The following is a 53,407-nucleotide window of genomic DNA, read 5'->3' as shown; positions in this document are numbered from 1 at the left end:
GCGCGAGGGGTTGGACTCGATCGTCAGCGTGGCGCCGGGCATGCGGATTTGCTGGCGCTGCAGCGCCGGCGTGACCAGTTCGGTGAACCACTCGGGCGCGCTGCGGCCCTCCTTGTAGGTGGACGCGGGCGAACGGTAGAGCTCTCGACCGTCGGTGTCCACCAAGGTGATCTCGTTGGCCCGTACGCGGCCCAGCCGGTCCAGGAACTCCAGCATCGCCGGCGGCCCGCCGCGGGCGAAGATCCAGCTCACCCGCTCCAGCAGCTGCGCCGCCACGCGGTTGGAGCCGGTGATCTCCTCGCGCACGCTGGCGCGGGTGGCATCGATGCGCAGCCACAGCAGCGCGCCGATGAACAGCAGCATCATCGCCAGCACGATGGCATGGAGCTGCAGCCGCAGGCTGGAGCCAGTGGCGGTGCGGGGCAGGGCGTTCATGCGCCGATTGTCGGCCGCGCCGAGGGGGCTGCCGCACGCCTGGGGTGAACCCGCAGACCGGTTCATGAAAATCATGAGCCCCGTTTCATGGACCGGACGATGACCGCCACGGCCCTCAGGACCACACTTCGTCATCGGTGCCATCCCGGCACTGCACTGACCAAGGAGACCTTCATGACCTGGGAAACCCCGAGCGCCTGCGACTTCCGTTTCGGCTTCGAGATCACGATGTACATCGCGGCCCGCTGATCGGCTGCATCCTCGCCCCGGGGCCGTGCATGCACGGCCCCGTCTGTTTCTCCCTCCCTCCTCGCGTGTCTTGATGAAGCTCATCGTGCTGGGCGCTGCCGCCGGTGGCGGTTTCCCGCAGTGGAACTGCAACTGCACCCAGTGCGCTGGCGTGCGCGCCGGCCGGCCCGGGCTGCGTCGCCGCACGCAGAGCTCGGTGATCGTCGGCGACGGCGCCGACTGGGTGCTGGTCAACGCCAGCCCCGATATCCTGCAGCAGATCCAGGCCACGCCCGCGCTGCAGCCGGCGCGCCAGTTGCGCGACACCGGCATCCGCGGCGTGCTGCTGGTCGACGGGCAGATCGACCACACCACCGGCCTCTTCATGCTGCGCGAGCGCGGCAGCCCGCTGCCACTGTGGTGCACCGACCCGGTCCACGACGACCTGAGCCAGGGCAACCCGATCCTGCGCGTGCTGGGCCATTTCTGCGGTGTGGATCGCCACACCGTCACGCCCGATGGCGCGCCCTTCGAGGTGCCCGGCGTGGCCGGTCTGCGCGTGCGCGCGCTGCCGCTGTGGAGCAAGCCCGCGCCCTTCTCGCCGCACCGCGAACACAACGTGGTGGGCGACAACGTCGGCTACCTGTTCGAGAACACCGCCAACGGCCGCACGCTGTTCTACGCGCCCGGTCTGGCCGAGATCGACCCCACGGTGTGGGAGGTGATGAACACCGCCGACGTGGTGATGGTCGACGGCACCTTCTGGACCGACGACGAGATGATCCGCCTGGGCATCTCCAGCAAGCGCGGCAGCGAGATCGGCCACCTGCCGCAGTCCGGCGCCGGCGGCATGCTGGAGTGGCTGGCCAAGCTGCCCGCCAGCACCCGCAAGCTGCTCATCCACATCAACAACACCAACCCCATCCTCGACGAGCACTCGCCCGAGCGCGCCGCCTGCACCGCCGCAGGCGTCGAGGTCAGCCATGACGGACTGGAGATCGACCTGTGACAGCCATCCTCTCTGACAGCGGCAGCGCCTGGTCGCGCACCGAGTTCGAGGCCCGCCTGCGCGAGCAGGGCAAGGCCTACCACATCCACCATCCGTTCAACGTGATGCTCAACACCGGAAAGGCCACGCCGGAGCAGATCCGCGGCTGGGTGGCCAACCGATTCAGCTACCAGATCGCGATTCCGGTGAAGGACGCGGCGGTGATGTCCAACTGCCCCGACCGCGAGATCCGCCGCGGCTGGATCCAGCGCATGCTGGACCACGACGGCTACGAGATCGGCGGTGTCAAGGACGAAGGCGGCATCGAGGCCTGGATCCGGCTGGGCATCGCCTGCGGCCTGACGCGCGAGGAAATCACCGACGGCCGCCACATCATCCCGGCGGTGCAGTTCGCGGTGGATGCCTACATCAACTTCGCCCGCCAGCGGCCCTGGCAGGAGTCGGTCTGCTCCTCGCTGACCGAGCTGTTCGCCCCCGAGATCCACAAGCAGCGCCTGGCCACCTGGCCCGAGCACTACCCCTGGATCGAGTCCACCGGCCTGCAATACTTCCGCAACCGCGTCACCCAGGCGCGGCGCGATGTGGAACAAGGCCTGGAGGTCACGCTGGGCTACTTCAACACCAAGCCGCTGCAACTGCGCGCGCTGGACATCCTGAAGTTCAAGCTGGATGTGCTGTGGGCGATGAACGACGCCATGGCCACCCGCTACGGCGTGAACACCTGATGGACGATTCGGTCACCCCGCGTCTGGGCCACGGCTTTCGCCTGCAGTGGGAAGAGGCCCAAGGCTGCCATGTGCTGCTCTACCCCGAAGGCATGGTCAAGCTCAACCGCAGCGCGGGCGAGATCATGAGCCGCTGTGACGGCGCCACCGACCTGGCCGGCATCGTCGCCAGCCTGGAGGCCGCGTTCAGCGCCAGCGGGCTGCGGCCGGATGTCGAGAAGTTCCTGGAGATCGCCAGCGGCAACCGCTGGGTGACGCTGGCATGAATGCGCTGTCGGGCCTGAAGAGCGCCGTGGTTGGGCCGCCGCTGTGGCTGCTGGCCGAGGTGACCTACCGCTGCCCGCTGCACTGCGTGTTCTGCTACAACCCGACCGACTACGCGCGCCATGAGGACGAGCTGTCCACCGACGAATGGCTGCGCGTGCTGCGCGAAGCGCGCGCGCTGGGCGCGGTGCAGTGCGGCTTCTCGGGCGGCGAGCCGCTGCTGCGCGACGATCTGGAGCTGATGGTCGCCGAAGCCCACCGCCTGGGCTTCTACACCAACCTGCTGACCAGCGGCGTGGGCCTCACCGAAGAGCGCTGCGCGGCGCTGAAGGCCGCCGGCCTGGACCACATCCAGCTCTCCTTCCAGGACTCCAGCCGCGAGGTCAACGACTTCCTCTCCAGCACCAAGACCTTTGCGCTCAAGCAGCGCGTGGGCGAGATGCTCAAGGCCCAGGGCTGGCCGATGGTGATGAACGTGGTGATTCACCGCCTGAACATCGACCACATCGACCGCATCATCGCCATGGCCCACGAGCTGGGCGCCGAGTACCTGGAGCTGGCCAACAGCCAGTACTACTCCTGGGCGCTGGAGAACCGCGGCCACCTGATGCCCAGCCGCGCGCAGCTGCAGCGCGCCGAGGCCATCACCGACGAGTGGCGCCGCAAGCTCGACGGGCAGATGAAGCTCTTCTTTGTCTCGCCCGACTACCACGAGGCGCGGCCCAAGAAGTGCATGAACGGCTGGGGCAATGTGTTTCTCACCATTACGCCTGATGGCGCCGCGCTGCCCTGCCACACCGCGCGCATGCTGCCGGGCCTGAGCTTTCCCACGGTGCGCGAGCGCGACCTGAAGTCCATCTGGTACGACAGCGAAGGCTTCAATGCCTACCGCGGCACTGGCTGGATGAAGGAGCCCTGCGCCAGCTGCGACAAGAAGGAAGAGGACCTGGGCGGCTGCCGCTGCCAGGCCTACATGCTGGCGAAGGATGCTGCCGCCGCCGACCCGGTCTGTGCCAAGAGCCCGCAGCACGGCGTGGTGCAGGCGGCGGTGGCCGCGGCCGATGCCGGCCGGCTGCCCGAGCAGCCGCTGATCTTCCGCGGCCGGGCCGAGTCGCTGCGGCTGAGCACCAGCTGAAACATTTCCTGCAGGGCAGGCCACGCATTGATCGTTGGTGCGGGACGGCGCGGCGTCCTATGCTGCGCTGCGTTGCGTCTTTCCTCGCCCGTCCCATGCGCCGTCGACAAGTGATACAGACCGTGGCCACCTCGCTGGTCGGCCCTGTTGCGGGGCGCCGTGCGCTCGCCGCATCGGCCGCGCCGGTCTTGGTGATCGGCGCCGGCATGGCCGGACTGATTGCGGCACGCCGCCTGCATGACGCCGGTGTGGCGGTGACCGTGCTGGAGGCCCGCGAGCGCATCGGCGGACGCATCCACACCAGCCGGCTGTGGCCCGATCTGACGGTGGACCTGGGCGCCTCGTGGATCCATGGCACCCAGAGCAATCCGCTGACGGCGCTGGCGGCCGAGGTCGGTGCCCGCCTGGTCACCACCGACTACGACAGCTTCGCCAGCTTCGACGCCCGGCTGGGCCGCCTGCCGACCGGCCGGGGCTCGGAGTACCTGGCTATGCAGCAACGGGTGCGCGAGGCGATTCGCGCGGGCTACCGGGCGCCGCGTGAGCAGGGCTTGGCGGCCTCGGTGCGGCGACGCATCGGGTCCGGCGCCTTGTCCGGGGCCGAGCGCCGCCTGCTCAACCACTTCCTGGTCAGCCTGGCCGACGACGAGTACGCCGGTGACTCGGCCGAGCTGTCCAGCTGGTACTGGGACAGCGCCGACAGCTACCCCGGCCTGGATGCGGTGCTGCCCGAGGGCTATGACGCGCTGGTGCACCATCTGGCACAAGGCCTGGACATCCGCCTGGGTCAGGTGGTCACGCAGATCCGGCACGACCGCAACGGCGTACAGGTCGACACGCTGTCCGGGCGCTTCAACGGCAGCCGTGTGTTGGTCACGCTGCCGCTGGGCGTGCTGCAGGCGGGCAGCGTGCGCTTCAGTCCGGCGCTGCCGGCGGCCAAGCGCGAGGCGATCGCCCGGCTGGGCATGGACAGCGGCGTGCTCAGCAAGGTCGTCCTGCGCTTTCCCCAGGTGTTCTGGGACGATGTGGACTGGCTCGAGCATGTGGCCCCGGCGGCGCGACAAGGCCAGTTCCACCAGTGGCTCAACCTGGCCCGGGTCAGCGGTGGCACGCCAGCGCTGCTGGGCTTTCTGGGCGGCCGCTACGCCTGCGAGGCCGAGGCCGGCTGGCGCGACGACGAGATCGTCGCCGATGCGATGGCGGCATTGCGGGCCATGTACGGCGCCGCCGTCCCCGAGCCCACGGCCTGGCAGATTCCGCGCTGGAGCCGCGACCCCTTTGCGCGGGGCGCCTACTCGTTCAACCGGCTGGGCGCCACGCCGGCGATGCGCGATGCCCTGGCCGCGCCGGTGCAGGGCCGCCTGTTCTTCGCCGGCGAGGCCACCCACCGCAAGCACTTTGCCACCGTCCATGGCGCCTGCCTGTCGGGCTGGACGGCGGCCGAGGCCCTGCTGCAGGGGTGATTGAGGCAGCAGGCATAGCATCGGGGCTGATGAAGGCCCCTCGACTGCCCCCGCTCAATGCCCTGCGCGCCTTTGACCTGGCGGGCCAGTGCGGCAGCTTTGTGGCGGCGGCCGAGGCGCTGCATGTCACCCAGCCGGCCATTGCGCGCCAGATCCGCAGCCTGGAGCAATGGCTGGGTCGACCGCTGTTCGAGCGCCATGCGCGCGGCGTCGTGCTGACCGAAGCCGGGCGCCGCTACCACGAGCGCATCCACCAGGCGCTGGCAGCCATCCACGAAGCCACGCAGGACTTCAGCGCCCAGCCCGACCGTGCCTGGATCCGGTTGATCGCGGTACCTGGGTTTGCGTCGCGCTGGCTCAGGCCGCGGCTGGGCGACTTCCTGCAGTCGCACCCGGGTCTGCGGGTCGCGGTCGAGCCGGCGGCGGTGCTGACCGAGCTGCCGGTGCAACGGGCCGATCTGGGCGTGGGCTACGGCGAGCCCGACGACTTTGCGGGGCCCACCGAGCTGCTGATCCGCCCCCCGGTGTTCCCGGTGTGTGCGCCCTCGCTGCTGGCCCGCCTGGGTCCGCCCGGCTCGGTGCGGGCCCTGCTGCGCTGGCCGCTGCTGCACGAGGACGACGGCAGCTGGTGGGCCGAGTGGTTCGGGCGCCTGGGCGTGCGCGCCCGGCCCATCAGCGAGCTGGCGCATGCCAGCGCCGACGACGTGATGGCGCTGGCGCTGTCCGGCCAGGGCGTGGCCCTGAGCAATCCGCTGCTGGCGCGCGACGATCTGCAGGCCGGCCGGCTGGTCCGGATCCGGCCTGAGTTCTGCGCGATGCAGAGCTACCTGCTGCTGGGCCCGGCGCAGGGCCTGAATCCCCAGGCCAGGCGGCTGGCCCACTGGTTGCGCACGACCCTGGCGGCCGAGGTCGACGCCCCCGAGACGAGCGCGCTCACGGCCTGCCCGGCGCCTCCTCCTGGGGCAGGGTGAAGTAGAAGCAGGCTCCCTGGCCGAGCTGCCCCTCGGCCCAGACCTGGCCGCCGTGGCGCTCCACCGCGCGGCGCACGATGCTCAGGCCCACGCCATGGCCATCGAAGCCGCGGCCATGCAGGCGGCGGAAGGGCTGGAACAGCTCGCGCGCGCGGTCGGGGTCGAAGCCCACGCCGTTGTCGCGCACAAAGACGGTCAGCTGCCGGTCGTGGGCTTCGGCGCCGATCTCCACCGTCGGCTCAGCCTGGCCCTCGCTGAACTTGCAGGCGTTGCCCAGCAGGTTGACCAGCACCGGGCGCAGCAGGTCGGCATCGGCCTGTACCGTGGGCAGGTCGTGCAGGTTGAAAGCCGGCAGGCGCTGCCCGGCCGACTGGCGCTGGATGTCGGCAATCGCCTCGCGCGCCAGCGCTTCCAGCGACACGCTGCGCCGCGCCAGCCGCGCATCGCCCACGCGCGCCAGTTCCAGCAGCGAGGCCACCAGCGCGCGTGAGGTCTGGGCCTGGCTGCCGATCGCGCCCAGCAGCGTGCGCGCGGCCGCGGTGTCGCCACGCTGCAGCGCCTCGTCGGCCAGGCGGGCGGCGCCCTCGATGCCGCCCAGCGGCCCGCGCAGGTCGTGCGAGACGCTGCGGTTGAAGCTCTCCAGCCCGGCCACCATGTCACGCAGGTCGGCGGTGCGCTGCTGCACGCTGCGCTCCAGCGAGGCATTGAGCGTTTCCATCGCCACCTCGGCGCTGCGGCGGCGTTCCACCTCGCGCTGCAGCGCCTGGCTGCGGCGGCGCAGCGTGACGATCAGCACCGTCAGGTAGGACACCGCCAGTGGCGCCATCACCAGGTAGCGCAGTGCGAAGGACACGTGGCCGCTGAAATGGACCAACAAGGCCAGCGACGGAATGGCCGCGACCGTCAGCGCCACCCAGCCGTGGCCGGCGCCCGGCTCGCGCTGGCGTTGGCGCCAGGCCAGTGCGGCCACACCGATGAACACCGCGGTGAGGACGATGTTGCCGGTGCTGCGCGGCAGCGGCACGCCCGCCATCAGCGGCAGGCTCACCAGCAAGGGGGGCACCAGCAGCACCGGCACCAGCGGGCTGCGCCAGCCGCCTCGCAGACCCAGCACCTTGGACATGCCGGCCGTCCAGAAGCCGATCGCCACCAGCATCAGCACCGGCAGCCACAGCATCGGCTGGATCGTCGGGCCCTGCGGCTTGTTCAGGTGGCTGGCGTCCAGACCATAGAACAACGCGATCGCCAGGGCCGCCACGCCCAGCTGCCACAAGCCGGCCTCGCCATCGCGGCGCCACAGGTGCAGGCAGGCGGCCCCCATGGCGAACAGCAGCACCGCCCCGACGCCGCTGCTCACGGACCAGGCTTCGACAGGCAGGCGCGCCAGAAATTCGAACATGCGTCGGGGGCAGTGGACTCCGTCGCCATTGTGACCCGACTTGTTGAAGTGCGCATGTGGGTTGCATGCCTACAACTACCCGGAACACGTCGAGGAACCGACAAATCCCACAGTCTGCAGGCCTCCGTTGAGCCCGCGGCATGCCGGAACTCCTCGCCAAATCAAGCACTTGCGCGGTATCAATCGGTCTGGCACGCCAGTTGCGGTAAGCCTCTCGTCGCGGGCCGAGGGCCCGAGGGAGCCCACGATGGACACCGCCAAGCCGATCTACCTGGACTACGCCGCCACCACGCCAGTGGACCCTCGGGTGGTGCAAGCCATGCTGCCTTACCTGTACGAGCAGTTCGGCAACCCGGCCTCGCGCAGCCACGCCTTTGGCTGGGCGGCCGAGGAGGCGGTGGAAATCGCCCGCGAACAGGTGGCCGCACTGATCGGCGCCGACCCGCGCGAGATCGTCTGGACCAGCGGCGCCACCGAGTCCAACAACCTGGCGATCAAGGGCGCGGCCCAGTTCCACCAGGCCAAGGGCAAGCACCTGATCACCGTGCAGACCGAGCACAAGGCGGTGCTCGACACCATGCGTGAGCTGGAACGCGCCGGCTTCGAGGTCAGCTACCTGCCGGTCCAGGCCGACGGCCTGCTGGACATGGCCGTGCTCGAAGCCGCGGTCCGCCCCGACACCATCCTGGTCTCGGTGATGGCGGTCAACAACGAGATTGGCGTGGTGCAGGACATCACGGCGATCGGCGCGATGCTGCGCGAGCGCGGCATCCTGTTCCATGTGGATGCGGCCCAGGCCCCCGGCAAGATCGCGCTGGACATGGCCACGCAGTGCGTGGACCTGATGAGTCTGTCGGCGCACAAGACCTATGGCCCCAAGGGCATCGGTGCGCTGTATGTGCGGCGCAAACCGCGCGTGCGCATCGAGGCCCAGATGCACGGCGGCGGCCACGAGCGGGGCATGCGCTCGGGCACCCTGCCCACCCACCAGATCGTCGGCATGGGCGAGGCCTACCGCCTGGCGCGCGCCGGCATGGCCACCGAGAACGAGCGCATCCGCACGCTGCAGCAGCGCCTGCTGAGCCAGCTGCAGGACATCCCCGAGGTGCTGGTCAACGGCCACCTGACCCAGCGCGTGCCGCACAACCTGAACATCAGCTTCACCTTCGTCGAGGGCGAGTCGCTGCTGATGGGCATCAAGGGCGTGGCGGTGTCGTCCGGTTCGGCCTGCACCTCGGCCAGCCTGGAGCCCAGCTATGTGCTGCGCGCGCTGGGCCTGTCCGACGAGGTGGCGCACAGCTCGATCCGCTTCTCGATCGGCCGCTTCACCACCGAGGCCGAGATTGATGCCGCCGCGGCGCGCGTGCGCACCACCGTCGAGCGCCTGCGCAGCTTGAGTCCGCTGTGGGACATGCACCTGGCCGGCATCGACCTCGCGTCGGTGCAGTGGGCAGAACACTGACATTCAGGAGATCCTCATGGCTTACAGCGACAAGGTCATCGACCACTACGAGAACCCCCGCAACGTCGGCGGCTTCGAGGCCGCCGATGCCGGCGTCGGCACCGGCATGGTCGGCGCGCCGGCCTGCGGCGACGTGATGAAGCTGCAGATCAAGGTCAACCCGGCCACCGGCGTGATCGAGGATGCGCGCTTCAAGACCTATGGCTGCGGTTCGGCGATTGCCAGCAGTTCGCTGGTCACCGAGTGGGTCAAGGGCAAGACCCTGGACCAGGCGCTGGCCATCAAGAACACCCAGATCGCCGAAGAGCTGGCGCTGCCGCCCGTGAAGATCCACTGCTCCATCCTGGCCGAGGACGCCATCAAGGCGGCGGTCAGCGACTACCGCGCCAAGCTGGGTGAGGCCGTCGAGCACCCCGCCTGCGCCCCCACCCACTGAACCTGTCTGGAGATCCGCCCATGGCCTGCCAATCGCAACCCAACGGCGCCAGCTGCGCCACCTCCGCCACCATGACCGCGCCGCCGACGCTGCCCAGCTTCGCCGATGGCGTGCCGCCGCTCAACCTCAGCGACGCGGTGGTCGACAAGGTCGGCGCCATGCTGGCCGAGGAGAACGATCCCGAGCTGCGCCTGCGCATCTTCGTCACCGGCGGCGGCTGCTCGGGCTTCCAGTACGGCTTCGCCTTCGACGACGCGCCCAAGCCCGACGACCACGAGGTCAGCCGCGGCGGCATCCGCGTGCTGGTCGATGCGATGAGCCTGCAGTACCTGGTGGGCGCCGAGATCGACTACGAGGAGAGCCTGGAGGGCTCGCGCTTCGTGATCCGCAACCCCAATGCCAGCAGCACCTGCGGCTGCGGCAGCTCGTTCTCCGTCTGACTGCCGCGAAAGGCCCGCCATGTCGCTGTCCGTCACCCCCAAGGCCGCCCACCAGATCCGCAAGGCGCTCACCCAGCGCGGCAGTGGCGTGGGCCTGCGCATCGCCGTCAAGACCAGCGGCTGCTCGGGCTATGCCTACGCGCTGGAGTTTGCCGATGCCGCCAACGCCGACGACCAGGTCTTCGAGACCGAGGGCGTGGCGCTGCTGGTGGACGCGCAAAGCCTGCCACTGGTTGACGGCACCCAGCTCGACTGGGTGCGCGAAGGCCTGAACGAAGGCTTCAAGTTCCACAACCCGAACGCCTCGGCCAACTGCGGCTGCGGCGAATCGTTCGCCGTGTGATGGAGCCCCCAGGCTCGCTGGCGCTCGCCACCCCCCGAGGGGGCTCAGCCAGTGGACCGGCGAAGCCGGATCCACGGCTGGGACCGGGTTGGGGCGGCGGCGGTGCGGCACGTGGGCGGCGGGGCTTCCCCCAACCTTTTCTGGAGCGATGAATGGCGCTGCTGCAGATCGCTGAACCCGGCCGGGCGGCGGCACCGCACCAGCACCGGCTGGCGGTGGGCATTGACCTGGGCACCACCCATTCGCTGGTGGCCACGCTGCGCAGCGGCGTGCCGGTGGTGCTGGGTGATGAGGCGGGTCGGCTGCTGCTGCCCAGCGTCGTCCACTACGCCGCTGACGGCGCCGTCACCGTGGGCGCCGACGCCCAGGCGCTGGCCGCCGAGGACCCGCTCAACACCATTGCCTCGGCCAAGCGCCTGATCGGCCGCGCGCCGGCCGACATCACGCCCGGTCTGGTGCCCTATGCACTGGAGGCCCTGGGCCCCAGCGCGGTGGGTGTGCGCACGGTGGCCGGCGTGAAGAGCCCGGTCGCGGTGGGCGCCGAGGTGCTGCGCGCGCTGCGCGAGCGCGCCGAGGCCGCGCTGGGTGGCCCGCTGGTGGGCGCGGTCATCACCGTGCCGGCTTACTTCGATGACGCACAGCGCCAGGCCACCAAGGACGCCGCCCGCGCCGCCGGCCTGAACGTGCTGCGCCTGCTCAACGAGCCCACCGCGGCGGCCGTGGCCTATGGCCTGGACACCGCCAACGAAGGCGTCTATGTGGTCTACGACCTGGGTGGCGGCACCTTTGATGTCAGCGTGCTGCGTCTGACCCGGGGCGTCTTTGAAGTGCTGGCCACGAATGGCGACCCGGTGCTGGGTGGCGACGATGTGGACCAGCTGCTGGTCGACTGGTTCTGCAGCCTGGACCCGGCGATGGACTGGGGCCCCAACGACGCCAGCGCACTGCGCCGTGCCGCCCGCACGGCCAAGGAAGCGCTGTCCGAGCACGAACAGATCACGATGCTGTGCCGCACCAGCGCTGGCGAGCAGCAGGGCGCCCTGCTGACGCGCGAGCGGCTGGATACCCTGGTGCAGCCGCTGATCGAGCGCACGCTGGGCCCGCTGCGGCGCGCGCTGCGCGACGCCGGCCTGAAGGCCCCCGAGGTCGACGGCGTGGTGCTGGTCGGCGGCTCCACCCGGCTGCTGGCGGTGCGTCGCGCGGTGACCGATGTCTTCGGCCGCGAGCCCTACACCGGCATCGACCCCGACCAGGCGGTGGCGCTGGGCGCCGCGATCCAGGCCGACCAGCTGGCCGGCAACCGCGCCGCGGGCGACGACGGCCTGCTGCTGCTGGATGTCTGCCCGCTGTCGCTGGGCCTGGAGACCATGGGCGGTCTGGTCGAGAAGATCATTCCGCGCAACTCCACCGTGCCCACCGCGCGGGCGCAGGAGTTCACCACCTTCAAGGACGGCCAGACCGCGATGGCGCTGCACGTGGTGCAGGGCGAGCGCGAACTGGTCAGCGAGTGCCGCAGCCTGGCGCGCTTCACGCTGAGGGGCATCCCGCCGATGGTGGCGGGCGCGGCGCGCATCCGCGTGACCTTCCAGATCGATGCCGACGGCCTGCTCAGCGTCACCGCGCAGGAGCAGACCAGCGGCGTGCAGGCGCATGTCGAGGTCAAGCCCAGCCACGGCCTGGCCAACGAGGCGGTGGCCGGCATGTTGCAGTCGGCGATTGCCAGCGCCGAGTCGGATGCTGCGGCGCGCCTGCTGCGCGAGGCCGAGGTCGAGGCGCGCCGCCTGCTGGATGCGGTCGACGCCGCGCTGCACGAGGACGCTCATCTGCTGTGGCCGCGCGAGCAGTTCGCCATCCTGCGCGCGATGCAGGACGTGGCCGACGGCCTGGAGCAGTGCGCCGAGGGCGAGGGCGGCAGCCCGGAGGAACGCAAGACCCTGCGCGAGTCCCTGCGCCAGGCCACCGAGGGCCTGAACCAGGCCACCACCGCCTTCGCCGGCCGCCGCATGGACGCCCGTGTGCGTGCGGCGCTGGCCGGTCAGCGGCTGGACACGCTGGCCAGCGCGGTGGCCGCTGCGCCCAGCCCCGCTCACGCCTGACCCATGACCACGCCCGTGCTGATCACCGTGCTGCCGCACGCCGCGCTGTGCCCGCAGGGCGCCCGCATTGAAGCCCAGCCGGGCGACAGCCTCGTCGATGCCCTGCTGACGCACGGCATCGCGATCGAACATGCCTGCGAGAAGGTCGGTGCCTGCGCCACCTGCCATGTGCATGTGCGCAGCGGTGGGGCCTCGCTGAAGGCGCCCGGCACCGACGAGGAAGACCAGCTCGACGCGGCCTGGGGCCTGGACGCCCAGTCGCGCCTGGCCTGCTGCGTGACCCTGCGCGACGCACCGCTGACCATCGAGCTGCCGCGCTACACCAAGAACCACGCGCGCGAGCGCTGAGCCGGCCGCGGATAATCGTCCTGGCAACACCCTTGTTCGGGGCTTCTTCGTCCGGCCCGCTGGCCACACTCGTCGACGACGCACCGGGTGTCTCCGGGGCCCTGTCCAAGTGCCGACGATGAATGCTGTGACTCGCCTGTCGACCCTGCTGCGGGGCGCCACCTCGCCGTGGCTGCCCGCCGCACTGATGCTGGCGGCGGCGCTGCTGCCCTGGCTGAGCGCCGCGGCGTTGCCGGTGTCGACGCTGCTGATCCTGGCCGGCCTGGTCCTGACCGCCTGGCAGCAGCACCGCCAGCGTGCCGCGCTGGACGACCTGCATGCGGCGATGGAGCGTGTGGCCTCGGGCGACCTGACCCGCAGCCTGGACGAGCAGTCGGTGCGCGGCAGCCTGGGCCCGATGGGCGCCCGGCTGGAGGCCATGCAGCGCGCGTGGTCGCGCCTGGTGGCCAATATCCGCAGCGAGGCCGAACTGGCCGCGCTGGCGGGTGAGCGCCTGTCGGCCGACGCCCGCGCGCTGTCGCAGCGCACCGAGGAACAGGCCGCCACGCTGGAGCAGACCAGCGCCAGCGTCACCGAACTCAGCGGCAGCGTGCAGCGCAATGCCGAGGCCGCCGGTGAAGCCAACCAGCTGGCCGACGGCGTGCGCCACAACGCCGAGCGCGGCATCGGCGCGGTGCAGCAGGCGGTCGAGGCCGTCTCGCGCATCGAGCAGCGCTCGCAGCAGATGAGCCAGATCATTGGCGTCATCGACGGCATTGCCTTCCAGACCAACATCCTGGCGCTCAACGCCGCGGTGGAAGCTGCACGCGCCGGTGAGACCGGGCGCGGCTTTGCGGTGGTGGCCACCGAGGTGCGCACGCTGGCCGGGCGCACTGCCAGTGCCGCGGCCGAGGTGCGCCAGCTGATCCAGGCCTCGGCTGGTGAGGTGGGCGCCGGCGTGCAATGCATCCGCGAGGTCGACCAACTGCTGGGCGAAATGGCCAGCGGCGTGCGCCAGGTGGCCGACCGCGTGCGCGAGGTTGCCACCTCCACCGCACGGCAAAGCCACAGCGTGGGCGAGATCGCGCAGGCGGTGGGCGGCATCGAGCAGCTCACGCAGCGCAACATGATCATGGTCGACAACTCGGTGGGCGCTGCCGAGCAACTGCGCCAGCAGGCGGCCAACCTCAAGCAGGGCGTGCTGACCATGCGCCTGCGCCAGGGCTGTGCCGACGAGGCCCGCACGCTGTGCGAGCGCGCCGTGGCCGCGCTGCGCAGCGATGGTCTGTCGCGCGCCGTGCAGCGCTTCCACGACCAGGCCGGCGGCTTCATCGACCGCGACCTGTTCGTCATCGTGCTCGACCGCCAGGGCCATTTCCGCGCCTTCGGCGCCGACCCCAGCAAGGCCGACAAGCCGGCGGTGCTGCCGCCGGGCGTCGACGTGCAGGCCGTGGTGCAGCAGACGCTGGCGATCGCTGACCAGGGCGGGGGCTGGCTGGAGTTCCGCTCCTGGCACCCCGTCACGCGCACGCCGGTGGACAAGATGGCCTTTGTGATGCCCTGGGAGGACCTGGCGGTGATGGTCTCGGCCAACCGCTCCGACGGCGGCTGACGCCCCCCCGCGGCGCGCGCCGCCTGTGCGCAACCCGACAATTCCCACAGCCCCGACGGCACCAGGCCGAGCGGGATTTTTTCTTTGCCAATCAAGGACTTGAGCGGCTGATCCGGGGTGGCACAGCGCTTGCGATGCCTAGCGCACAGCTCCGCAAGGACAGCCCCATGCGCGCCGACCCCACCTGGCCCTTCACCGTCAACGACACCACGCTGCGCGATGGCGAGCAGACCGCCGGTGTGGCCTTCACCGCCGACGAGAAACTGGCCATTGCCCGCGCGCTGGACGCGGCCGGCGTGCCCGAGCTGGAGATCGGCGTGCCGGCCATGGGGGCCGAGGAATGCGCACTGATCCGCGCCATCACCGGCCTGGGCCTGCGTGCGCGCACCATGGTCTGGGCGCGCATGCACGGCAGCGACCTGCAGGGTGCGCTGGCCTGCGGCGCCGACATCGTCCACCTGTCGGTGCCGGTGTCCGATCTGCAGATCGAGCGCAAGCTGCAGCGCGACCGCGACTGGGTGCTGAACACCCTGACCCGCCATGTGCTGGCCGCGCTGGACGCCGGCGCCACCGTCAGCGTCGGCTTCGAGGACGCCTCGCGGGCCGACGCTGACTTCCTGCGCCGCTGCGCCGCCACCGCCCAGTGGGCCGGCGCCACCCGCGTGCGCTACGCCGACACGCTGGGCATCCTCGACCCCTTCGAGACCTGGCAGCGCATCAGCGCGCTGCGCACCGAGATCGACATCGCGATCGAGATGCACGCCCACGACGACCTCGGCCTGGCCACCGCCAACACGCTGGCCGCCTGGCGTGCCGGTGCCACCCACGCCAGCACCACCGTCAACGGCCTGGGCGAACGCGCCGGCAATGCCGCGCTGGAAGAGGTGGTGATGGCCATGCGCCACCTGCACGGCGTGGAGTGCGGCGTCGATACCCGCGCGCTGCCGGCGCTGTCGCGCCTGGTGGCCGAGGCGGCCGGCAGGCCGGTGGCGGCGGGCAAGGCCATCGTCGGTGACGGCGTCTTCAGCCACGAGTCGGGCATCCACGTGGACGGCCTGCTGAAGGACGCCCGCAACTACCAGGGCTTCGACCCCGCCGAGCTGGGTCGCGGCCACACCACCGTGCTGGGCAAGCACAGCGGCACGCATGCCCTGCGCGCCGTCTGCGACAGCCTGGGCCTGCCGCTGGGCGACGCCCAGGCGCCGGTGCTGCTGGCCGCGGTGCGCCGCCATGTGCTGGCCACCAAACAGTCGCCGCGCCCCGAGGAGCTGCGGCGCCTGCACCGAGAACTGTTCGCCCGGCTTCCCGCGCCGCTGGCCGCTTGAAGGAGACCCCGCCATGGATGACCTGACCACCCGCCTGAAGGCGCTGTCCAGCGCCAACGAGTTCCTGGAGTTCTTCGGGATCGCCTACGACGAGCACGTGGTGAACGTGAACCGCCTGCACATCCTCAAGCGCTTCTACCAGTACCTGCGCCAGGCCGACGGCCTGGCTGGGCTGGATGAGGTGGCGATGTTCACCCGCTACCGCGAGCTGCTGGCGCGCGCCTACCAGGACTTCACCACGTCCGATGCCGCCACCGAGAAGGTCTTCAAGGTCTTCCAGGACGCCGGTGGCACCCAGCACGTGCAGGTCAGCCGCCTGCGCGACAGCCTGGCCGAGCGGCGCACCGCGCGCGCCTGACCCACCGACCGCAGGAGAGCTTTCCATGCACATCGTCGTCTGCATCAAGCAGGTCCCGGACTCGGCACAAATCCGTGTCCACCCGGTGACCAACACCATCATGCGCCAGGGCGTGCCGGCCATCGTCAACCCCTACGACCTGTTCGCGCTGGAAGAGGCGCTGCGGCTGAAGGACCAGTTCGGCGGCCGCGTCACCGTGCTGTGCATGGGCCCGCCGCAGGCCGAGGAGGCGCTGCGCAAGTGCATCAGCTTCGGCGCCACCGACGCCATCCTGATCACCGACCGCGCCTTCGCCGGCGCCGACACGCTGGCCACCTCCTACGCGCTGTACTCCGCCATCAAGAAGATCGGCGAGGAGCAGGCGGTGGACCTGGTCTTCACCGGCAAGCAGACGATCGACGGCGACACCGCCCAGGTCGGCCCCGGCATCGCCAAGCGCCTGGGCTGGAACCTGCTGACCTATGTCAGCAAGATCAACGAGGTCGACCTCGACGGCCGCACCCTGACGGTGGAACGCCGGGCCGAAGGCGGCGTGCAGCGCCTGCAGACCACGCTGCCCAGCCTCATCACCATGCTGGAGGGCACGAACACGATGCGCTTCGCCACCATGGACGACATGCTGCGCGCCGGCCGTTGCCAGATCCGCAAGTGGAACAAGGACGACGCCGGCATCGAGGACATCGCCAAGATCGGCCTCAAGGGCAGCCCCACCATCGTCAGCAAGGTGTTTGCCCCCAAGGCGCGCAGCGTGCGCGCCGAGATGCAGGAAGTGGGCGACGGCACCAGCGTCAACGACGTCTGCCTGAACCTGCTGCAGAAGATCTTCACCACCCACCCGACGCTCGAGCAAGAGACCGTCGATCGCCTGTCCGCCTGAGGAGCCACGCCATGAGTGACGCCGCCAAACCCGCGAATGCTCCCCAGATGGCCGCCGCCGCGGCCGCTGGTGCCGCCCGGACCGCCGGCCGCAGTGGCCGCAGCACCGAACTGCCCGAGCACCTGAAGGTCTACAAGGGCGTCTGGGTGTTCATCGAACACGACCGCGGCCAGGTGCACAGCGTCAGCTGGGAGCTGATGGGCGAGGCCCGCAAGCTGGCCGACAAGCTGGGCGTGGACGTCAGCGGCGTGCTGCTCGGCGGCCCGGCCGACAAGCTGGAGGACTACGCCAAGGAAGCCTACACCTACGGCGCCGACCACTGCTACATCATGCGCGACACGGTGCTGCAGGGCTACCGCAACGAGCCCTTCACCAAGGGCCTGACCGACCTGGTCAACACCCACCAGCCCGAGATCCTGCTGCTGGGCGCCACCACCATGGGCCGCGACCTGGCCGGCTCGGTGGCCACGACGCTGGGCACCGGCCTGACCGCTGACTGCACCGAGCTGAACATCGACGGCCGCGCGCTGGCCGCGACCCGCCCGACCTTCGGCGGCAGCCTGCTGTGCACCATCATGACCCTGGCCTATCGGCCGCAGATGGCCACCATGCGCCCGCGCACCGCGCCCATGCCGCCGCGTGACGAGAGCCGCACCGGCGACATCATCACGATGCCGCTCGGCATGATCGAGACCGACATCGTCACCAAGCTGCTGGGCTTCATCCCCGACGCCACCAGCAACAACATCAACCTGGCCTATGCCGACATCATCGTCACCGCCGGCAAAGGGCTGAAGAACGCCGACAACTGCAAGCTGGTGTGGGACCTGGCCCGCGTGCTGGGCGCCGAGGTGGGCGCCACCCGCGCCGTCACCCAGGCCGGCTGGATGGAGGCCGAGCGGCAGGTGGGCCAGACCGGCAAGACCGTGCGCCCCAAGCTCTACATCGCCGCCGGCGTCTCGGGGGCGATCCAGCACCGGGTGGGCATGGAGGCCTCCGACGTGATCGTGGCCATCAACACCGACCCCAACGCCCCGATCTTCGACTTTGCCCACCACGGCATCGTCGGCAACGCGATGCAGGTGCTGCCGGTGCTGACAGCCGCCTTCCGTTCCCACCTCGACAAGCGCATCCGCAAGGTCGCTTGAACACCAGGAGCCATGATGAACGACATCACGACATCGACGTGGCGGGCCGAGCGCCGGGCCGCTCCCAAGCCGGCCCGCATCCCCTTGGGGGATCGGGCGACGTACCCGTCGGACGAGGGGCTGTCATGAGCAAAGAGAAGTTCGACGCGATCGTGGTCGGTGCCGGCCCTTCGGGCAATGCCGCGGCCTACACGATGGCCAAGGCGGGTCTGAAGGTGCTGCAGATCGAGCGCGGCGAATACCCCGGCAGCAAGAACGTGCAGGGCGCGATCCTGTACAGCAATGCGCTGGAACAGATCATCCCGGACTTCCGCGAGGACGCGCCGCTGGAGCGCCACATCATCGAACAGCGCATGTGGATGATGGACGACGAGAGCTTCGTCGGCACCCACTACCGCAGCGACGACTACAACAAGCCGCCGTACAACCGCTACACCATCATCCGGGCGCAGTTCGACAAGTGGTTCTCGTCCAAGGTCCGCGAGGCGGGTGCGCTGCTGATCTGCGAGACCACGGTGGAGGAGCTGCTGCTCGACGGCGAGCAGGTCATCGGCGTGCGCTGTGACCGCCTGGGCGGCGAGGTCTATGCCGACGTGGTGGTGCTGGCCGACGGCGTCAACAGCACGCTGGCGCGCAAGGCCGGCTTCCATGGCGAGCTGGACGCAGGCAACGTGGCCCTGGCGGTCAAGGAAATCCTCTTCCTGCCCGAAGAAGTGATCCAGGCGCGCTTCAACGTCAAGGACGAAGAGGGCGTGGTCATCGAGCTGATGGGCAAGGTGACCGAGGGCATGGTGGGCACCGGCTTCCTCTACACCAACAAGGAGTCGCTGACCATCGGCGTGGGCTGCATGCTCAGCGACTTCAAGGCCAACCCCCAGCGCACCAGCCCCTACACGCTGCTGGAGAAGCTCAAGAAGCACCCCAGCATCGCCCCGCTGATCGAAGGCGGCGAGATGAAGGAGTACTGTGCCCACCTGATCCCGGAAGGCGGCTTCAACGCCGTGCCGCGCATCTATGGCGCGGGCTGGCTGATCGTGGGCGACTCGGGCGGCTTCGTCAACGCCGCCCACCGCGAAGGCTCCAACCTGGCCATGACCAGCGGCCGCCTGGCCGGCGAGACGGTCATCGCCCTGAAGGCCGCCGGCCAGGAACCCTCGGCCGCCCGCCTGAAGCTCTACAAGGACAAGATGGACGAGTCCTTCGTCATGAAGGACCTGAAGAAGTACCGCAAGCTGCCCGAGGTGCTGCACAGCAGTCCGCAGTTCTTCACCGCTTACCCCGAGCTGGTCAACCGCGCCGCCAAGACCTTCTTCACCGTCGACGGTGTGGACAAGCACTCCAAGGAAAAGGAAATCCTGGGCAGCTTCCGCAGCAAGCGCAGCCTGACCGGCCTGATGGGCGATGCCTTCAAGCTCTGGCGTGCCTCGCGCTGAGCGCGCCAGCCGCTGCTGCACACCCTTTGCCCGCCCTCGCCCGAAGGAGCCATCATGAGCCTCGTCGTCAACGTCGAAGAAAAGCTCTTCCAGAACCGCTACAAGGTCGACCACGGCCGGCCGCACATCCAGATCAGGAAGCCCGAGGTCTGCGCCAACGACTGCAAGGACCAGAGCTGCACCTTCATCTGCCCGGCCAGCTGCTACAAGGCCGAAGGCAACCGCTCGGTCACGCTGATCACCGACGGCTGCCTGGAATGCGGCAGCTGCCGGGTGATCTGCACCGAGCACGCCAACGTGGCCTGGGAGTACCCGCGCGGTGGCCACGGCATCCTCTTCAAGTTCGGTTGAGTCATGGATGTCAATACCTTCCTGGCGCACGCGATCCAGCTGGAGCGCGAGGCCGCGCGCCGTTACGAGGAACTCTCGGCGGCGCTGGCCACCGACGGCAATGCCGACCTCAAGGCCTTCTTTGCGCTGATGGCCAAGTACTCGCGCCTGCACCTGGCCGATGCGATGGCCCGCGGCGGCTTTCGCGAGATCCCGGTGATCGCGCCGCAGGACTTCCAATGGCCCGACGGCGTGTCGCCCGAGGTGGCCGACTGGGCCGGCGTCGATGCGCTGCTGGACGCCCCTGCCGCACTGGCGCTGGCCATGGACAGCGAGCGCCGCGGCCACGCCTGGTACGCGGCGGTGTCGGCCAGCACCATCGACCCCGAGCTGCGCGCGCTGGCCGCCGAGTTCGCCGACGAAGAGGCTGACCACCTGCGGCAGCTGCAGGTCCTGATCGCCGCCCATCCGGCCTGACCGTTCTTCATTTCGTTTCATCACGCCATGCCCCACCCGACCCGCCACGTCTTCGTCTGCAGCCAGCAGCGCCCACCCGGCCATCCGCGCGGCAGCTGTGCCGCCAAGGGGGCCAGCCCGCTGCTGCAGGCCTTGTGGGCCGAGCTGCAGAAGCGCCAGTGCTACGAGCAGGTGGCGATCACCTACTCCGGCTGTCTGGGTCCCTGTGATGGCGGTCCCCATGTGCTGGTCTATCCCGAGGGCGTGCTGTACCAGGGCGTGACGGTCGACGACATCGGCGAGCTCTTCGACAGCCACCTGCTGGGTGGCACGCCGGTGGAGCGCCTGCGCGCACCGGCCACGGTCTGGTGAGTGCGCGCCACCGGCGCGCTTCTTGCACTGACCGGCCACCGGCTGGGCCGTCGCGGCGGATGCACCGTCTCGGCGCGCCCCCGGACGCAGGAGGTGCACCGTGATCAGCCGCATCGCACAGGAGCGCTCCCATCTGGAGCTGTCCACCATTTACGAAGTGTGTCGCATCCTGGGCGACTCGCTGGATCTGCAGCGCACCTTCCGGGCGGCGCTGAACACCCTGTCGGCCCAGCTGGGCCTGCTGCGCGCCATGGTGGTGCTGCCGGTCAGCGAGGACGGTCAGCTGCGCGTCCACAGCGCCGTTGGCCTGTCCCGCGAGGAAATGGAACGCGGCCAGTGGCAGCCCGGCGAGGGCGTGATCGGCCGCGTGCACTGCTCTGGCCTGCCCGTGGTGGTGACCAATGTCGAGGACAGCGACGAGTTCATCGACCGCACCGGCGCCTTCGGCCCGCAGGAGGGCAAGCGCCTGTCGTTCATCGTGGTGCCGCTGCGCACCGGTGCGGATCACAATGCGGTGGGTGTGCTGGCGGCGCAGCGTGAGCTGCAGGGCGTGGCCCGGCTGTCTGACGACCAGCGCTTCCTGACCATGGTGGCCACGCTGCTGGCGCAGTCGGTGGCGCTGCATCACTCGGTCAGCGCCGAGCACCAGCGCCTGCAGCAGGAAACCACCCGGCTGCAAAAGGCCCTGACCGCCGAGATCCCGCGCCGCCGCTCGCTGGACAATGTGGTCGGCCAGAGCCGGCAGATGCAGCGCGTCTTCGCCGAGGTGCACCAGGCCGCGCCCTCGCGCGCCACCGTGCTGCTGCGCGGCGAATCGGGCACCGGCAAGGAAGAGATCGCGCGGGCGATCCACTTCCTCAGCCCGCGCAAGGAAGCGCCCTTCATCAAGGTCAACTGCGCGGCGCTGACCGAGTCGCTGCTGGAGTCGGAACTGTTCGGCCACGAGAAGGGCGCCTTCACCGGCGCCGTGGGCGAGCGCAAGGGCCGCTTCGAGCTGGCCCACGGCGGCACGCTGTTCCTGGACGAGGTGGGTGACATCTCGGCCGGCTTCCAGGCCAAGCTGCTGCGGGTGCTGCAGGAGCGCGAGTTCGAGCGCGTCGGCGGCACCCGGCCGGTGAAGGTGGATGTGCGCCTGATCTGCGCCACCAACCGCGATCTGGAGCGCATGGTGCAGCGCGGCGAGTACCGCGCCGACCTGTATTACCGCATCAACGTGGTCAGCATCTTTCTGCCGCCGCTGCGTGAGCGGCGCGAGGATATCCCGCCGCTGGTGGCCCATTTCCTGGATCGCTACAACAAGGAGAACCGCCGCAACGTCAAGGTCACCGCCGAGGCCATGCAGGTGCTCACCAACTGCTACTGGCCGGGCAATGTGCGCGAGCTGCAGAACTGCATCGAGCGCACTGCCACGATGGTGGAGGGCGGCTCGATCAACGGCCTGGCCTTCCCCTGCCGCTCCAACCGCTGCCTCACCCAGACCCTGCACCACATCGACAAGGCCGATGCGGTGGCGCCGGCGGTGGTCCACTTCGCCGGCCGGGTCAACGGCCACAGCAGCCCCTTGCCCGACGACGACGAGGTGCTGACCATCGGCCCGGCCGAACGCCTGGCCGAGTCGGGCGCGGTGCCGCCGCGCCACTTCGGCCCCGAGGCCCCGGCCGGCGAGCGTGATCGCCTGGTCTGGGCGATGGAGCAGTGCGGCTGGGTGCAGGCCAAGGCCGCACGGCTGCTGAAGGTCACGCCGCGCCAACTGGGCTATGCGCTGCAGAAGCACCGCATCGAGGTGCGCAAGCTGTGAGCGCCGCCCGGCGCTGACGTCGACAAGGCCGCCGGCGGGCGGCCTTGTCGCTTTTGTCGTGACCGGCACAGCCGACGCGCCAATCCAAGTGCTTGATTTTTCAGTGTTTTCTGACTGGCACGGCTCTCGCAATAGGGGACTCAACCCACGACCGCGAGGTGCCCATGTCTGCCAACGCCGCCTTCGTCTCGATCGCCGACCTGAAGAAAGGTCGCAGCGCCATCAGTGAGGTCATCGAGACCGGTGGCGGCTGCTCCACCACCGGCGGCGAGGGCAAGGCCAGCTGCGGCTCCTCGGCCGGTGCCGATGACATGCCGCCCGAGATCTGGGAGAAGGTCAAGAACCACCCCTGCTACTCGGAAGAGGCCCACCACCACTTCGCCCGCATGCATGTGGCGGTGGCCCCGGCCTGCAACATCCAGTGCAACTACTGCAACCGCAAGTACGACTGCAGCAATGAATCGCGCCCCGGCGTGGTCAGCCAGAAGCTGACGCCCGACCAGGCGGTGAAGAAGGTGCTGGCGGTGGCCAGCGAGATTCCGCAGATGACGGTGCTGGGCATCGCCGGCCCGGGTGATTCGCTGGCCAACCCGAAGAAGACCTTCGACACCATGCGCCAGCTCGCCGAGCAGGCGCCCGACATCAAGCTGTGCCTGTCGACCAACGGCCTGGCGCTGCCGGACATGGTCGATGAGATCTGCAAGTACAACATCGACCACGTCACGATCACGATCAACATGGTCGACCCGGCGGTGGGCGAGAAGATCTATCCCTGGATCTTCTACAACCACAAGCGCTACACCGGTGTCGAGGCGGCGAAGATCCTGCACGAGCGCCAGATGCTGGGCCTGGAGATGCTGACCGCGCGCGGCGTGCTCACCAAGATCAACTCGGTGCTGATTCCCGGCATCAACGACGAGCACCTGATCGAGGTGAACCGCGAGGTCAAGAAGCGCGGCGCCTTCCTGCACAACATCATGCCGCTGATCTCCGAGCCCGAGCACGGCACGGTGTTCGGCCTGACCGGCCAGCGCGGTCCCACCGCGCAGGAGTTGAAGGCCGTGCAGGACGCCTGCATGGGTGGCGCGAACCTGATGCGCCACTGCCGGCAGTGCCGCGCGGATGCGGTGGGCCTGCTGGGTGAAGACCGCTCGGAGGAATTCACGCTCGACAAGATCGAGGCGATGGACATCCACTACGACCTGGATAAGCGCCGCGCCTACCAGCAGAAGGTCGAGGCCGAGCGCCAGGCCCAGCACCAGGCCAAGGTCGATGCGCTCGATGCCGCGCTGGACGCTGCGCTGATCGCCGGCCAGGAGGACCTGAAGGTGCTGGTGGCGGTGGCCACCGAGGGCCATGGCCGCGTCAACCAGCACTTCGGCCACGCCACCGAGTTCCAGATCTTCGAGGTCAGCCGCAAGGAGGCGCTCTTTGTCGGCCACCGCCGCGTGGACCTGTACTGCCAGGGCGGCTATGGCGAAGACGAGCAGTTGCCCAGCATCGTCGGCGCCATCAACGACTGCCATGCGGTGCTGGTCTCGAAGATCGGCGCCTGCCCGCGTGACGAGCTGACGGCCGCCGGCATCGAGCCGGTCGACCAGTACGCGCACGAGTTCATCGAGAAGGCCGCGCTGAGCTGGTTCACCGACTACTGCGGCCGCGTGGCCGCCGGCCAGATCACCCACCAGGCGCGCGGCGATGCGCGCATCCGCCAGGGCGCGTTCACCGGCGCTGCCGGCGACGCGGCCGAACTCGCCGCCTGATGGCCCTTTCCCCGACCCCGCCAGGAGAACTCACCATGGCCCTGAAGATCATTGCCTCGATGTGCACCGGCTGCTCCGCCTGCGAGCCCGAATGCCCCAACGTTGCCATCCGCGAAAAGGGCGGCACCTTCATCATCGACCCGGCCAAGTGCACCGAGTGCGAAGGCCAGTTCGACGCGCCGCAGTGCGTGTCGGTCTGCCCCGTCGACGGCTGCATCAAGAAGGTCTGACCACCCCCCCCGAAGCGCCTGCGGCGCCTCCCCCCAGGGGGGCCGCGTCTGTGGACCGGCAAAGCCGGATCCACGTCGCGACTGGGTTCGGTCGGCTGACTGCCCAGGCCCTTTTGTTCTGCACATGGAGACTGGAATGATTCTTCCCAATGTGACCGTCACGCCGGCTGCGGCGAAGTTCATGCGCCGCATGGTGCGCTTCTCGTCGCACCCGGCCGGCGGCTTCCGGCTGACGGTCACGCCGGGTGGCTGCTCGGGCTATGCGTCGGAGTTCACCGTGGCCGAGTCGCCGGCCGCGGGTGATGCCGAGATGGTGTTCGGCGACGTGCGGGTCTTCCTGCCGGCCGAGAGCCGCCTGGTGCTCGACGGCGTCACGGTCGATTTCGCCGAGACGCCCACCTCGTCGGGCCTGACCTTCTTCAACCCCTCGGCCGGCCCCTGTGCCTGCAGCAGTTCCAGCGACGCCGCGCCGCCCGCGGCCGCCACGGTGCCGCTGTCCTCGCTGAAGCGCCACTGACGGAGCCGGTGGTGGACGCCAGCGGCTTCGACGATGCGGTGCTGGGCCGCGGCCTGCCCGGCGCGGCCGAGGCGGCGCTGGCCGAGGCCGGTCGGCTGCGCGCCGACCCGCCCGCCGCGATGGCTGCGCTGATGCGTGCGCAGGCCTTGGCTCCGGGCCACCCGGCGGTGCTGATCGCGCTGTACCGCCACCACTTCTACGGCCACCGCCTGTCGCTGGCGCGCGATGTGGCGCGTCGTGCGCTGCTGGTGGGTGCGCAGGCGCTGGGTCTGCCCGCGGCCTGGCGCGAGGTGCCGCGCCAGCCGCTGTCCGGCGCCCAGGACGACGCGGTCACCCGTTTCTACCTGTTCACGCTCAAGGGCTATGCCTACCTGAGTCTGCGGCTGGACGACCCGGTCGAGGCGCGCGACGCGCTGGCGCTGCTGCGCCACCTGGACCCGGACGACCGGGTCGGCGGCGCGCTGGTCGAGGCGGTGCGCCAGCGCGCGCTGGTCGGCGAGGACCCGGACGACGCTGGCGCGCCGCCAGTGACCGGCGCGGCGGCCTGGGCCCGCCTGGCCCCGGCCTGAGGACGCGGACGATGGACAGCGCCGTCGCCACCCGCTCGCCACTGGCGCTGCGCGTGCGTGCGCCCGCCGGCGACATCCCGGTGCTGGACTGGCAAGGCCAGGCGCTGGACTGTGCCCACTGCCCGCACGCGGCGCTGCGCCGCAGCGGCGCCTGCGAGCCTGGCCACAGCTGCATGCAGGACGCCTACGCGCGCCGCATCGACCGCTTCTTCCGTGCCCATCCCACGCTGGCCGACCGCCACCTGGCGCATCCGTACTTCGAGGTGCGGGCGATCGCCGCGCGCCATGTCGATGTCTTCCAGCTGGCCCGGCTGCGCGACGATCCCGACGAGACCGTGCGCCTGCAGGTGGCGCTGCGCCTGCCGCTGCGCCAGCTGGCCGCGATGGTGGCCGATCCCCACCGCGAGGTGCGCATCCGCGTCGCGCAGCGCCTGGACCCCTCGGCCCTGAGCGCCCTGGTCGACGACCCCGACTACGAGGTCCGCAGCGCCGTGGCACGTCGTCTGCCGCCGGCGCTGCTGCCGCTGCTGGCCCGTGACCCTGACGAGCAGGTGCGCCGCGTGGTGGCCGAGCGGCTGGAGATGCCAACCCTGTGGCGCCTGGCGAACGATGCGTCGCCCCGGGTGCGCCACACCGTGGCCCAGCGCGCGCCGGTGGACCTGCTGGTGTCATTCAGCGAAGACCCCGACTGGTCGGTGCGCTGGGTGCTGGCCGACCGCCTGGACGAGCGCCGCCACCGCGGCCTGCTGCAGGAGCTGGCGGCCGATGAGGACGCCGAGGTGCGCTGCCGCGCCCGCGAGCGGCTGCAGGGATTGCAACCACTGGAGGCCCTTCATGGCGGACATCGCGCGTGACGACGACACGGTCGAGCTGGCCCATCCGCCCCGCTATGCGATGGGCGAGCGGGTGGCCAGCCGCAGCGTGATCCGCAACGATGGCACCTACCCCGGCAAGGCGATTGGCGACGTGCTGGTCGAGCGCGGCGACATCGGCTACGTGCGCTCGATCGGCACCTTCCTGCAGCAGTTCTACATCTACGCGGTGGAGTTCCCGGCCAGCGGCCACCAGGTGGGCATGCGGGCCAAGGAGCTGTGCACGCTGGACCACCTGCCCGACGAGGTGCTGGCGCGCCTGGGCGCGCGGGCCGATTCGCTGCGCGCGCTGCGCTGAACCGTTCCGACAGGAGAGCTCTGATGATCGAACCCCGCGCCCCGATCTACGCCTGGGGACAGCCCGTGCGCGCCACGGTCGACCTGTTCAACGACGGCAGCTACCCGGATGTCGACGAGGGCGCGCTGCTGGTGCGCGCCGGCAGCCTGGGCGAGGTGGTCCAGGTCGGCCACCATGCCGAGGCGAATCTGCCGGTCTACATGGTCGAGTTCGGCCGCACGGTGGTGGGCTGCCTCGAGGAAGAGCTCGAGCGCGCCGCGCCGGCCACCGCCGCGGTGTCCGAGGCCTGAGCCATGGCCGCCGGGCAGCTCCAGCCCCCTGCCGGCCGCTTCGAGCCGGCGGCGGTCTATGTGCTCGACCGCGCGCGCATCGAGGTCGCGCTGGAAGCCCGGCACCGCTACAAGTACGTGCAGCCGCAGGTCCAGCCTGGGCCGGGCGGCAAGGGCTGGCAGGTGCTCAGCCCCAACTGCTCGCGCAGCGTGGACCCGCTTGGCGGCATCATCGAGATCGCCTGGCTGCAGCCGGTGGCGGGCCAGTGGCACCTGCACGCGCACGACCACCGTCGGCGCGCCTGGGTCTTCAAGCTGCGCGCCGCGACGCTGGCCGACGCGCTGGCGCGGCTGGTGGACGACCCGCTGAAGGAGTTCTGGCAATGAGCGTGGCGTCGCCGGTCTACCTGGACCACAACGCCACCACCGCGCCGGCCCCGGAGGCGGTCGAGGCGATGCTGCAGGCGCTGCGCCAGGACTGGGCCAATCCCTCGTCGATGCATGCGCCCGGCCAGGCGGCGCGCCAGCGGCTGGGTGCCGCGCGCGCGGCGCTGGCGCGGGTGATCGGTTGCCAGCCGGCCGAGCTGGTCTTCACCAGCGGCGCCACCGAGTCCAACCACGCGGCGGTGCTGGGCGCGCTGTCGCGCGGTCGGGCGCTGGGCCGCACGCGGCTGCTGCTCTCCGCGGTCGAGCACCCTGGCCTGCTGGGCCTGGCTGAACGCCTGCGCGCGCAGGGCACGCCGGTCGATCTGCTGCCGGTGGATGCGCGGGGGGTGGTGGATGTCGACGCTGCCGCCCGCCTGATCGGGCCCGACGTGGCGCTGCTGTCGGTGATGGCCGCCAACAACGAGACCGGCGTGTGCATGCCGCTGCAGGCCCTGTCGGTGCTGGCGCGCGCGCACGGCGTGCCCTTCCATGTGGACGCCACGCAGGCGCTGGGCAAGTGCACGCTGCGTTTTGACGCCAGCGGGGCCGACCTGTGGTCGGTCTCTGCCCACAAGCTGCACGGCCCCAAGGGGGTGGGTGCGCTGGTGATTCGCAAGGGCCTGGACTGGCCGCCGCTGATCGGCGGCCGGCAGGAGCGCCACCGGCGCGGTGGCACCGAGAACGCGCCCGGCATTGCCGGCTTCGCCGCCGCCGCCACCCGCGTGGCCGCCACGCTGGAGGCGGATCTGCCGCGCATCCAGGGCCTGCGCGACCGCCTGGCGCAGCGGCTGCGCCAGCGCGTGCCGGCGCTGGTGGTCTTCGGTGAGGGCGCACCGCGCCTGCCCAACACGCTGGGCCTGCGCTTCGGCACGCTGGACGCCGAGCGCGTGCTGCATGCGCTGGAGCGCGAGGGCATCGTCGCCAGCAGCGGCGCGGCGTGCGCGGCGGGCGGCACCGAGCCCTCCGCCGTGCTGCTGGCCATGGGCTGCACGCCGCACGAGGCGCGCGCCGGCATCCGCTTCTCGCTGGGCCGCGACACCACCGACACCGACATCGCCCGCACGCTGGCCGCCGTCGAGCGCGCCATCGTGCCGCTGCTGGCCGAGCTGGCCGCCGCCGCCTGAACACCTCCTGGAGAACCCCATGAAAGTCATGATCCGCAAGACCTCCACCGGCGCGTTGTCGGCCTATGTCGCCAAGAAGGACCTGGAGGAGACCATCGTCTCGCAGGAGAAGCCGGGCCTGTGGGGTGGCACGGTGACGCTGGGCAACGACTGGGTGCTGGCCCTGCCCGAGATGCCCGATGGCACCGCGCTGCCGATCACGGTCGAGGCGCGCCGCCTCAGCGGTGACTGAGATGGCCACCGTTGACGAGGCCCTGAGCCTGGCCGAGGCCCAGCCCACGGTGCGCGAGGCCGCGGCCGTGCTGCGCCGGCAGCTGGCACCGCTGCGGGTGATGGTGGTGGACGCCTTCGACATGCGCGGCGAAGCGCCGCTGGCCCAGGGTGCGCGCCGCGCGCTGTGGGGCGCGGCCAGTGATGGCCACTGCTGGAGCGTCAGCCACGATCCCGGCGCACTGGCCGGCCTCTACCTGGCGGATGTCTGAGATGGACGCCGCCCTTCACACGGCCGCGGTCAGGACGGTCGCCGGCGCCGCCGCCGAGGGGCCCGATGCCGACGAGGCCCTGATCGGCCCCGACGGCCTGGTGGCCGGCGAGACGCCGCAGACCGACGAACTGCTCGGCGACGACTGGATCCCGCTGTCCGACCCCGACTTCTCCGAGCTGGAGCAGACCCTGGTGCAGACCGCGCTGGGCGGCTCGCGCCTGAGCGCCGGGCCGATGGTCGAGCGCTTCGAGCGCGCCTTTGCCGACTGGCTGGGGCGGCGCCATGCGGTGGCGGTGGCCAGCGGCACGCTGGGCACCTGGCTGGCGCTGCGGGCGCTGGGGATCGGGCCGGGCGACGAGGTGATCTGCTCGCCGCATGGCTGGCACCAGGTGGCGCAGGCCATCACGCTGGCGGGTGCGACGCCGGTGTTCTCGGAGATCCACTACTGGACCGGCTGCCTGGATGCCGCGCGCGCCGAGGCGCGCATCACGCCGCGTACCCGCGCCCTGCTGGCGGGCAACGTCAACGGCCACCCGGCCGCCTGGGACGCGCTGCGCGCGCTGGCCGAGCGCCACGGCCTGCGCCTGATCGAGGACTCGACCGAAGCCATCGGTTCGCGCTACCGCGGCCGCCCGGTGGGCCGCTTCGGCGACCTGGCGGTGTTCGACTTCTCGCAACCCTCGGCGCTGTGCTGCGGCGAGGGCGCGATGGTGGTGACCGACGACGACCGCCTGGCGATCGAGCTGCGCTACCTGCGCCAGCGCTCGATCAAGGACCGCAACGCGGTGGCGGTGGGTGCACGCGTGCCGCTGCAGGCGGCGATGGGCGAACTGGGCGCGGCGCTGGGCGTGGCGCAGCTGGCGCGCATCGACGGCCTGCTCGAGCGGCGCCAGTCGGTGGAGCGCAGCTACCGGCAGCACACCAACAGCTTCGAGGGCATCAAGCCACCCTACATCGGCGAGGGCGTCGACGTCGTGCACTGGATGGTCTGGGTGGTGCACCTGGGCACCCGCTTCACGGCCAGCGCGCGCAAGCAGATCGTCGAGGACCTGGCCGCCGAGCACATCGAGGCCGCGCCCTACTGCAAGCCGCTGCACCAGCAGTTCTTCTACCAGCAGCAGGGCTGGCAGCGCGGGGACCTGCCGCTGGCCGAACGCATCGGCGACCGCGCGCTGGCCCTGCCTTTCCATGCCCACCTGGACGACGACGAGGTGAAGTTCATCGTCGCCACGCTGCAGGACACCGCCACCAACATCGGCGCGGGTGCAGCGATCTATTAGTGCCCCCAGGCTCGCTGATTGGTGCCCCCAGGCTCGCCACCCCCCGGGGGGGCTCTGGCAGCGGACCGGCGAAGCCGGATCCGCGCCAGGGACTGGATGGGGTCGCGGTGCTGGTCGAGCGAAGTCAGTACACGAGAGCGAGGTTGATCGATATGAGCTTTGACACACTGGAACATCTGCCCGAGGCCGTGGCCGAGGGCCTGGCCGGCGGCACGCTGGCGCCGTATCTGGGGCCGGCGATGCTGGGGTTGGTCGAGAACCCGCCGGTGCCGGCCGAGCCGCTGGCGCTGGCGGCGCTGCTGACCGCGCGCAACAGCGTGCCGGGCAAGATCAGGAACCGGCTGACGCAGGCGGCGCAGTTCATCGAGAACTTCAAGCACCGCAAGACCCTGGTGGCCGGCATGGACGCGGCGTTCACCGCGCAGCCGCTGCCCAGCGCGCTGCACCGCTGGCTGGCGGCTCTGCGCAGCCCGCTGATCGTGGCGGGCTGGTACGACGACACGATGCGCACGGCGCTGGTCGATGCCGCTGCCTCCTTCGCCGAGGTGCAGGGCCTGTCGCAGAGCGAGCACTTCGGCACCTGGTGCGGCTGGTACGGCGCTGACGGCGCTGCGCTGGCCGACGAGCCGGTGGACGTGCGCACGGTGTTCTACAAACCCTGGGGCGGCCACGCGCCGGCGTCCAACTACCTGGTCAGCGACTCGGACTACGTCGAGGTGCTGACCGAGATCGACATCCAGACGCCGATCCCGGCCCTGGTGCAGCAGCGCCGCGCCAGCCTGGGATTCGTCTTCCTGGGCTGCCGCTTCAACGACCAGCTGCCGCGCAGCTTCGCGCGCCAGATCATGAAGCGCTCGGCCGGCCCGCACTACGCGGTGCTGCCCGACGAGCCCACCCGCATGGAGGCCCGCTTCCTGGAGGAGCAGGGCATCACCCGCATCGCGCTGCCGCTGGCCGACGTGGCCGCGCAGCTCACCGGCCGCACGCCGGCTTTCATCGAACCTTGAAGGAGTCTTGAGATGACCACGCTCACCGTCCTGCCCGCGGGCACCACGGTCGAATTCGCCGCCGGCGCCAACCTGCTGCAGACCCTGATCAACGCCGGCCTGCAGCTGGCCGGCCAATGCGGCGGCAACGCCAGCTGCGGCGGCTGCCACCTGTTCGTCACCGAAGGCCGCAAGACCATCAGCCGGCTGACCCCGGCCGAGAACGCCAAGCTCGACACCCTGGTCGGCGTGGGCAGCAAGAGCCGCCTGGCCTGTCAGGTCACGCTGGGCAGCGAGCCGGTGACGGTGGAGTTGCTGGGCGCGCTGTCGGGTTGAGCGGCACCGGGCCATGATCGACGTCCTGGTCGTCGGGGGCGGTGTCTGCGGCCTGGCACTGGCCCAGGGCCTGCAGGCGCGCGGCCTGGACTGGCAGCTGCTTGAGGCGCGCCCGCGCCTGGGCGGCCGGGTGCTGACGCGCCTGCCCTCGGCCGGTCCGGCGCTGGACCTGGGTCCCACCTGGTTCTGGCCGGCCAGTCAGCCGGCGATCACCCAGGTGGTGCGCCAGCTGGGCCTGCCCACGCTGCCGCAGCCCGACGACGGCTGGCTGCAGTGGCTGGACGATCCCGCCCAGGGCCCGCGCCGCCAGGCCATGGCGCTGGGCGCCGATGGCCAGCCCGCGCCGGCCGATCAGCCCCAGCCCGGCGCGCTGCATGGCGGCGCGCAGCGCCTGGTCGATGGCATGGCGGCCCTGGTGACCGCGCTGGCCGGCCTGCTGCCGCGTGAGCGCCTGCACCTGGGCAGCACGCTGCTGTCGCTGGACGACGCGGCCGACCATGTCCGCGCCACCGTGATGCAGGGCGGACAGCGCCACGTCTGGTCCGCCCGCCAGGTGGTGCTGGCGCTGCCGCCGCGCCTGGTGGCGCAGGACATCGTCTGCACGCCCGCACTGCCGCCGCCGGTGAGCCAGGCCCTGGCCGACACGCCCACCTGGATGGCCACCGCCGCCAAGGCCGCGCTCGCCGCGCCCACCGGACGGCCCGCGCCATGGCGCCAGTCCGGCGGCTGCGGCAACGCCTGGGTGCCGCATGCGCAGGCGGTGCTGGCCGAGGTCTTCGACGCCGGCGTGTCCGGCGACGGCGACGCCCTGGCCGGCTTCATCGCGCTGCCGGCGGCCGAGCGCCCGCGCTTCGCGGCCAGCCTGGCCCTGCTGCTGGACAGCCAGGTGGAGCAGCTGTGGGGCGCCGGCGCCGGTGACGGTGAATGGCACCACCACGACTGGGCGCAGGAGCCGCTGACCTGCAGCCAGCGCGACCTGGCCGACGAGGCCCACGCCGGCCCCGCCTGGTCCAGCGAGTGGCTGCGCCAGCCGCTGTGGGAGGGCCGTCTGCTGCTGGGCGGCAGCGAAACCGCCCGGCGCCATGCCGGCCACCTGGAAGGCGCGCTGCAGGCCGCGGCGCGGCTGAAGCAACAGGTCGACACGCTGTGGGCCGCCAAGGGGCCGGCACACTGAGGCGCTGAGCAGGCGCGCCGCGAGCCGGCCTCAGGCGCCGGGCGCGTGCTCCCGCTGGCACAGCGGCACCAGCGGCGACTGGCCGCTGTCGTCCACCGGGAAGAAGCCTTTGAGGCCGTGCACATAGAAGCTGGCGTAGGTGGAGAACGCCATGCTCCATTCACTGAAGCGACGGGCTTCGGTGGGACCACGCATCAGCAGCTCGATCTGGTGGTGCCGCTCATCGCGCTGCAGGCTTTGCCAGAGCTGTTCGATGCTCTCGGGCGGTCCCTCGATGCACTGGGTGAACTGGCCATCCAGGTAGAGCAGGTGGCCGGTGATCTGCAACTGCTCATTGCGCAGTTGGGCGGCGGTGAGCAGTTGGAACAGCGCCAGCGTGCCCAGGTCGTGGCGGGCGGTGGATCGGTAGACGAGGCGTTCGAGCATGGCTGCGATGCTAGAAGCGGGTCCTGTCATCGGCATGACGCCAGGCAGCCCGCCCGCTGCCGGGCCACTCCGCAGGATTGAGGAAGACGGTTCCGGTGCCGGTTCCTACAGTCGCGCCAGCGCCGCCCCGGCCCCGTGTCGTGGCGGGACCAGCGATGTGGAGGACCTGACATGCACGCCCCCAAGAACCAACCTGAGCGGCCATCGACAGCCGCACCCGCCCAGTCCAGCCCGGCGTTCGGCCGGTCTGCCCTGACCCTGATGCTGTGCGCCATGCTGAGCGCCTGCGGCGGCGGCGGTGGTGGCGGCGAGGTGCCCAGCGACCCTGCGCAGGGCGGCGGCGGCACGGTGGTGCTGCCCTCGACCACGCTGGACAGCGTGCGCTCGGACAGCGCCACGCAACCCGGCGCGGTCACCAGCGGCGGCCGCACCGACGACACCACGCCCACGATCAGCGGCACCCTGTCCGCCGCGCTGGGCGCCGGCCAGACGCTGCGCGTCTACGACGGCGATCTGGCGCTGGCCAGCGCGCCCACGGTGTCGGGTCGCACCTGGACCCTGACACCGGCCACGCCGCTGGCCGCGGGCGAGCACCGTCTGAGCGCGCAGGTGGTTGGGGCCGACGGCCTGACCGGCGTGCGCAGCGCGGTGTTCACGCTGACCGTGGCCCCGGTGCGCTGGCAGGCGCTGACCCCGGCCCAGGCCGTGCGCATGACGCCGACCACGCTGCGCCTGACCGGCAGCGGCTGGCCGGCCAGTGGCTGGCAGCTGGCCGTCAGCGACGACCCGGATGCCCGCTGCGACGCGCCCACCGACGTCACCGACACGACGATGGACGTGCGCTGCAGCTTCCGTCTGCCCGGCACGCGCCAGCTGGCGCTGACCCTCAACGGCCAGGCCGTGGCCCAGCCCACCGTGGCCGTGGTCAGCAACGTCAGCGGCGTCACCTGGTCCAGCCCCAGCACCAGCGGCTTCGGCACCGGCACCGTGACCGCTGGCGAGACGGTGCAGTTCAAGGTCAGCGGCACCGCGCTGCAGGCCGACGCGGTGCTGGCCATGGCCGTGGACGGCTGCACCGCCGCCCCCACCGAGACCGGCACGCCCAGCGCCACCCAGCGTCTGTTCAGCTGCACGATCGATCTGGCCACCCCGGCGGGCAACCAGTCCGGTGTGCTGCATGCCACCGACGCGGCCGGCCCGCAGCTGGCCGCCTGGCAGCTGCCGGTGGCCGTGCCCGCGGTGACGGCGCCGGCCCCCCGGCTGCCGCACAGCGGCATCACCAGCAGCCAGTGCTACTCGACCACGGGCGGCATCACGCTGGGCGCCTGCTCGGCGGCCGACGCGATCGCGCTGAACGGCCAGCAGGACGGCCACCGCGCTGCGGTGCAGAAGATGAGCTTCACGCGGGTGGGCACCCATGCGCTGGATGAATGCGTCAAGGACAACCGCACCGGCCTGGTGTGGGAGGGCAAGACCGTCACCGGCCAGCGCTCGACGGACAGCAACATCCATTTCGGCACCGGCACCAACCCGGGCGCGAACCTCTGGGCCAAGGACGACTACATCGCCGAGGTCAACCGCGTGCGCCTGTGCGGCTTCTCGGACTGGCGCCTGCCCACGGCCGAGGAGATGCGCTCGATCATCGACTACGGCATCACCACGGCCGGCTCGTCGCTGCCGCCGGCCTGGTTCGTCAACAGCAGCCACAGCGGCCTCCACTGGACGGCGACCGTCGATGCCACCGGCAACTACCGCTGGGTGATGGACATGGCCAGCGGCAGCCAGGCCTACGAGCCGGAGTTCAGCCCTGTCAGCGGCGGCGGCTACCTGCACCAGGTGCGCCTGGTCCGCGGGGGCTCCTGAGGCACCCCACCGATGTGCGACGCCACGACTTCAAGGAGGTGATGATGAACACGATCAAGACTCTGGCGCTGCTGGCCGTGGCCTGCAACGCCCATGCCGCCTGCCCCACCTGGCCCGCAGCCCAGCGCTTCGAGCTGCACGACGACCAGGTCATCGACCTGCGCAGCGGCCTGGTCTGGCAACGCTGCAGTGCCGGCCAGACCTGGAACGGCAGCACCTGCACCGGCACCGCCACCACCCACACCCACGCCGACGCGCTGGGACTGGCCCGCCAGGCCAACCCCGGCAACAACCCCAGCGGCTGGCGGTTGCCCCAGGTGAAGGAACTGGCCAGTCTGCTCGACATGGGCTGCCGCCTGCCGGCGATCGACGCCAGCGTGTTCCCGGCCACACCGCAGGACAAGGCCTGGTCCTCGACGCCCTTCGCGCAGCGCCCCAACATCGCCTGGACGGTGGACTTCGCGGACAGCTATGTGCAGAACCAGACGGGCATCGGCAACCCGCTGTACGTGCGGCTGGTGCGCTCGGCGCGCTGAGCGCCAGATGGCCTGGCCTGAACGCCGACCTGCACGCGGGCCCTGCCAGCATGCCGGGTGGGCCGGGCCCGGGGCTACTCCAGCAAGGCCACCGACTTGACTTGCACCCACAGCGCCTGGCCTGGCGCCACCTGCAGCGCCGCCGCCGAGCGCCGGGTCAGGCGGGACAGCAGCAGGGCGTCGCCCACGCGCACGCGCACCAGCGCCAGGCCGGGGTGCTCGTCGTCACCCACCGCGTCGACCACGCCGGGCAGCACGTTCTGGATGCTGCTGGTGCCGGGCGCCAGCGCCAGGCTGACATCGCGCGCCAGCACCCGCACGCGCACCCGCTGACCCAGCACCAGGCCGGGATCGCGCGCCCACAGGTGGCCGCCGTCGAAGTCGACGCGCACCAGGTGCCAGGCCGCGTCGATCTCGGTCACCCGGGCGTCGACGATGGCGCTGGCGTCCTCGCCCAGACGGATCGGCAGGTCCAGCCGCGACAGGGTCTCGCGCAGCGGTCCCTGGGCCTGCACGCGGCCCTGCTCCAGCACCACCAGGTGGTCAGCCAGACGCGCCACCTCGTCGGGTGCGTGGCTGACGTAGAGCAGCGGCATCGCCAGCTCGTCGTGCAGGCGGTCCAGGTAGGGCAGCACCTCCTGCCGCCGGCGCAGGTCCAGCGCCGACAGCGGTTCGTCCATCAGCAGCACGCGCGGGCTGACGGCCAGCGCCCGGGCGATGGCCACGCGCTGGCGCTCGCCACCCGAGAGCTGCGCCGGCCGGCGCGCCAGCAGGTGGCCGATGCCCAGCAACTCAATCGCCTGCGTCAGCGGCGTGTCCGAGGCCCCCGGGCTGCGCCGCAGGCCATAGCGCAGGTTGGCCTGCACCGACAGGTGCGGAAACAGGCTGGCCTCCTGGAAGACATAGCCGATCGGCCGCTGGTGCGTGGGGCGCCAACGGCTGCCGTCCTGCCAGACCTCGCCGTCCACCACCAGGCGGCCGCGCGCCGCGCGCTCCAGCCCGGCGATGCAGCGCAGCAGCGTGGTCTTGCCCGAGCCGGACACGCCGAACAGCGCGCTGACGCCACGCCCCGGCAGGCGCAGGTCGACATCGAGCGTGAAGCCCGGGCGTTCGAGCTGGAAGCGGGCCTCGATGTCCCTCATCTCAGGCCTCCCGCCGGGCGGCGGGCCGCCAGGCATAGACTGCCAGCAGCACCGTGAACGAGAACACCAGCAGCACCGCGGCCAGGCGGTGCGCCTGCGGGTAGGCCAGCGACTCGACATGGTCGTAGATCTGCACCGAGGCCACGCGCGTGGCGCCCGGCAGGTTGCCGCCGATCATCAGCACCACGCCGAACTCGCCCACGGTGTGCGCGAAGGTCAGCACCGAGGCCGTCAGGAATCCCGGCGCGGCCATCGGCACGGCCACGCTGAAGAAGGCATCCAGGGGCGAGGCGCGCAGCGTGGCCGCCACCTCCAGCGGCCGCTCGCCGATGGCCTCGAAGGCCGACTGCAGCGGCTGCACCATGAAGGGCAGGGAATAGAACACCGAGGCCACCACCAGGCCGCCGAAGCTGAAGGGCAGCAGCCCCAGTCCCAGCGCCTGGGTCAGCCGGCCCACCAGGCCCTCGGGGCCCATCGCCAGCAGCAGGTAGAAGCCCAACACCGAGGGCGGCAGCACCAGCGGCAGCGCCACCACCGCACTGACCGGGCCCTTCCAGCGGCTGCCGGTGCGCGCCAGCCACCACGCCACCGGGGTGCCGATCAGCAGCAGCAGTGCCGTCACCGTGGCGGCCAGGCGGGCCGTGAGCCACAGGGCCTGCAGGTCCTGATCGCTCATCGTCCGCTGGTGCCGGCCGGCAGCACGAAGCCGTAGCGGTCCATCACGGCGCGCGCAGGCGGGCTGGCACTGAAATCGGCGAAGCGGCGCGCCAGTGCGCTGCCGGCCGCCCGCCGCGTGATGATGAAGCCCTGCTCCAGCGGCTGGTGCAGCCGCTCGGGCACCAGCGCATGGCCGCCGCGTGCCGACAATTCGGGGCTCAGTGCCAAGGCCAGCGCGATCAGCCCCACCTGGGCATTGCCGGTCTGCACGAACTGCGCGGTCTGTGCGATGTTCTCGCCGTAGACCAGCTTGGGCTCCACCTGGGCCCAGACGCCGGCGGCGCGCAGCGCTTCCTCGGCGCGCTGGCCGTAGGGCGCGTGGCGCGGGTTGGCGATGGCGATGCGGGTGATCCTGGGGTCGGCCAGGCTGGCCAGCGTCATGCCGCGCGCATCCAGGCTGGCGCTCCACAGCACCAACCGGCCCACCGCATACGGGCGCACCTCGGACGCGGCCAGGCCCGCCTTGGCCAGCTCGCGCGCATAGCCGATGTCGGCCGAGAAGAACAGGTCGTAGGGCGCAGCGTTCTGGATCTGCGCGAAGAACTTGCCGGAGGAGCCATAGACCACCTCCACCTCATCGCCGGGGTTCGTCTGGCGAAAGGCGGTCACCACATCGTCCATCGCGAACTTCAGGTCGGCTGCGGCCGCGATGGTGATCTTCTCGGCCCACGCCGCGGCCGGGGCCCACAGGGCCGCCAGCAGCAGGATCAGGAGGGTCAGGGGTGGCATCGGGGACTCCCGGTCGAACGCCAGCCTCGGGCGGAGTCGTGGCGTTATGTTATCGAAGACATCACGAACATGGTTGCAGCGATCGTGCCAACGCCGACGCCAGCCTGCTGTTCCCTGGGAGAAAGGCAGCCATGGCGCCTCCGGGCGTGATTTCTGCTTGCAACGCCGTACAGTACACAAGCACATCACGAGCGTCCGATTTGTCGGAAACCACACCTCCCGCCGCTGTCGACAGCCTGCCCGGCGCCCCGACCGAGCCCGGTGCCCGGCGCGACACCACCCTGCTGCAGGGCGAACTGCGCCTGGCCGGCCGGCTCGACGCGCGCTTTTTCGCCCTGCTGCGCGCGATCGACGCCAGCGGCTCGCTGCAGAAGGCCGCGCGCGCCGCGGGCTACAGCTACAAGGGCGCCTGGCTGATCCTGGAGACCGCCGGCAACCTGGCGCGCTCGCCGCTGCTGGTCAGCCAGACCGGCGGCCGCGGTGGCGGCGGCTCGCGCCTGACCTACGCCGCCCGCCACCTGCTCGAGACCTGGGACCAGCTGCAGGCCCGCCACGCCGGCTTCCTGGCCGAGCAGGAGGCCTGGCTGCTGCAGCAATCGCACCTGTCCAACCTGCTTCGGAGACTGTCCATGAAAGCCACCGCCCGCAACCAGTTCGCCGGCCTGGTCACCGAGCTGCATGACGGCCCGGCCACCACCCAGGCCACGCTGGACATCGGCCACGGGCAGACCGTCACCGCCTCGATGACCGCCGCGGCGGCCTCGCGCCTGGGCCTGAAGCTGGGCGCCGAGGCGCTGGCCCTGGTCAAGTCCTCCGAGGTGGTGCTGGTGACCGACTTTGCCGGCTACAAGCTGTCGGCGCGCAACCAGCTGGCGGGCACGATCTCGCGGGTGCAGAAGGGCGCTGTCAGCTCGCTGGTGGGCGTCACGCTGCCGGGCGGCGCCACCATCACCGCCAGTGTCACCAATGACGCGGTCGATGCGCTGGGCCTGGCCGTGGGCCAGGCGGCCACCGCCACCTTCAAGGCCTACGCCGTGATGCTGGCGGTGCCGGCCTGAGGCCGCTGACCAGCACCTGACCGGCGCCACCAGCGCCAGCTGCCGCACGCCATGCGGGGCGGCATGGGGGCGGCAGCAGGGGGCAGGGTGGGGGAGCGCGTGGCACGGGGCATCGGGGGCTTCTGGTCACCTCCCGCTCGGCGGGACGGGTCGACAGGTGGGTGTCTCGTGACCTGCGCAAGGGCATCACACGGCCGTGGCACGCCGCATCCACGGTGCCAATCGACACGCCGGGCGGTCTCACCCTTCACCGGCTGCCGCAGGCCGGCGCCGAGCGGCTGATCAGAGCTGCTCGTCGCGGATCTCGCGCGCCACGGTCTGCAGCGCGCTGGGCCCCACCGCCAGCCGGCACTCGGGCTCCAGCACCTGGGCCTGGGCGCCCTCGGCCAGCGCCGCAGCCAGGGCCAGCGCGGCCAGGTGCTCGCGCGGGCCGCCGCTCCAGCGCAGCGCCAGCATCAGCTCCAGCGTGGCCACATCCACCTCGCAGGGCACCCCCTCGGGCCAGTGCGGCGCCGCCTGCAAGTCCACCTGCACGCAGGCGTCCTGGCCGTACAGCGACAGCGGCAGCTCGGCGGTCGGGCCGGCAGGCGGCCAGGCGCCGCGCAGTTCCAGGCCCAGCTGCAGCGCGTCCAGCGCACGCTGCAGCGCGGCGGCATCGGGCAGTGCCGTGGGGGCGAGGTAGGCGTGCAGCTGTCGGCCCATGCGGGATCTCCTGAGGCGCGTTTCTGCCTGGTCACCTGCAAAAAGCGTGCTCGGGAAAACCCTGGATCTCGCACCGACTTGGCACGCCGTCTGCATGGTCGGCGGCCGGGCGGACACGACCGGGCACCAGGCCGGGGCGCGTCGCGCCCGGGCTGCCGCACGATGACACCGATCTCCTTCCTCGACGAGCCGGACCTGCGCCGCTGGCGCGCCTGCCCGCGCCTGCACTGGCTGCACCGCCAGGGCGCGGCGCCGACCGGCCAACCGCCACGGGTGGGCGACAGCGCCGAAGCGGCGGCGGCGCTGCGGGCGTCCTATGCCGGCGCGCGCGAGATCGCCGCGCCCCGCGACGACGCCGACTGGGTCCGTGCCGTCGCCCAGACCCAGCTCGCCCTGGCCGAGCTGAGCGCGCGCCCCGACCCCGAGGCCGCGCTGCTGGGCGCCTGCCTGGCCAGCGACGATGGCGCACGCTGCCGCATCGACGTGATGCAGCGCGGCGCCCGGGGCTGGCGGCTGTGGCGCCTTCGCCTGGGCACGGTGGCTGACGCGCCGGATGTCGATGCGCTGGCCTGGGCCGCGCATGTCGCGGCGCGGGCCGGCTGGCGGCTGCAGTCGGTGGGCCTGCTGCTGATCGACACCGACTTCCTGTACCCGGGCCTGGGCTGCTACGCCGGCCTGTTCCGCGAGGTCGACGTCGGACCGATGCTGGGCAGCCGGCCGGTGGCCGAGTGGCTGGTGGCGCTGCAGCGCAGCGCCCACGGCCGCGAGCCGCCGATGCCCCTGGTGGCGCCCTGCGCGGCCGACGGCGGCTGCGCCTACGCGGACCACTGCCACGCCGGCGAGCCGGCACCTGCGGCGGTGCCACCCGCGCAGGCGCTGGAGATCCTGGGCCGCGAGCGCGCCGAGCAACTGCGGCTGGCGGGCCACCGCAGCGTGCTCGACGTGCCGCTGACCGCGCTGCCACAGCCGCGCCTGCGTCGCGCCGCACGCGCCGTGCAGCAGGGCGCCCCGGTGCGCGAGCCCGGTGTGGCCGCGCTGGCCGCCCACTGGCCGCGGCCCTGGCGTTTCCTGCGCATCGAGACCATCGGCCTGGCGGTGCCGATCTGGTCGGGCACCCGGCCTTACCAGATCCTGCCCTTCCAGTGGACGCTGGGCGAGGCCACCGCCGATGGCGGCTGGACGCTGCAACAGCACCTGGCCGAGGGCCAGTCCGACCCACGCACCGAGGTCGTCCAGCGCCTGCTGGCGGCGCTGCCGCCCGGCGGCACGCTGTTCGCCTACCAGGCCGGCTTCGAGCGCAACCGGCTGCGTGAACTGGCGCAGCGCGTGCCGGCGCAGGCGGCACGGCTGGAGGCGCTGGCGGCCGGCCTGGTCGATGTGTTCGCGCTGGGGCGGGCCCACGCCTACCACCCCGACCAGGCGGGCTCCTGGTCGGCCCGGGCGCTGTGGCGGGCGGTGCTGCCTGGGCTGGGCGCGCAGGCGCTGGACGAGCCCGGCCTGCGCTCGCCCCTGCAGGCCTACGGCCTGTCGCTGCGCGCCGACACAGCGCCCGAGCGCCGGGCCGCGCTGCGCGCCGTGCTGGCGCGCCACGGCGAGCGCCAGGTGCGCGCGCTGCAGGCCTACCTCGCCTGGCTGATCGAGGCGGGCTGAGCCCTGGCCGGACGGCCCCGGGGCCGGTGAGCACGGGTCTTGCACGCAGCCCCGCGTCGGCCCGCCGCGTGGCGCTGCCGTCTGTCGACCTTCCGACAAACCGGACCCACCCTCGTTGCCCTGCCATGTACGCCCGCGCGCTGTTCGACCTGATCCACCGCCATGGTGATGCGCTGCTGGCCCTGCTGGTGGGGCTGGAGGACGGCGCCGACGAGTTGTTCGCCAGCCCCAACACCTGCGCCGCGGTCGAGGGCCATCTGCTGGACATCGCCCGCACGCTGGCCCACCTGCCGCCGGTGGTGATGCTGCGCCTGCCGCAGGTCGACTGGTCGGCCTGGAGCGCCGTGCTCATCGCGCTGGAGCGTCAGCAGACCGCGCGCCGGGAGATCGTCTGGTACGTGGCCAGCGCCGCGCTGCCGGCCACGCTGGTGCTGCTGGATGAGCTGCACCGGCGCGAACCCGACTGGTTCCAGATCCACTACTGAGCCCGCCCCCTGAGCGATGAGCGCGCCTGACTTCTTCCGCCAGCAGCAGCAAGCCTTTGCCGCCACACTGGCGCAGCAGGCCGGCGCCGCCACCCTGGCGGCGCAGCTGCTGGCCCAGGCGGCCGACAGCTTCGCCGCCAACGTGGCCCAGCAATGCGCCGACGAGCCGCCACTGGCCTGTTGCCGCGGCTGCGCCACCTGCTGCACGCTGCGGGTGTCGGCCACCGCGCCCGAGGTGCTGGCCGTGGCGGCCTTCCTGCGCGCGGTGCAGCCGCGGTTGCTGTCGCGCGGCATCGACCTGGTCGGCCAGGTGCGCGCCGCCGACGCGGCCACCCATGGCCTGGGCGAGGCCCAGCGCGTCGCGCTGCGCCAGCGCTGCCCCTTCATCGCGCAGGGCGTGTGCGTGATCTATGCGGTGCGGCCGCTGGCCTGCCGGGGCCATGCCTCGCACGACCTGCGGGCCTGTGCCGAGGCGGCCGCGGGGCGGCGCGACGAGGTGCCCTTCAGCCCCGGCCACCGCCTGGTGCGCGCGCTGGTGCAGGGCGCGCTGCAGTCGGCCCTGCGCGACGCCGGCCTGGCCTGGGGTGCCTATGAGCTCAATGCGGCGCTGCTGCTGGCGCTGGATGACGATGCGACCGAGGCGGCCTGGCTGGCCGGCCAGGACCCGCTGTCGGGCGCGGCCCTGGACGATGTGCCGGCCGACGAGATGACCCGGGTCTTCGATGCGCTGAAGTGACAATGCGCGGGTGGACCCGCGCGCGCCTCTCGTCATCGCCCTGGGCCTGGGTCAGGTGCTGGCCTATGGCTCGACCTACTACCTGCCGGCGGTGCTGGCCGCCCCGATGGCGGCCGAGCTGGGCCTGTCGGTCAGCACGGCCTTTGCCGCGTTCAGCCTGGCGCTGGTGGTGTCGGCGCTGTGCGGCCCGCGCGCGGGGGCCTGGGTGGACCGGCATGGCGGCCGGCCGGTGCTGCTGGCCAGCAATGTCGTGCTGGCGGGGGCACTGGCGGCGATGTCCCAGGTGCACGGGCCGGCGGGCCTGTTCGCGGCCTGGGCGCTGCTGGGCGTGGGCATGTCCCTGGGACTGTACGAGTCGGCCTTTGCCGCACTGGTGCGGCTGTGGGGCAGCGATTCGCGCGGCGGCATCACCGGCATCACGCTGCTGGGCGGTCTGGCCAGCACCGCAGCCTGGCCGCTGAGCGCCTGGCTGTTGACGCGCTACGGCTGGCGTGACGCCTGCCTGGCCTGGGCCGGGCTGCACCTGCTGCTGGGGCTGCCACTGCACGCCAGCGTGCCGCGGGCGCGCAGCGCTGCGCTGGCGCACCCGTCGGTGACGGATGCGGACGTGGTGCCCACGACCGCGCCCGCGCCGCCCGGCCTGGGCACGACACTGGCGCTGGCCGGCGTGTTCGCCATCGCCTGGTTCAACTCCACCGCGATGGCGGCGCATTTGCCGCAGCTGCTTCAGGCCAGCGGCGTGGGCCTGTCCACCGCGGTGTGGATCGGCGGCCTGATCGGCCCGGCGCAAGTGGCGGCGCGACTGGCCGAGTTCGGGTTTCTGCGCCACTGGCATCCGCTGCTGTCGGCGCGCCTGGCCGCCGGCCTGCACCCGCTGGGCGCGGCCCTGCTGCTGGCGCTGGGACCGGTGGCCGCGCCGATGTTCGGCCTGCTGCATGGCGCCGGCAACGGCATCCTGACGATTGCCAAGGGCACGCTGCCGCTGGTGCTGTTCGGCCCTGCCGGCTATGGCCAGCGACAAGGGCTGCTGATGATGCCGGCGCGGGTCTCGCAGGCGCTGGCGCCCTGGCTGTTCGGGCTGGCCTTGGAGGCCTGGGGCCCGTCGGCGCTGTGGCTCACCGGCGGCTGCAGCCTGGTGGCGCTGGCCCTGCTGCTGCGCCTGCGGGCGCTCGGCGGCTGAGCAGGGCTCAGACCGTCTTGCCCTTGAGCAGTCGCGCGCGCTCGCTGGGCGAGTAGTGGTTGAACAGGCCCTGGCGGTCGGCAACCCGGCGGTGGGCCAGGCGGATCGCCTCGATCTTGCCGGCCGGCGCGAGCGGCGAGACGCGCTTGTCCAGCGCCGTGCTGCCGCAGTGCGGGCAGGTGGGCGTGTCGCTGGCGCGCACCAGGCGTTCGAAGTCGGCGGCGCAGGCGGTGCAGTGGTAGTCGAACAGCGGCATGGTCAGCTCCCGGGGGTGGCGCAGGGTTCGGCGGGGTGGGCACAGCCTTCCAGCGAGGATCGTGCCAGCGTCGCGGGCGCCAGGCCCACCCAGGCATCGATGGCGGCGGTGTCGAAGCCCACGCGGCGGCTGCCGTCGTCGCAGCGCTGCATCAGCGGCCGGCGGATCAGCAGCGGCTCGGCCAGCAGCAGGGCCAGTGCGGTGTCGGCGTCCAGCTGCTCGGGCACGATCTCGCCGGACTTCACCCGGGGCGCGGCGCGGTTGAACCACCCGGCCACCGGCAGCGGCGCCAGGAAGGCGAGCAGGCTGGCTGCGGTCCAGGGCTCGGACAGCAGGCTGCGCACCGCCAGCGTGTGGCCGGCGGCCTGCAGCGCCGCGCGCTGGCGGGCGTTGCCGCCGCAGCCGGGCTTCTCGAAGAAGATCAGGTGGGTCATCACGGGCCTGTGGTCGCTCGGGTTCGGATGCGGCTCATCCGGGGGACGGCGCCGCCAGCTCGTCGGCCAGCGCCAGCAGATGGCTGACCTGGCCGGTCACCGCCTGCACCGTGGCCGGTTGCAGGCGCTGCAGCCAGCGCCGCGGCAGGCGCGAGGCGCCGCAGCGGGCACCGGCCAGCATGCCCACCAGCGCGCCGGTGGTGTCGGCATCGTCGCCCTGGTTGACGGTGGCGACCAGCGCCTGCTCGAAGTCGGGATGGGTGAAGCCGAAGTGCAGCACGGTCTGCACCGTGTCCACCACGTAGGCGCTGGCACGGCCGGGGTAGGGCTGGTGGCGGAACGCGGGCCAGGCCTGGATCCAGTCCTGGGCCTGGTGGGCCAGCAGGGCGGTGTCGGCGCCCAGCAGCGCGGCCCGCGTCAGGCGGGCCAGGCCCAGCGTGGCCGCATCGGACAGCGGGTGGTGGTGGGTGATGCGCGCCTGGGCCAGGCTCCAGTGGGCCAGCAGGGATTCGTTGTGCAGCGTGGCCAGCACCACCGGCAGGTTGCGCATCAGCGCGCCTTTGCCGGCGTCGCCCTCGTTGGCCGGGCCCTGCAGGCTGCCATCGCTCAGGTAGCGCTGGATGCCGCGCCGGCAGGTGTTGCCGCAGTCCACCGGCTTGCTGCGCAGCCAGCGCACGAAGGCCTCGGCGATCTGCCGCGTGGCGCTGTCATCGCGCGCGGCCAGCAGCGGTGCGCCGGCCAGCAGCAGGGCGTCGCCCAGCGCCAGGCACATCTGGGTGTCGTCGGTCACCTGACCGCGGGCCAGCTTCAGCCAGCCGCCGCCCATCATCTCGCGGTGCACGCCGTACTGGGCGCGGATCTCGCGCGGGCGCATGAACTCCACCGTCGCGCCCAGCGCGTCGCCAATCGCCAGGCCCAGGTAGGCGCCCAGGGCCCTGTCGAACAGCGCGCGCGTGTCAGACATCGCACAACACCACGTCGTAGTCACCGCCCAGTGCCAGCACCTCCTGCTCGCCCTGCAGCACCTGGCCGGGCAGCAGACCCGGGTACACCAGCAGCTTGGTCAGCGGCACCTCGGCGACGAACACGCGGTCACCAAAGCAGCCGGCCTCGTCGGCCGACAGGCTGAAGGACACCAGGTTGTTCAGCGCCAGCGTGCAGCGGCGGTCGGCCAGCCGGCCGGCGACGATCTGCTCGTCGCAGCGGTTGGTGCCGCGCCACAGCGGCAGGTGGCTCACGCCCGGCCGGTAGCGCTGCAGGCTCCACTGGCAGAACTCGTAGAGCAGGTCCAGCTGCTGGAAGATCGCGTTGCCGTGGTAGCGGCTGGCCACCTTCTGCTCCAGGTAGCCCACCCAGGCCGGCGACGGAAAGCGCCGCAGCGGCGCGCCATGGAAGCGCGGCACCAGGCCGAAGCGGCTCTCCACCCAGCCCTTGAGCACCGCGCCGGCCGGACCGTTCGCATCCATGCCCCAGCCCTGCAGCAGCGCGCGCCAGCTGCGCCGCCAGCGCTGCCGCTCGGCCGCGCTCAGACTGTGATCGTCCGCATCGGGCCGCTGCAGCCCGAAGACGATGGCCAGGTAATGCACGAACACCTCGCGCGCCTCGCTCAGCTCACCACAGCGCCCGAGCAACGCGAACAGCCCGCCATGGGTCTCGCGCGCGCCCGCAATCCGCAGCGGCACCGGGTGCGCGTTGTAGGCCGCGCTGGCCAGCACCGGGGCCGGCACGCCGACCAGATTGGTGCTGTACCAGTGCTGCGGCTGATCGCACTCATCAGGCGCCATGATGGGTTTGAGTCCCGGATTCCGTCGCGAGCGGGTCGAGCTGGCTGCGAGAAGCGCAGCCGTACACCCGTACGGCGAGCATCACAGCCGCCAGATCGGCCCGCGCAGCAGGAAGACGGGGCTCAAACCGGGCGGTTTTCGTAGAGGTTGCGGACCGGACCCATCAGCGCCAGCCCTTCCTCGTAGGTGATCTTCGGGAAGCTGGCCTTGAAGCTGGCGGCCTTGTCGGCAATCGCGTCGGTCTTGCCGGCGGTGTCGAGCTTCTTCAGGTCGCCCTTTTCCAGGTAGAGCAGTTCCAGCAGCTCGTTGTAGACGGTGGCCTCGTCTATCGGCAGGATCACGAAGGTGGTGCCGGCGTAGTCCATCGTGTACTTCTTGCTGATGTCGATGTTGTCGCAGAAGAGGATGTACACGCCACTGGGCGACAGCGCATCGCCCAGCACCTCGGCCAGCAGCTTGACGTATTCGAAGCTCAGCAGGAAGCCGGTGAGGAAGCTGATGTGCGGCGAGCCGGCCTCGGCCACCGCGATGACTTGGTCGCTGCTGATCTCGGGCGGGCGCGCCTCGTCGGCCAGCTTGGCCTGGAACTTCAGCGCGATGTCGCCCCGGAAGCCGAAGCGGCCGGCCTTCTTGGTGGGTGCCTTCAGCACGCTGTTGAGCAAGCGGCCCTCGGCGTCGAGGCGGGCGAAGGCGGTGTCCTGGATCGCGGTCATGTCGAACTCCGGTGGGGGGATGAAACGGTGGCGGCCGCACTGGCGTGCGTGGCCGGGGTGGTGTGGGGCGCGACCTCCATCGGTCGGCCGGGGTGCTGGCGCGGCTGGCCGCCGCCCTCGGTGTTGCGGATGAAATCGGCGATCTTCCAGAAGGCAGCGTCGATCTCGGCGCGCAGCGCCTCGTCCGGCACGCACTCGGCCAGCGCCTGGCGCATGCAGGCCATCCAGGCATCGCGCGCGGCGGCGTCGATGTCGAAGGGCTGGTGGCGGCGGCGCAGCATCGGCGTGCCGCGCTGGGCCGAGTAGTCGCGCGGCCCGCCCATCCATTCGCTGAGGTACTGCACCAGCACCTGCCGGGTCCGCGCCAGGTCGGGCTCGTGCATCGCGCGGATCACGCCGGCATCGGCGCGCGTGTCCATCGCGCGGTAGAAGGCCTCGACCAGGCGCACGATCGCCTCGTGCCCACCGATGCGCGCGTAATGCGGGTTGGCGGGCGGGGCGCTGACGACGGGCAGGGCGGAGCTCATGACAGACCCTGACTGCAAGGGCTATACCACCTGTGCGGAGGCGCCGATCGGCCTGCGCGCCGCACCGGGCGTCAGCCGCTGTGAGCGCCCCCGCGAACGCCCGCGCGCAGCACTCGGCGCGCGCGCGTGAAGGCCGTCGGGCTGTCGTGTCGTCGACCGGATTTTGTCGGGTTTCGCACACGCTGTCGGGGGCCGCTCTCCCCACCCCGTGAGGCGCACTTTCCTCGGAAAAACAAGCACTTGAGTGATCTCAAGCGACATGGCACGGCCGTTGCAGTAAGGGGTCTGCGCGGCACCCGTGTATCGCCCCCAGGGCTTCAGAAGAAGACCACAGAGGCACCCAAGGCTGCATCGAGATCGCGACGAACGCTAGAACCGGACCTCAACGGTTTCGCTGGACCAACTTCATACCTGGATTGGAGAACTGAAATGGCTGCACTGCGTCAAATCGCCTTCTACGGCAAGGGTGGCATCGGCAAGTCCACCACCTCGCAAAACACCCTGGCCGCCCTGGCGGAAATGGGTCAGAAGATCCTCATCGTCGGCTGCGACCCCAAGGCCGACTCGACCCGCCTGATCCTGCACGCCAAGGCACAGGACACCATCCTCTCGCTGGCCGCTGAAGCCGGCTCGGTGGAGGACCTCGAGCTGGAAGACGTCATGAAGATCGGCTACCGCGACATCCGTTGCGTGGAGTCGGGCGGTCCGGAGCCGGGCGTCGGCTGCGCCGGCCGCGGCGTGATCACCTCGATCAACTTCCTGGAAGAAAACGGCGCCTACGACGGCGTGGACTATGTGTCCTACGACGTGCTGGGTGACGTGGTCTGCGGCGGCTTCGCGATGCCCATCCGCGAAAACAAGGCGCAGGAGATCTACATCGTCATGTCCGGCGAGATGATGGCCATGTACGCGGCCAACAACATCTCCAAGGGCATCCTGAAGTACGCCAACTCGGGCGGCGTGCGTCTGGGCGGCCTGGTCTGCAACGAGCGCCAGACCGACAAGGAGCTGGAGCTGGCCCAGTCGCTGGCGGCCAAGCTGAACTCGACGCTGATCCACTTCGTGCCGCGCGACAACATCGTGCAGCACGCCGAGCTGCGCCGCATGACCGTCATCGAGTACGCCCCGGACAGCGCCCAGGCCGCCGAGTACCGCACGCTGGCGCAGAAGGTCCACGCCAACGCCGGCAACGGCAAGATCCCCACCCCCATCACCATGGACGAGCTGGAAGACCTGCTGATGGAGCACGGGATCATGAAGACCATCGACGAGAGCCAGGTCGGCAAGACCGCCGCCGAGCTCGCCGCCTGATGAACCGGGGCGGGCGCCGCGTGGCGCCTGCCCCGCTCCCCACCACGACAAGGCCTTCGGCCAAGCGTCGCTCCCACCGAACACCCCCGAACCATCCTTGATGGAGTCTCCCCATGAGCATGACCGTTGAAGACCGCAAGGCCGAGAACAAGGCCCTGATCGACGAAGTCCTGAAGGCCTATCCCGAAAAGATGGCCAAGCGCCGCGCCAAGCATGTTGGCGTCTTCGAGGAAGGCAAGCCCGACTGCGGCGTCAAGAGCAACATCAAGTCGCTGCCCGGCGTGATGACGATCCGCGGCTGCGCCTACGCCGGCTCCAAGGGCGTGGTCTGGGGCCCGATCAAGGACATGGTGCACATCAGCCATGGCCCGGTGGGCTGCGGCCAGTACAGCTGGGCCGCGCGCCGCAACTACTACATCGGCGTGACCGGTGTGGACACCTTCGTGACGATGCAGTTCACCTCCGACTTCCAGGAGAAGGACATCGTCTTCGGCGGCGACAAGAAGCTCGACAAGATCATCGACGAGATCGAAACCTTGTTCCCGCTGAACAAGGGCATCTCGGTGCAAAGCGAGTGCCCGATCGGCCTGATCGGCGACGACATCGAGGCCGTCAGCAAGAAGAAGAGCAAGGAATACGGTGGCAAGACCATCGTGCCGGTGCGTTGCGAGGGCTTCCGCGGTGTCAGCCAGTCGCTGGGCCACCACATCGCCAACGACGCGATCCGCGACTGGGTCTTCGACAAGACCGACCCCAACAAGCGCCCCGACTTCGTCTCGACGCCCTACGACGTGGCCATCATCGGTGACTACAACATCGGTGGCGATGCCTGGTCCAGCCGCATCCTGCTGGAAGAAATCGGCCTGCGCGTGATCGCCCAGTGGAGCGGCGACGGCACCATCGCCGAGCTGGAGAACACCCCCAAGGCCAAGCTCAATGTGCTGCACTGCTACCGCTCGATGAACTACATCAGCCGGCACATGGAAGAGAAGTACGGCATTCCCTGGGTGGAATACAACTTCTTCGGCCCCACCCAGATCGAGAAGAGCCTGCGCGAGATCGCCAGCCACTTCGACGACACCATCAAGGCCAAGGCTGAAGAGGTCATCGCCCGCTACCGTCCGATGGTTGACGCCACCATCGCCAAGTACAAGCCGCGCCTGCAGGGCAAGAAGGTCATGCTCTACGTGGGTGGTCTGCGTCCGCGCCACGTTATCGGCGCCTACGAGGACCTGGGCATGGAAGTGGTGGGCACCGGCTACGAGTTCGGCCACAACGACGACTACCAGCGCACCACCCACTACATCAAGGACTCGACGCTGATCTACGACGACGTCACCGGCTACGAGTTTGAGAAGTTCGCCGAGGCGATCAAGCCCGACCTGGTGGGCTCGGGCATCAAGGAAAAGTACGTCTTCCAGAAGATGGGCGTGCCCTTCCGCCAGATGCACAGCTGGGACTACTCGGGCCCCTACCACGGCTACGACGGCTTCGCCATCTTCGCCCGGGACATGGACATGGCGATCAGCAGCCCGATCTGGGCGCTGGCCAAGTCCGCCCCGTGGAAGAAGGCCGCCTGAGTCCCCCCGCAACACCATTCGACTGGAGCGCACCATGCCTCAAAACGCCGACAAGGTCATCGACCACGAGATGCTGTTCCGCGAGCCGGAATACCAGGCGCTGTTCAAGAACAAGAAGGAGAACTTCGAGTTCAACCACGCCGACGCCAAGGTCCAGGAAATCCGCGACTGGACCAAGTCCAAGGACTACCTCGAGAAGAACTTCGCCCGCGATTCGCTGGTGGTCAACCCCGCCAAGGCCTGCCAGCCGCTGGGCGCCGTCTACGTGGCCAACGGCTTCGCCAAGACGCTCAGCTTCGTGCACGGCAGCCAGGGCTGCGTGGCCTACTACCGCTCGCACTTCAGCCGCCACTTCAAGGAGCCGACCAGCTGCGTCAGCTCGTCGATGACCGAGGACGCCGCGGTCTTCGGCGGCCTGAACAACATGATCGACGGCCTGGCCAACACCTACAGCCTGTACAAGCCGGACATGATCGCGGTCAGCACCACCTGCATGGCCGAGGTGATCGGCGATGACCTGGACGCCTTCATCAAGAACGCCAAGCAGAAGGGCTCGGTCCCGGCCGAGTTCGACGTGCCCTTTGCCCACACCCCGGCCTTCGTCGGCAGCCACATCACCGGCTACGACAACGCGCTGCTGGGCGTGCTCAAGCACTTCTGGGATGGCAAGGCCGGCACCACCACGCCGCTGACCCGCGTGCCGAACGACAGCATCAACTTCATCGGTGGCTTCGACGGTTTCGTCGTTGGCAACATGAAGGAAGTGCGCCGCATCTTTGATCTGTTCGGCGTCGACTACACGCTGCTGTGCGACCCGTCCGAGGTGTGGAACACCGCCACCGACGGCGAGTTCCGCATGTACGCCGGCGGCACCACCAAGGAAGAGGTGGAAAAGGCGCTGAACGCCAAGGCCACCATCGTCTTCCAGGAGTACTGCACCGAGAAGACCATCAAGTACCTGAAGGAGAAGGGCCAGGAGGTCGTGGTGCTGAACTGCCCGGTGGGCGTGGCCGGTACCGACCGCTTCATCATGGCGATCAGCGAGCTGACCGGCAAGCCGGTGCCCGCGCAGCTCGAGAAGGAGCGCGGCCAGCTGGTGGACGCGATGGCCGACAGCCAGGCCCACCTGCACGGCAAGCGCTTCGCGCTGTACGGTGACCCGGACCAGATGCTGGGCCTGACCGAGTTCCTGCTGGAGCTGGGCGCCGAGCCGGCCCACGTGCTGTCCACCAACGGCACCGAGGAGTGGGCCAAGAAGGTCCAGGCGCTGTTCGACAGCTCGCCCTACGGCACCGGCTGCAAGGCCTACCCCAAGCGCGACCTGTGGCACATGCGCAGCCTGATGAACGTGGAGCCGGTGGACTTCCTGATCGGCAACACCTACGGCAAGTACCTGGAGCGCGACACCAACACGCCGCTGGTGCGCATGGTGTTCCCGATCTTCGACCGCCACCACTACCACCGCTACCCCACCTGGGGCTACGACGGGGCGATGCGCACGCTGATCATGCTGCTCGACGAGTTCTTCGAGACGCTGGACGCCAACACCATCATCCCCGGCAAGACCGACTACTCCTACGACATCATCCGATAGGGCACTGCATCCGCCTGCTGCGCGGGCCGACCCGGGGCCTGCGGTGCTCGCCGTACGGGTGTACGGCTGCGCTCCTCGATCCCCGGCTCGACCCGCTCGCGACGGCGGCTGCAGCACCCTATCCGGTGGTGCAACACACACAGAAGACCATCATGGCCAATGTGACATTCACTTCGCCGCGCATGAAGAAGGACCTGACGGTCTATGCGGTGGCGGGCGACACCAAGACGCTGCTGGCGGTGGCCAAGGCGCATGCGATTCCGCTGGATTTCGAGTGCGAGAACGGCGAATGCGGCTCCTGCTCGGTGCAGGTCGGCATCCTGTCGGACAAGGCGCCCTATGGCGTGGCCTTGACCGAGAAGGAGAAGACGGTGCTGCGCTTCGCCGGCAAGATCACCGCGCAGCAGATCGAGGACGCCGAGACCAAGGACATGCCGCCGCCCTGGCGCCTGGCCTGCCAGTTCGTCGTCCGCAACGAGGACATCCTGGTCACTTTCTGAGCGAGGACCGACATGCCTGACGCGATCCTGGTGAAGACCACGCTGGACGGTCGTCCGGTGGAGGTGATCGACGGCTGGCTGTGCCTGGCCGGTGTGCCCGAGACCGACGAGCTGGTGGTGCTGGACGAGCACCCCAACCGCCAGGCCATCCTGCGCGCCTGCCCCAAGGCCACCCACATGGCCGGGCGGCTGCCGCTGACGCTGGCCGAGGCTTCCGTGGCCCAGGCGGCGCTGCGGCGCTTCCATGATCGCTTCGACGGCTCGCCCCTGGCCGTGGCCGAGCGCCTGCGCCAGGCCAGCTGGAAGAAGGTCTTCGCCGAGGGCGCCGAGTGATCTACCTGCTCGAGCTGCCCGAAGGCGCGCCCCCGCACTGCTGGTTCGCCTTCGACGCCGACGACCTGCGGGCGAAGCTGGACGCCGCAGGCGGCCCACCAGGTCACGAGATCCGGGTCTGGCCCGACGAGTCCAGCGCCGTGCTGGCCTTCGAGAACGAGGCCGATCCGCTGTGGGCCGGGCCTGGCTGGCATGCCAGACGCGCTTTGTACGAGCAACTACTGGCAACCGAGGCCCTCGCGGAGGGCTGAGAACTGCCCTGAGCGGACGCTCAGGGCGCATTTCCTGGGCCGTCGCAGTACATCGACCGTGCCGCCAAGGGCTGGGCAGGCAGGCAGAGCCGGCCATTGGAGGGCGCCGAGCAGCGCAGGACTGCAGGGC

64 protein-coding genes (1 of these 64 cut by a window edge) are annotated in these 53,407 nt (G+C 70.8%); 51 read left to right on the top strand and 13 right to left on the bottom strand.

Annotation, left to right across the window (positions count from 1 at the left end; genetic code table 11):
- A protein-coding gene (locus tag KAK06_RS19705) for an ATP-binding protein (protein ID WP_210803866.1) crosses the window boundary here: on the bottom strand, window positions 1–435 show its beginning. Its footprint begins 954 nt before the window's first position; only the first 435 of its 1,389 coding nucleotides appear in the window; it begins with the start codon at window positions 433–435; the stop codon falls past the left edge of the window.
- 174 nt (window positions 436–609) lie between these two features.
- On the opposite strand from KAK06_RS19705, the gene pqqA reads away from it, so the two are divergent.
- The 7 genes from pqqA (at window position 610) to KAK06_RS19670 (ending at window position 6,230) form a co-directional block, all read left to right on the top strand.
- A complete protein-coding gene (pqqA, locus tag KAK06_RS24700; RefSeq protein ID WP_510587267.1) occupies window positions 610–684 on the top strand; it encodes a pyrroloquinoline quinone precursor peptide PqqA in 75 nt (24 codons plus the stop codon).
- A 73-nt stretch (window positions 685–757) separates the two neighbouring features.
- Complete coding sequence (gene pqqB / locus KAK06_RS19695; RefSeq protein ID WP_210803864.1) at window positions 758–1,672, top strand: pyrroloquinoline quinone biosynthesis protein PqqB; 915 nt, start codon at window positions 758–760, stop codon at window positions 1,670–1,672.
- Window positions 1,669–2,397, top strand: coding sequence for a pyrroloquinoline-quinone synthase PqqC (pqqC, locus tag KAK06_RS19690; RefSeq protein WP_310741128.1), 729 nt, complete (start codon window positions 1,669–1,671; stop codon window positions 2,395–2,397). Before pqqB ends, pqqC begins: the two co-directional genes overlap by 4 nt.
- On the top strand, window positions 2,397–2,663 hold the full coding sequence (pqqD, locus tag KAK06_RS19685; RefSeq protein WP_210803863.1) for a pyrroloquinoline quinone biosynthesis peptide chaperone PqqD: 267 nt from the start codon (window positions 2,397–2,399) through the stop codon (window positions 2,661–2,663). Before pqqC ends, pqqD begins: the two co-directional genes overlap by 1 nt.
- Window positions 2,660–3,796: a pyrroloquinoline quinone biosynthesis protein PqqE gene (pqqE, locus tag KAK06_RS19680; protein WP_210803862.1), complete on the top strand. Its 1,137-nt coding sequence runs from the start codon at window positions 2,660–2,662 to the stop codon at window positions 3,794–3,796. Before pqqD ends, pqqE begins: the two co-directional genes overlap by 4 nt.
- A 95-nt stretch (window positions 3,797–3,891) precedes the next feature.
- A complete protein-coding gene (locus KAK06_RS19675) occupies window positions 3,892–5,259 on the top strand; it encodes a flavin monoamine oxidase family protein (protein WP_210803861.1) in 1,368 nt (455 codons plus the stop codon).
- A 29-nt stretch (window positions 5,260–5,288) separates the two neighbouring features.
- Window positions 5,289–6,230: a LysR substrate-binding domain-containing protein gene (locus KAK06_RS19670; RefSeq protein ID WP_210803860.1), complete on the top strand. Its 942-nt coding sequence runs from the start codon at window positions 5,289–5,291 to the stop codon at window positions 6,228–6,230.
- Here KAK06_RS19670 and KAK06_RS19665 read toward each other — a convergent pair.
- On the bottom strand, window positions 6,193–7,629 hold the full coding sequence (locus KAK06_RS19665; protein ID WP_210803859.1) for a sensor histidine kinase: 1,437 nt from the start codon (window positions 7,627–7,629) through the stop codon (window positions 6,193–6,195). The two genes, KAK06_RS19670 and KAK06_RS19665, sit on opposite strands and share 38 nt — an antisense overlap.
- Window positions 7,630–7,876: 247 nt before the next feature.
- Between KAK06_RS19665 and KAK06_RS19660 the strand changes: the two genes are divergently transcribed.
- From KAK06_RS19660 to KAK06_RS19510, 31 genes are all read left to right on the top strand, one after another.
- The gene (locus KAK06_RS19660) at window positions 7,877–9,091 is read left to right on the top strand and encodes an IscS subfamily cysteine desulfurase (protein ID WP_210803858.1); all 1,215 of its coding nucleotides are present in this window, start codon (window positions 7,877–7,879) and stop codon (window positions 9,089–9,091) included.
- Window positions 9,092–9,107: 16 nt separating this feature from the next.
- Window positions 9,108–9,527 (top strand): Fe-S cluster assembly scaffold IscU, encoded by a 420-nt coding sequence (gene iscU, locus KAK06_RS19655; RefSeq protein WP_210803857.1) that lies wholly within the window; start codon window positions 9,108–9,110, stop codon window positions 9,525–9,527.
- Between the two features lie 71 nt (window positions 9,528–9,598).
- Window positions 9,599–9,967, top strand: coding sequence for an iron-sulfur cluster insertion protein ErpA (erpA, locus tag KAK06_RS19650; protein ID WP_247652998.1), 369 nt, complete (start codon window positions 9,599–9,601; stop codon window positions 9,965–9,967).
- 19 nt (window positions 9,968–9,986) lie between these two features.
- A complete protein-coding gene (locus KAK06_RS19645; protein ID WP_210803855.1) occupies window positions 9,987–10,310 on the top strand; it encodes a HesB/IscA family protein in 324 nt (107 codons plus the stop codon).
- Between the two features lie 152 nt (window positions 10,311–10,462).
- Window positions 10,463–12,406 carry a Fe-S protein assembly chaperone HscA gene (gene hscA, locus KAK06_RS19640; protein ID WP_210803854.1) on the top strand — a complete coding sequence of 648 codons (1,944 nt, stop codon included), beginning with the start codon at window positions 10,463–10,465 and terminating at the stop codon, window positions 12,404–12,406.
- Window positions 12,407–12,409: 3 nt separating this feature from the next.
- Window positions 12,410–12,754 (top strand): ISC system 2Fe-2S type ferredoxin, encoded by a 345-nt coding sequence (gene fdx / locus KAK06_RS19635; protein ID WP_210803853.1) that lies wholly within the window; start codon window positions 12,410–12,412, stop codon window positions 12,752–12,754.
- Between the two features lie 118 nt (window positions 12,755–12,872).
- A complete protein-coding gene (locus tag KAK06_RS19630; protein ID WP_210803852.1) occupies window positions 12,873–14,345 on the top strand; it encodes a methyl-accepting chemotaxis protein in 1,473 nt (490 codons plus the stop codon).
- A 167-nt stretch (window positions 14,346–14,512) separates the two neighbouring features.
- The gene (nifV, locus tag KAK06_RS19625) at window positions 14,513–15,670 is read left to right on the top strand and encodes a homocitrate synthase (protein WP_210803851.1); all 1,158 of its coding nucleotides are present in this window, start codon (window positions 14,513–14,515) and stop codon (window positions 15,668–15,670) included.
- A 13-nt stretch (window positions 15,671–15,683) separates the two neighbouring features.
- A complete protein-coding gene (gene nifW / locus KAK06_RS19620; protein WP_210803850.1) occupies window positions 15,684–16,028 on the top strand; it encodes a nitrogenase stabilizing/protective protein NifW in 345 nt (114 codons plus the stop codon).
- Window positions 16,029–16,053: 25 nt separating this feature from the next.
- Window positions 16,054–16,905 (top strand): electron transfer flavoprotein subunit beta/FixA family protein, encoded by an 852-nt coding sequence (locus KAK06_RS19615; RefSeq protein ID WP_210803849.1) that lies wholly within the window; start codon window positions 16,054–16,056, stop codon window positions 16,903–16,905.
- 47 nt (window positions 16,906–16,952) lie between these two features.
- Entirely contained in the window at window positions 16,953–18,053 is a 1,101-nt protein-coding gene (locus KAK06_RS19610) for an electron transfer flavoprotein subunit alpha/FixB family protein (protein WP_210803871.1), read from the top strand.
- A gap of 125 nt (window positions 18,054–18,178) precedes the next feature.
- Window positions 18,179–19,486 (top strand): FAD-dependent oxidoreductase, encoded by a 1,308-nt coding sequence (locus KAK06_RS19605; protein ID WP_210803848.1) that lies wholly within the window; start codon window positions 18,179–18,181, stop codon window positions 19,484–19,486.
- Between the two features lie 51 nt (window positions 19,487–19,537).
- Window positions 19,538–19,837, top strand: a complete 300-nt coding sequence (locus KAK06_RS19600; RefSeq protein WP_210803870.1) for a ferredoxin family protein — start codon at window positions 19,538–19,540, stop codon at window positions 19,835–19,837.
- Between the two features lie 3 nt (window positions 19,838–19,840).
- Complete coding sequence (locus KAK06_RS19595; RefSeq protein ID WP_210803847.1) at window positions 19,841–20,293, top strand: ferritin-like domain-containing protein; 453 nt, start codon at window positions 19,841–19,843, stop codon at window positions 20,291–20,293.
- Window positions 20,294–20,320: 27 nt separating this feature from the next.
- Entirely contained in the window at window positions 20,321–20,644 is a 324-nt protein-coding gene (locus KAK06_RS19590; protein ID WP_210803846.1) for a (2Fe-2S) ferredoxin domain-containing protein, read from the top strand.
- A gap of 100 nt (window positions 20,645–20,744) precedes the next feature.
- On the top strand, window positions 20,745–22,442 hold the full coding sequence (nifA, locus tag KAK06_RS19585; protein WP_210803845.1) for a nif-specific transcriptional activator NifA: 1,698 nt from the start codon (window positions 20,745–20,747) through the stop codon (window positions 22,440–22,442).
- 164 nt (window positions 22,443–22,606) lie between these two features.
- On the top strand, window positions 22,607–24,205 hold the full coding sequence (nifB, locus tag KAK06_RS19580; RefSeq protein ID WP_210803844.1) for a nitrogenase cofactor biosynthesis protein NifB: 1,599 nt from the start codon (window positions 22,607–22,609) through the stop codon (window positions 24,203–24,205).
- A gap of 35 nt (window positions 24,206–24,240) precedes the next feature.
- The gene (locus tag KAK06_RS19575; protein WP_210803843.1) at window positions 24,241–24,435 is read left to right on the top strand and encodes a 4Fe-4S binding protein; all 195 of its coding nucleotides are present in this window, start codon (window positions 24,241–24,243) and stop codon (window positions 24,433–24,435) included.
- Window positions 24,436–24,571: 136 nt separating this feature from the next.
- Entirely contained in the window at window positions 24,572–24,952 is a 381-nt protein-coding gene (locus tag KAK06_RS19570; protein ID WP_210803842.1) for a HesB/IscA family protein, read from the top strand.
- Between the two features lie 11 nt (window positions 24,953–24,963).
- On the top strand, window positions 24,964–25,521 hold the full coding sequence (locus tag KAK06_RS19565; RefSeq protein ID WP_210803841.1) for a hypothetical protein: 558 nt from the start codon (window positions 24,964–24,966) through the stop codon (window positions 25,519–25,521).
- A gap of 11 nt (window positions 25,522–25,532) precedes the next feature.
- Complete coding sequence (locus tag KAK06_RS19560) at window positions 25,533–26,375, top strand: 4Fe4S-binding leucine-rich repeat protein (protein ID WP_210803840.1); 843 nt, start codon at window positions 25,533–25,535, stop codon at window positions 26,373–26,375.
- Window positions 26,356–26,691 carry a nitrogen fixation protein NifZ gene (locus KAK06_RS19555; RefSeq protein ID WP_210803839.1) on the top strand — a complete coding sequence of 112 codons (336 nt, stop codon included), beginning with the start codon at window positions 26,356–26,358 and terminating at the stop codon, window positions 26,689–26,691. Before KAK06_RS19560 ends, KAK06_RS19555 begins: the two co-directional genes overlap by 20 nt.
- A gap of 23 nt (window positions 26,692–26,714) precedes the next feature.
- Window positions 26,715–26,981: a nitrogen fixation protein NifZ gene (locus tag KAK06_RS19550; protein ID WP_210803838.1), complete on the top strand. Its 267-nt coding sequence runs from the start codon at window positions 26,715–26,717 to the stop codon at window positions 26,979–26,981.
- A 3-nt stretch (window positions 26,982–26,984) separates the two neighbouring features.
- Entirely contained in the window at window positions 26,985–27,347 is a 363-nt protein-coding gene (locus tag KAK06_RS19545; protein ID WP_210803837.1) for a DUF3024 domain-containing protein, read from the top strand.
- The gene (locus KAK06_RS19540; protein ID WP_210803836.1) at window positions 27,344–28,510 is read left to right on the top strand and encodes a cysteine desulfurase family protein; all 1,167 of its coding nucleotides are present in this window, start codon (window positions 27,344–27,346) and stop codon (window positions 28,508–28,510) included. Before KAK06_RS19545 ends, KAK06_RS19540 begins: the two co-directional genes overlap by 4 nt.
- Before the next feature lie 19 nt (window positions 28,511–28,529).
- Complete coding sequence (gene nifT, locus KAK06_RS19535) at window positions 28,530–28,742, top strand: putative nitrogen fixation protein NifT (protein WP_210803835.1); 213 nt, start codon at window positions 28,530–28,532, stop codon at window positions 28,740–28,742.
- 1 nt (window position 28,743) lies between these two features.
- Window positions 28,744–28,992, top strand: a complete 249-nt coding sequence (locus tag KAK06_RS19530) for a hypothetical protein (RefSeq protein WP_210803834.1) — start codon at window positions 28,744–28,746, stop codon at window positions 28,990–28,992.
- Between the two features lies 1 nt (window position 28,993).
- Window positions 28,994–30,274: a DegT/DnrJ/EryC1/StrS family aminotransferase gene (locus KAK06_RS19525; RefSeq protein WP_210803833.1), complete on the top strand. Its 1,281-nt coding sequence runs from the start codon at window positions 28,994–28,996 to the stop codon at window positions 30,272–30,274.
- A 152-nt stretch (window positions 30,275–30,426) separates the two neighbouring features.
- Entirely contained in the window at window positions 30,427–31,281 is an 855-nt protein-coding gene (locus KAK06_RS19520; protein WP_210803832.1) for an SIR2 family NAD-dependent protein deacylase, read from the top strand.
- A 12-nt stretch (window positions 31,282–31,293) separates the two neighbouring features.
- Window positions 31,294–31,596, top strand: a complete 303-nt coding sequence (locus tag KAK06_RS19515) for a 2Fe-2S iron-sulfur cluster-binding protein (protein WP_210803831.1) — start codon at window positions 31,294–31,296, stop codon at window positions 31,594–31,596.
- A 13-nt stretch (window positions 31,597–31,609) separates the two neighbouring features.
- Window positions 31,610–32,770: a flavin monoamine oxidase family protein gene (locus KAK06_RS19510; protein ID WP_210803830.1), complete on the top strand. Its 1,161-nt coding sequence runs from the start codon at window positions 31,610–31,612 to the stop codon at window positions 32,768–32,770.
- A 30-nt stretch (window positions 32,771–32,800) separates the two neighbouring features.
- Here the strand turns inward: KAK06_RS19510 and KAK06_RS19505 are convergent, their stop codons facing one another.
- On the bottom strand, window positions 32,801–33,196 hold the full coding sequence (locus KAK06_RS19505) for a BLUF domain-containing protein (RefSeq protein ID WP_210803829.1): 396 nt from the start codon (window positions 33,194–33,196) through the stop codon (window positions 32,801–32,803).
- Window positions 33,197–33,367: 171 nt separating this feature from the next.
- Between KAK06_RS19505 and KAK06_RS19500 the strand changes: the two genes are divergently transcribed.
- Together KAK06_RS19500 and KAK06_RS19495 are read left to right on the top strand one after the other, a co-directional pair.
- Window positions 33,368–35,059 carry an Lcl C-terminal domain-containing protein gene (locus tag KAK06_RS19500; protein WP_210803828.1) on the top strand — a complete coding sequence of 564 codons (1,692 nt, stop codon included), beginning with the start codon at window positions 33,368–33,370 and terminating at the stop codon, window positions 35,057–35,059.
- Between the two features lie 44 nt (window positions 35,060–35,103).
- Window positions 35,104–35,595 (top strand): Lcl C-terminal domain-containing protein, encoded by a 492-nt coding sequence (locus KAK06_RS19495; RefSeq protein WP_210803827.1) that lies wholly within the window; start codon window positions 35,104–35,106, stop codon window positions 35,593–35,595.
- Window positions 35,596–35,669: 74 nt separating this feature from the next.
- Here the strand turns inward: KAK06_RS19495 and modC are convergent, their stop codons facing one another.
- From modC to modA, 3 genes are read right to left on the bottom strand one after another with little or no spacing between them, the layout of a single operon-like run.
- Entirely contained in the window at window positions 35,670–36,737 is a 1,068-nt protein-coding gene (gene modC / locus KAK06_RS19490; RefSeq protein ID WP_210803826.1) for a molybdenum ABC transporter ATP-binding protein, read from the bottom strand.
- A 1-nt stretch (window position 36,738) separates the two neighbouring features.
- Window positions 36,739–37,413, bottom strand: a complete 675-nt coding sequence (modB, locus tag KAK06_RS19485) for a molybdate ABC transporter permease subunit (RefSeq protein ID WP_210803825.1) — start codon at window positions 37,411–37,413, stop codon at window positions 36,739–36,741.
- On the bottom strand, window positions 37,410–38,183 hold the full coding sequence (gene modA, locus KAK06_RS19480; RefSeq protein WP_210803824.1) for a molybdate ABC transporter substrate-binding protein: 774 nt from the start codon (window positions 38,181–38,183) through the stop codon (window positions 37,410–37,412). The genes modB and modA overlap by 4 nt, the downstream gene beginning before the upstream one ends.
- 281 nt (window positions 38,184–38,464) lie before the next feature.
- Here modA and KAK06_RS19475 point away from each other — a divergent pair, with 281 nt between their 5' ends.
- Window positions 38,465–39,241 (top strand): TOBE domain-containing protein, encoded by a 777-nt coding sequence (locus KAK06_RS19475; protein WP_247652995.1) that lies wholly within the window; start codon window positions 38,465–38,467, stop codon window positions 39,239–39,241.
- 282 nt (window positions 39,242–39,523) lie between these two features.
- Here KAK06_RS19475 and KAK06_RS19470 read toward each other — a convergent pair whose 3' ends face one another.
- Complete coding sequence (locus KAK06_RS19470) at window positions 39,524–39,943, bottom strand: hypothetical protein (protein ID WP_210803822.1); 420 nt, start codon at window positions 39,941–39,943, stop codon at window positions 39,524–39,526.
- Between the two features lie 162 nt (window positions 39,944–40,105).
- Here KAK06_RS19470 and KAK06_RS19465 point away from each other — a divergent pair, with 162 nt between their 5' ends.
- The 4 genes from KAK06_RS19465 to KAK06_RS19450 all read left to right on the top strand — a co-directional run bounded on the left by KAK06_RS19465 (window position 40,106) and on the right by KAK06_RS19450 (window position 43,994).
- Complete coding sequence (locus tag KAK06_RS19465; RefSeq protein ID WP_210803821.1) at window positions 40,106–41,593, top strand: DUF2779 domain-containing protein; 1,488 nt, start codon at window positions 40,106–40,108, stop codon at window positions 41,591–41,593.
- 125 nt (window positions 41,594–41,718) lie between these two features.
- The gene (locus KAK06_RS19460; RefSeq protein ID WP_210803820.1) at window positions 41,719–42,078 is read left to right on the top strand and encodes a hypothetical protein; all 360 of its coding nucleotides are present in this window, start codon (window positions 41,719–41,721) and stop codon (window positions 42,076–42,078) included.
- A gap of 16 nt (window positions 42,079–42,094) precedes the next feature.
- A complete protein-coding gene (locus tag KAK06_RS19455; RefSeq protein ID WP_210803819.1) occupies window positions 42,095–42,814 on the top strand; it encodes a YkgJ family cysteine cluster protein in 720 nt (239 codons plus the stop codon).
- Window positions 42,815–42,824: 10 nt separating this feature from the next.
- On the top strand, window positions 42,825–43,994 hold the full coding sequence (locus tag KAK06_RS19450; RefSeq protein ID WP_210803818.1) for an MFS transporter: 1,170 nt from the start codon (window positions 42,825–42,827) through the stop codon (window positions 43,992–43,994).
- Window positions 43,995–44,001: 7 nt separating this feature from the next.
- Here KAK06_RS19450 and KAK06_RS19445 read toward each other — a convergent pair whose 3' ends face one another.
- From KAK06_RS19445 to KAK06_RS19420, 6 genes are all read right to left on the bottom strand, one after another.
- Window positions 44,002–44,250 (bottom strand): FmdB family zinc ribbon protein, encoded by a 249-nt coding sequence (locus KAK06_RS19445; RefSeq protein ID WP_210803817.1) that lies wholly within the window; start codon window positions 44,248–44,250, stop codon window positions 44,002–44,004.
- Window positions 44,251–44,252: 2 nt separating this feature from the next.
- Window positions 44,253–44,684: an ArsC/Spx/MgsR family protein gene (locus KAK06_RS19440; protein WP_210803816.1), complete on the bottom strand. Its 432-nt coding sequence runs from the start codon at window positions 44,682–44,684 to the stop codon at window positions 44,253–44,255.
- A 34-nt stretch (window positions 44,685–44,718) separates the two neighbouring features.
- Complete coding sequence (draG, locus tag KAK06_RS19435; RefSeq protein ID WP_210803815.1) at window positions 44,719–45,648, bottom strand: ADP-ribosyl-[dinitrogen reductase] hydrolase; 930 nt, start codon at window positions 45,646–45,648, stop codon at window positions 44,719–44,721.
- Window positions 45,641–46,468, bottom strand: coding sequence for an NAD(+)--dinitrogen-reductase ADP-D-ribosyltransferase (locus KAK06_RS19430; RefSeq protein ID WP_210803814.1), 828 nt, complete (start codon window positions 46,466–46,468; stop codon window positions 45,641–45,643). The genes draG and KAK06_RS19430 overlap by 8 nt, the downstream gene beginning before the upstream one ends.
- A 122-nt stretch (window positions 46,469–46,590) precedes the next feature.
- The gene (locus KAK06_RS19425) at window positions 46,591–47,181 is read right to left on the bottom strand and encodes a hypothetical protein (protein WP_210803813.1); all 591 of its coding nucleotides are present in this window, start codon (window positions 47,179–47,181) and stop codon (window positions 46,591–46,593) included.
- A complete protein-coding gene (locus KAK06_RS19420) occupies window positions 47,178–47,708 on the bottom strand; it encodes a group II truncated hemoglobin (protein ID WP_210803812.1) in 531 nt (176 codons plus the stop codon). The genes KAK06_RS19425 and KAK06_RS19420 overlap by 4 nt, the downstream gene beginning before the upstream one ends.
- A 429-nt stretch (window positions 47,709–48,137) precedes the next feature.
- Here KAK06_RS19420 and nifH point away from each other — a divergent pair, with 429 nt between their 5' ends.
- From nifH to KAK06_RS19390, 6 genes are all read left to right on the top strand, one after another.
- A complete protein-coding gene (gene nifH / locus KAK06_RS19415; protein WP_210803811.1) occupies window positions 48,138–49,019 on the top strand; it encodes a nitrogenase iron protein in 882 nt (293 codons plus the stop codon).
- Between the two features lie 113 nt (window positions 49,020–49,132).
- Window positions 49,133–50,599, top strand: a complete 1,467-nt coding sequence (gene nifD / locus KAK06_RS19410; RefSeq protein ID WP_210803810.1) for a nitrogenase molybdenum-iron protein alpha chain — start codon at window positions 49,133–49,135, stop codon at window positions 50,597–50,599.
- 34 nt (window positions 50,600–50,633) lie between these two features.
- The gene (nifK, locus tag KAK06_RS19405) at window positions 50,634–52,193 is read left to right on the top strand and encodes a nitrogenase molybdenum-iron protein subunit beta (RefSeq protein WP_210803809.1); all 1,560 of its coding nucleotides are present in this window, start codon (window positions 50,634–50,636) and stop codon (window positions 52,191–52,193) included.
- 152 nt (window positions 52,194–52,345) lie between these two features.
- The gene (locus tag KAK06_RS19400) at window positions 52,346–52,693 is read left to right on the top strand and encodes a 2Fe-2S iron-sulfur cluster-binding protein (RefSeq protein ID WP_210803808.1); all 348 of its coding nucleotides are present in this window, start codon (window positions 52,346–52,348) and stop codon (window positions 52,691–52,693) included.
- 12 nt (window positions 52,694–52,705) lie between these two features.
- Window positions 52,706–53,026, top strand: a complete 321-nt coding sequence (locus tag KAK06_RS19395) for a hypothetical protein (protein WP_210803807.1) — start codon at window positions 52,706–52,708, stop codon at window positions 53,024–53,026.
- Window positions 53,023–53,277 (top strand): hypothetical protein, encoded by a 255-nt coding sequence (locus KAK06_RS19390; protein WP_210803806.1) that lies wholly within the window; start codon window positions 53,023–53,025, stop codon window positions 53,275–53,277. Before KAK06_RS19395 ends, KAK06_RS19390 begins: the two co-directional genes overlap by 4 nt.
- Window positions 53,278–53,407 lie beyond the last annotated feature (130 nt).

Origin of the sequence: Ideonella aquatica (genome assembly GCF_018069755.1) — a bacterium.
GTDB classification, from domain to species: domain Bacteria; phylum Pseudomonadota; class Gammaproteobacteria; order Burkholderiales; family Burkholderiaceae_C; genus Ideonella; species Ideonella aquatica.
The sequence above is the reverse complement of the archived record's forward strand: the minus strand, read 5'-3'. Positions and strand labels throughout refer to the sequence as shown.

Excerpts from the sequence above, each read along its gene's own strand:
- pqqB (WP_210803864.1), top strand. The coding sequence starts at position 758 with ATGAAGCTCATCGTGCTGGGCGCTGCCGCCGGTGGCGGTTTCCCGCAG.
- pqqD (WP_210803863.1), top strand. The coding sequence starts at position 2,397 with ATGGACGATTCGGTCACCCCGCGTCTGGGCCACGGCTTTCGCCTGCAG.
- pqqE (WP_210803862.1), top strand. The coding sequence starts at position 2,660 with ATGAATGCGCTGTCGGGCCTGAAGAGCGCCGTGGTTGGGCCGCCGCTG.
- KAK06_RS19675 (WP_210803861.1), top strand. The coding sequence starts at position 3,892 with ATGCGCCGTCGACAAGTGATACAGACCGTGGCCACCTCGCTGGTCGGC.
- KAK06_RS19670 (WP_210803860.1), top strand. The coding sequence starts at position 5,289 with ATGAAGGCCCCTCGACTGCCCCCGCTCAATGCCCTGCGCGCCTTTGAC.
- KAK06_RS19665 (WP_210803859.1), bottom strand. The coding sequence starts at position 7,629 with ATGTTCGAATTTCTGGCGCGCCTGCCTGTCGAAGCCTGGTCCGTGAGC.
- KAK06_RS19660 (WP_210803858.1), top strand. The coding sequence starts at position 7,877 with ATGGACACCGCCAAGCCGATCTACCTGGACTACGCCGCCACCACGCCA.
- iscU (WP_210803857.1), top strand. The coding sequence starts at position 9,108 with ATGGCTTACAGCGACAAGGTCATCGACCACTACGAGAACCCCCGCAAC.
- erpA (WP_247652998.1), top strand. The coding sequence starts at position 9,599 with ATGACCGCGCCGCCGACGCTGCCCAGCTTCGCCGATGGCGTGCCGCCG.
- KAK06_RS19645 (WP_210803855.1), top strand. The coding sequence starts at position 9,987 with ATGTCGCTGTCCGTCACCCCCAAGGCCGCCCACCAGATCCGCAAGGCG.
- hscA (WP_210803854.1), top strand. The coding sequence starts at position 10,463 with ATGGCGCTGCTGCAGATCGCTGAACCCGGCCGGGCGGCGGCACCGCAC.
- fdx (WP_210803853.1), top strand. The coding sequence starts at position 12,410 with ATGACCACGCCCGTGCTGATCACCGTGCTGCCGCACGCCGCGCTGTGC.
- KAK06_RS19630 (WP_210803852.1), top strand. The coding sequence starts at position 12,873 with ATGAATGCTGTGACTCGCCTGTCGACCCTGCTGCGGGGCGCCACCTCG.
- nifV (WP_210803851.1), top strand. The coding sequence starts at position 14,513 with ATGCGCGCCGACCCCACCTGGCCCTTCACCGTCAACGACACCACGCTG.
- nifW (WP_210803850.1), top strand. The coding sequence starts at position 15,684 with ATGGATGACCTGACCACCCGCCTGAAGGCGCTGTCCAGCGCCAACGAG.
- KAK06_RS19615 (WP_210803849.1), top strand. The coding sequence starts at position 16,054 with ATGCACATCGTCGTCTGCATCAAGCAGGTCCCGGACTCGGCACAAATC.
- KAK06_RS19610 (WP_210803871.1), top strand. The coding sequence starts at position 16,953 with ATGGCCGCCGCCGCGGCCGCTGGTGCCGCCCGGACCGCCGGCCGCAGT.
- KAK06_RS19605 (WP_210803848.1), top strand. The coding sequence starts at position 18,179 with ATGAGCAAAGAGAAGTTCGACGCGATCGTGGTCGGTGCCGGCCCTTCG.
- KAK06_RS19595 (WP_210803847.1), top strand. The coding sequence starts at position 19,841 with ATGGATGTCAATACCTTCCTGGCGCACGCGATCCAGCTGGAGCGCGAG.
- KAK06_RS19590 (WP_210803846.1), top strand. The coding sequence starts at position 20,321 with ATGCCCCACCCGACCCGCCACGTCTTCGTCTGCAGCCAGCAGCGCCCA.
- nifB (WP_210803844.1), top strand. The coding sequence starts at position 22,607 with ATGTCTGCCAACGCCGCCTTCGTCTCGATCGCCGACCTGAAGAAAGGT.
- KAK06_RS19575 (WP_210803843.1), top strand. The coding sequence starts at position 24,241 with ATGGCCCTGAAGATCATTGCCTCGATGTGCACCGGCTGCTCCGCCTGC.
- KAK06_RS19570 (WP_210803842.1), top strand. The coding sequence starts at position 24,572 with ATGATTCTTCCCAATGTGACCGTCACGCCGGCTGCGGCGAAGTTCATG.
- KAK06_RS19560 (WP_210803840.1), top strand. The coding sequence starts at position 25,533 with ATGGACAGCGCCGTCGCCACCCGCTCGCCACTGGCGCTGCGCGTGCGT.
- KAK06_RS19555 (WP_210803839.1), top strand. The coding sequence starts at position 26,356 with ATGGCGGACATCGCGCGTGACGACGACACGGTCGAGCTGGCCCATCCG.
- KAK06_RS19550 (WP_210803838.1), top strand. The coding sequence starts at position 26,715 with ATGATCGAACCCCGCGCCCCGATCTACGCCTGGGGACAGCCCGTGCGC.
- KAK06_RS19545 (WP_210803837.1), top strand. The coding sequence starts at position 26,985 with ATGGCCGCCGGGCAGCTCCAGCCCCCTGCCGGCCGCTTCGAGCCGGCG.
- KAK06_RS19540 (WP_210803836.1), top strand. The coding sequence starts at position 27,344 with ATGAGCGTGGCGTCGCCGGTCTACCTGGACCACAACGCCACCACCGCG.
- nifT (WP_210803835.1), top strand. The coding sequence starts at position 28,530 with ATGAAAGTCATGATCCGCAAGACCTCCACCGGCGCGTTGTCGGCCTAT.
- KAK06_RS19530 (WP_210803834.1), top strand. The coding sequence starts at position 28,744 with ATGGCCACCGTTGACGAGGCCCTGAGCCTGGCCGAGGCCCAGCCCACG.
- KAK06_RS19525 (WP_210803833.1), top strand. The coding sequence starts at position 28,994 with ATGGACGCCGCCCTTCACACGGCCGCGGTCAGGACGGTCGCCGGCGCC.
- KAK06_RS19520 (WP_210803832.1), top strand. The coding sequence starts at position 30,427 with ATGAGCTTTGACACACTGGAACATCTGCCCGAGGCCGTGGCCGAGGGC.
- KAK06_RS19515 (WP_210803831.1), top strand. The coding sequence starts at position 31,294 with ATGACCACGCTCACCGTCCTGCCCGCGGGCACCACGGTCGAATTCGCC.
- KAK06_RS19510 (WP_210803830.1), top strand. The coding sequence starts at position 31,610 with ATGATCGACGTCCTGGTCGTCGGGGGCGGTGTCTGCGGCCTGGCACTG.
- KAK06_RS19505 (WP_210803829.1), bottom strand. The coding sequence starts at position 33,196 with ATGCTCGAACGCCTCGTCTACCGATCCACCGCCCGCCACGACCTGGGC.
- KAK06_RS19500 (WP_210803828.1), top strand. The coding sequence starts at position 33,368 with ATGCACGCCCCCAAGAACCAACCTGAGCGGCCATCGACAGCCGCACCC.
- KAK06_RS19495 (WP_210803827.1), top strand. The coding sequence starts at position 35,104 with ATGAACACGATCAAGACTCTGGCGCTGCTGGCCGTGGCCTGCAACGCC.
- modC (WP_210803826.1), bottom strand. The coding sequence starts at position 36,737 with ATGAGGGACATCGAGGCCCGCTTCCAGCTCGAACGCCCGGGCTTCACG.
- modB (WP_210803825.1), bottom strand. The coding sequence starts at position 37,413 with ATGAGCGATCAGGACCTGCAGGCCCTGTGGCTCACGGCCCGCCTGGCC.
- modA (WP_210803824.1), bottom strand. The coding sequence starts at position 38,183 with ATGCCACCCCTGACCCTCCTGATCCTGCTGCTGGCGGCCCTGTGGGCC.
- KAK06_RS19470 (WP_210803822.1), bottom strand. The coding sequence starts at position 39,943 with ATGGGCCGACAGCTGCACGCCTACCTCGCCCCCACGGCACTGCCCGAT.
- KAK06_RS19465 (WP_210803821.1), top strand. The coding sequence starts at position 40,106 with ATGACACCGATCTCCTTCCTCGACGAGCCGGACCTGCGCCGCTGGCGC.
- KAK06_RS19460 (WP_210803820.1), top strand. The coding sequence starts at position 41,719 with ATGTACGCCCGCGCGCTGTTCGACCTGATCCACCGCCATGGTGATGCG.
- KAK06_RS19455 (WP_210803819.1), top strand. The coding sequence starts at position 42,095 with ATGAGCGCGCCTGACTTCTTCCGCCAGCAGCAGCAAGCCTTTGCCGCC.
- KAK06_RS19445 (WP_210803817.1), bottom strand. The coding sequence starts at position 44,250 with ATGCCGCTGTTCGACTACCACTGCACCGCCTGCGCCGCCGACTTCGAA.
- KAK06_RS19440 (WP_210803816.1), bottom strand. The coding sequence starts at position 44,684 with ATGACCCACCTGATCTTCTTCGAGAAGCCCGGCTGCGGCGGCAACGCC.
- draG (WP_210803815.1), bottom strand. The coding sequence starts at position 45,648 with ATGTCTGACACGCGCGCGCTGTTCGACAGGGCCCTGGGCGCCTACCTG.
- KAK06_RS19430 (WP_210803814.1), bottom strand. The coding sequence starts at position 46,468 with ATGGCGCCTGATGAGTGCGATCAGCCGCAGCACTGGTACAGCACCAAT.
- KAK06_RS19425 (WP_210803813.1), bottom strand. The coding sequence starts at position 47,181 with ATGACCGCGATCCAGGACACCGCCTTCGCCCGCCTCGACGCCGAGGGC.
- KAK06_RS19420 (WP_210803812.1), bottom strand. The coding sequence starts at position 47,708 with ATGAGCTCCGCCCTGCCCGTCGTCAGCGCCCCGCCCGCCAACCCGCAT.
- nifH (WP_210803811.1), top strand. The coding sequence starts at position 48,138 with ATGGCTGCACTGCGTCAAATCGCCTTCTACGGCAAGGGTGGCATCGGC.
- nifD (WP_210803810.1), top strand. The coding sequence starts at position 49,133 with ATGAGCATGACCGTTGAAGACCGCAAGGCCGAGAACAAGGCCCTGATC.
- nifK (WP_210803809.1), top strand. The coding sequence starts at position 50,634 with ATGCCTCAAAACGCCGACAAGGTCATCGACCACGAGATGCTGTTCCGC.
- KAK06_RS19400 (WP_210803808.1), top strand. The coding sequence starts at position 52,346 with ATGGCCAATGTGACATTCACTTCGCCGCGCATGAAGAAGGACCTGACG.
- KAK06_RS19395 (WP_210803807.1), top strand. The coding sequence starts at position 52,706 with ATGCCTGACGCGATCCTGGTGAAGACCACGCTGGACGGTCGTCCGGTG.